The 57,671-nt window shown below is 70.3% G+C and carries 51 protein-coding genes and 1 pseudogene (2 of these 52 cut by a window edge); 26 read left to right on the top strand and 26 right to left on the bottom strand.

Going from position 1 to position 57,671, the window contains the following annotated elements; genetic code table 11:
* Positions 1-366: the 5' end (the start) of an aldo/keto reductase gene (locus ACYSUO_RS04305; RefSeq protein WP_461774626.1), read on the bottom strand. It extends 618 nt beyond the left edge of the window; the window shows 366 of its 984 coding nt (coding positions 1-366); its start codon is at positions 364-366; its stop codon lies beyond the left edge, outside the window.
* A gap of 144 nt (positions 367-510) precedes the next feature.
* On the opposite strand from ACYSUO_RS04305, the gene ACYSUO_RS04300 reads away from it, so the two are divergent.
* Together ACYSUO_RS04300 and ACYSUO_RS04295 are read left to right on the top strand one after the other, a co-directional pair.
* Entirely contained in the window at positions 511-1,566 is a 1,056-nt protein-coding gene (locus ACYSUO_RS04300; protein ID WP_461774625.1) for an LLM class F420-dependent oxidoreductase, read from the top strand.
* A gap of 229 nt (positions 1,567-1,795) precedes the next feature.
* The gene (locus tag ACYSUO_RS04295; protein ID WP_461774624.1) at positions 1,796-2,584 is read left to right on the top strand and encodes a ferritin-like domain-containing protein; all 789 of its coding nucleotides are present in this window, start codon (positions 1,796-1,798) and stop codon (positions 2,582-2,584) included.
* A gap of 12 nt (positions 2,585-2,596) precedes the next feature.
* Here the strand turns inward: ACYSUO_RS04295 and corA are convergent, their stop codons facing one another.
* A complete protein-coding gene (gene corA, locus ACYSUO_RS04290) occupies positions 2,597-3,598 on the bottom strand; it encodes a magnesium/cobalt transporter CorA (RefSeq protein WP_461774623.1) in 1,002 nt (333 codons plus the stop codon).
* 62 nt (positions 3,599-3,660) lie between these two features.
* On the opposite strand from corA, the gene ACYSUO_RS04285 reads away from it, so the two are divergent.
* The 4 genes from ACYSUO_RS04285 (at position 3,661) to mshC (ending at position 7,167) form a co-directional block, all read left to right on the top strand.
* Entirely contained in the window at positions 3,661-4,347 is a 687-nt protein-coding gene (locus ACYSUO_RS04285) for a histidine phosphatase family protein (RefSeq protein WP_461774622.1), read from the top strand.
* 98 nt (positions 4,348-4,445) lie between these two features.
* Positions 4,446-5,036 (top strand): DUF3090 domain-containing protein, encoded by a 591-nt coding sequence (locus ACYSUO_RS04280; RefSeq protein ID WP_266721426.1) that lies wholly within the window; start codon positions 4,446-4,448, stop codon positions 5,034-5,036.
* Complete coding sequence (locus ACYSUO_RS04275; RefSeq protein ID WP_461774621.1) at positions 5,000-5,830, top strand: SCO1664 family protein; 831 nt, start codon at positions 5,000-5,002, stop codon at positions 5,828-5,830. Before ACYSUO_RS04280 ends, ACYSUO_RS04275 begins: the two co-directional genes overlap by 37 nt.
* Positions 5,831-5,937: 107 nt before the next feature.
* The gene (gene mshC / locus ACYSUO_RS04270) at positions 5,938-7,167 is read left to right on the top strand and encodes a cysteine--1-D-myo-inosityl 2-amino-2-deoxy-alpha-D-glucopyranoside ligase (protein WP_461774620.1); all 1,230 of its coding nucleotides are present in this window, start codon (positions 5,938-5,940) and stop codon (positions 7,165-7,167) included.
* A 78-nt stretch (positions 7,168-7,245) separates the two neighbouring features.
* Here the strand turns inward: mshC and ACYSUO_RS04265 are convergent, their stop codons facing one another.
* The 15 genes from ACYSUO_RS04265 to ACYSUO_RS04195 form a co-directional block, all read right to left on the bottom strand.
* Positions 7,246-7,908, bottom strand: a complete 663-nt coding sequence (locus ACYSUO_RS04265) for a hypothetical protein (protein ID WP_461774619.1) — start codon at positions 7,906-7,908, stop codon at positions 7,246-7,248.
* A 40-nt stretch (positions 7,909-7,948) separates the two neighbouring features.
* Positions 7,949-9,691, bottom strand: coding sequence for a S8 family peptidase (locus tag ACYSUO_RS04260; RefSeq protein WP_461774618.1), 1,743 nt, complete (start codon positions 9,689-9,691; stop codon positions 7,949-7,951).
* A gap of 302 nt (positions 9,692-9,993) precedes the next feature.
* Positions 9,994-10,959 (bottom strand): PAC2 family protein, encoded by a 966-nt coding sequence (locus tag ACYSUO_RS04255; protein ID WP_461774617.1) that lies wholly within the window; start codon positions 10,957-10,959, stop codon positions 9,994-9,996.
* Positions 10,960-11,100: 141 nt separating this feature from the next.
* Complete coding sequence (locus ACYSUO_RS04250) at positions 11,101-11,262, bottom strand: hypothetical protein (protein ID WP_461774616.1); 162 nt, start codon at positions 11,260-11,262, stop codon at positions 11,101-11,103.
* A 435-nt stretch (positions 11,263-11,697) separates the two neighbouring features.
* Positions 11,698-12,696, bottom strand: coding sequence for a Rieske 2Fe-2S domain-containing protein (locus ACYSUO_RS04245; protein WP_461774615.1), 999 nt, complete (start codon positions 12,694-12,696; stop codon positions 11,698-11,700).
* Positions 12,697-12,704: 8 nt separating this feature from the next.
* Positions 12,705-12,938 carry a recombinase-like helix-turn-helix domain-containing protein gene (locus tag ACYSUO_RS04240; RefSeq protein WP_461774614.1) on the bottom strand — a complete coding sequence of 78 codons (234 nt, stop codon included), beginning with the start codon at positions 12,936-12,938 and terminating at the stop codon, positions 12,705-12,707.
* 18 nt (positions 12,939-12,956) lie between these two features.
* Positions 12,957-13,898 carry a PDR/VanB family oxidoreductase gene (locus ACYSUO_RS04235; RefSeq protein WP_461774613.1) on the bottom strand — a complete coding sequence of 314 codons (942 nt, stop codon included), beginning with the start codon at positions 13,896-13,898 and terminating at the stop codon, positions 12,957-12,959.
* Between the two features lie 21 nt (positions 13,899-13,919).
* The gene (locus ACYSUO_RS04230; RefSeq protein ID WP_461774612.1) at positions 13,920-15,581 is read right to left on the bottom strand and encodes a thiamine pyrophosphate-binding protein; all 1,662 of its coding nucleotides are present in this window, start codon (positions 15,579-15,581) and stop codon (positions 13,920-13,922) included.
* A 9-nt stretch (positions 15,582-15,590) separates the two neighbouring features.
* On the bottom strand, positions 15,591-16,367 hold the full coding sequence (locus tag ACYSUO_RS04225) for an SDR family oxidoreductase (RefSeq protein WP_461774611.1): 777 nt from the start codon (positions 16,365-16,367) through the stop codon (positions 15,591-15,593).
* Positions 16,368-16,413: 46 nt separating this feature from the next.
* Complete coding sequence (locus ACYSUO_RS04220; RefSeq protein ID WP_461774610.1) at positions 16,414-17,163, bottom strand: SDR family oxidoreductase; 750 nt, start codon at positions 17,161-17,163, stop codon at positions 16,414-16,416.
* Positions 17,156-17,677: a cupin domain-containing protein gene (locus tag ACYSUO_RS04215; protein WP_461774609.1), complete on the bottom strand. Its 522-nt coding sequence runs from the start codon at positions 17,675-17,677 to the stop codon at positions 17,156-17,158. Before ACYSUO_RS04215 ends, ACYSUO_RS04220 begins: the two co-directional genes overlap by 8 nt.
* Positions 17,678-17,703: 26 nt before the next feature.
* Positions 17,704-18,474, bottom strand: a complete 771-nt coding sequence (locus tag ACYSUO_RS04210) for an alpha/beta fold hydrolase (RefSeq protein WP_461774608.1) — start codon at positions 18,472-18,474, stop codon at positions 17,704-17,706.
* Positions 18,471-19,265 carry an aspartate dehydrogenase domain-containing protein gene (locus ACYSUO_RS04205; protein ID WP_461774607.1) on the bottom strand — a complete coding sequence of 265 codons (795 nt, stop codon included), beginning with the start codon at positions 19,263-19,265 and terminating at the stop codon, positions 18,471-18,473. Before ACYSUO_RS04205 ends, ACYSUO_RS04210 begins: the two co-directional genes overlap by 4 nt.
* Entirely contained in the window at positions 19,262-20,245 is a 984-nt protein-coding gene (locus tag ACYSUO_RS04200) for a VOC family protein (protein WP_461774606.1), read from the bottom strand. Before ACYSUO_RS04200 ends, ACYSUO_RS04205 begins: the two co-directional genes overlap by 4 nt.
* 22 nt (positions 20,246-20,267) lie before the next feature.
* Positions 20,268-21,752 carry an aldehyde dehydrogenase gene (locus ACYSUO_RS04195; protein ID WP_461774605.1) on the bottom strand — a complete coding sequence of 495 codons (1,485 nt, stop codon included), beginning with the start codon at positions 21,750-21,752 and terminating at the stop codon, positions 20,268-20,270.
* Positions 21,753-21,960: 208 nt separating this feature from the next.
* On the opposite strand from ACYSUO_RS04195, the gene ACYSUO_RS04190 reads away from it, so the two are divergent.
* A complete protein-coding gene (locus ACYSUO_RS04190) occupies positions 21,961-23,343 on the top strand; it encodes an MFS transporter (RefSeq protein ID WP_461774604.1) in 1,383 nt (460 codons plus the stop codon).
* Positions 23,344-23,448: 105 nt separating this feature from the next.
* Here the strand turns inward: ACYSUO_RS04190 and ACYSUO_RS04185 are convergent, their stop codons facing one another.
* The gene (locus ACYSUO_RS04185; protein ID WP_461774603.1) at positions 23,449-24,537 is read right to left on the bottom strand and encodes a TetR/AcrR family transcriptional regulator; all 1,089 of its coding nucleotides are present in this window, start codon (positions 24,535-24,537) and stop codon (positions 23,449-23,451) included.
* Positions 24,538-24,719: 182 nt separating this feature from the next.
* On the opposite strand from ACYSUO_RS04185, the gene ACYSUO_RS04180 reads away from it, so the two are divergent.
* The 5 genes from ACYSUO_RS04180 to ACYSUO_RS04160 are packed head-to-tail and all read left to right on the top strand — an operon-like array spanning position 24,720 to position 29,753.
* Positions 24,720-25,580 (top strand): FAD binding domain-containing protein, encoded by an 861-nt coding sequence (locus tag ACYSUO_RS04180; RefSeq protein ID WP_461774602.1) that lies wholly within the window; start codon positions 24,720-24,722, stop codon positions 25,578-25,580.
* Positions 25,577-26,167: a (2Fe-2S)-binding protein gene (locus tag ACYSUO_RS04175; protein ID WP_461774601.1), complete on the top strand. Its 591-nt coding sequence runs from the start codon at positions 25,577-25,579 to the stop codon at positions 26,165-26,167. Before ACYSUO_RS04180 ends, ACYSUO_RS04175 begins: the two co-directional genes overlap by 4 nt.
* A 5-nt stretch (positions 26,168-26,172) precedes the next feature.
* Positions 26,173-28,527 carry a xanthine dehydrogenase family protein molybdopterin-binding subunit gene (locus ACYSUO_RS04170; RefSeq protein ID WP_461774600.1) on the top strand — a complete coding sequence of 785 codons (2,355 nt, stop codon included), beginning with the start codon at positions 26,173-26,175 and terminating at the stop codon, positions 28,525-28,527.
* A gap of 27 nt (positions 28,528-28,554) precedes the next feature.
* A complete protein-coding gene (locus ACYSUO_RS04165) occupies positions 28,555-29,172 on the top strand; it encodes an SRPBCC family protein (RefSeq protein ID WP_461774599.1) in 618 nt (205 codons plus the stop codon).
* A gap of 56 nt (positions 29,173-29,228) precedes the next feature.
* The gene (locus ACYSUO_RS04160) at positions 29,229-29,753 is read left to right on the top strand and encodes a MarR family winged helix-turn-helix transcriptional regulator (RefSeq protein ID WP_461774598.1); all 525 of its coding nucleotides are present in this window, start codon (positions 29,229-29,231) and stop codon (positions 29,751-29,753) included.
* Between the two features lie 79 nt (positions 29,754-29,832).
* Here the strand turns inward: ACYSUO_RS04160 and ACYSUO_RS04155 are convergent, their stop codons facing one another.
* From ACYSUO_RS04155 to ACYSUO_RS04140, 4 genes are all read right to left on the bottom strand, one after another.
* Complete coding sequence (locus ACYSUO_RS04155; protein WP_461774597.1) at positions 29,833-31,449, bottom strand: glycerol-3-phosphate dehydrogenase/oxidase; 1,617 nt, start codon at positions 31,447-31,449, stop codon at positions 29,833-29,835.
* Positions 31,450-31,458: 9 nt separating this feature from the next.
* Complete coding sequence (gene glpK, locus ACYSUO_RS04150) at positions 31,459-33,006, bottom strand: glycerol kinase GlpK (protein ID WP_461774596.1); 1,548 nt, start codon at positions 33,004-33,006, stop codon at positions 31,459-31,461.
* A 47-nt stretch (positions 33,007-33,053) separates the two neighbouring features.
* Positions 33,054-33,848 carry an MIP/aquaporin family protein gene (locus ACYSUO_RS04145; RefSeq protein WP_461774595.1) on the bottom strand — a complete coding sequence of 265 codons (795 nt, stop codon included), beginning with the start codon at positions 33,846-33,848 and terminating at the stop codon, positions 33,054-33,056.
* Between the two features lie 343 nt (positions 33,849-34,191).
* Complete coding sequence (locus tag ACYSUO_RS04140; RefSeq protein WP_461774594.1) at positions 34,192-34,983, bottom strand: IclR family transcriptional regulator; 792 nt, start codon at positions 34,981-34,983, stop codon at positions 34,192-34,194.
* A gap of 292 nt (positions 34,984-35,275) precedes the next feature.
* Between ACYSUO_RS04140 and metH the strand changes: the two genes are divergently transcribed.
* From metH to ACYSUO_RS04120, 4 genes are all read left to right on the top strand, one after another.
* Positions 35,276-38,788 carry a methionine synthase gene (gene metH, locus ACYSUO_RS04135; protein ID WP_461774593.1) on the top strand — a complete coding sequence of 1,171 codons (3,513 nt, stop codon included), beginning with the start codon at positions 35,276-35,278 and terminating at the stop codon, positions 38,786-38,788.
* 160 nt (positions 38,789-38,948) lie between these two features.
* Entirely contained in the window at positions 38,949-39,644 is a 696-nt protein-coding gene (locus ACYSUO_RS04130) for an HAD family hydrolase (RefSeq protein WP_461774592.1), read from the top strand.
* 357 nt (positions 39,645-40,001) lie between these two features.
* A complete protein-coding gene (locus ACYSUO_RS04125) occupies positions 40,002-41,618 on the top strand; it encodes an ABC transporter substrate-binding protein (protein WP_461774591.1) in 1,617 nt (538 codons plus the stop codon).
* A gap of 71 nt (positions 41,619-41,689) precedes the next feature.
* Positions 41,690-43,267, top strand: a complete 1,578-nt coding sequence (locus ACYSUO_RS04120) for an ABC transporter substrate-binding protein (RefSeq protein WP_461774590.1) — start codon at positions 41,690-41,692, stop codon at positions 43,265-43,267.
* Positions 43,268-43,504: 237 nt separating this feature from the next.
* On the opposite strand, the gene ACYSUO_RS04115 is transcribed toward ACYSUO_RS04120, so the two are convergent.
* A complete protein-coding gene (locus tag ACYSUO_RS04115; RefSeq protein ID WP_266721484.1) occupies positions 43,505-44,176 on the bottom strand; it encodes a response regulator in 672 nt (223 codons plus the stop codon).
* Between the two features lie 49 nt (positions 44,177-44,225).
* Positions 44,226-45,125, bottom strand: coding sequence for a RecB family exonuclease (locus ACYSUO_RS04110; RefSeq protein ID WP_461774589.1), 900 nt, complete (start codon positions 45,123-45,125; stop codon positions 44,226-44,228).
* Between the two features lie 178 nt (positions 45,126-45,303).
* Here ACYSUO_RS04110 and ACYSUO_RS04105 point away from each other — a divergent pair, with 178 nt between their 5' ends.
* The 3 genes from ACYSUO_RS04105 (at position 45,304) to ACYSUO_RS04095 (ending at position 48,681) form a co-directional block, all read left to right on the top strand.
* Positions 45,304-46,911, top strand: coding sequence for a site-2 protease family protein (locus ACYSUO_RS04105; protein ID WP_461774588.1), 1,608 nt, complete (start codon positions 45,304-45,306; stop codon positions 46,909-46,911).
* Positions 46,912-46,966: 55 nt separating this feature from the next.
* Positions 46,967-47,872 carry a tRNA (adenine-N1)-methyltransferase gene (locus tag ACYSUO_RS04100; protein ID WP_266721490.1) on the top strand — a complete coding sequence of 302 codons (906 nt, stop codon included), beginning with the start codon at positions 46,967-46,969 and terminating at the stop codon, positions 47,870-47,872.
* Positions 47,873-48,105: 233 nt separating this feature from the next.
* Positions 48,106-48,681, top strand: coding sequence for a hypothetical protein (locus ACYSUO_RS04095; protein ID WP_461774587.1), 576 nt, complete (start codon positions 48,106-48,108; stop codon positions 48,679-48,681).
* 76 nt (positions 48,682-48,757) lie between these two features.
* Here ACYSUO_RS04095 and ACYSUO_RS04090 read toward each other — a convergent pair whose 3' ends face one another.
* Entirely contained in the window at positions 48,758-49,072 is a 315-nt protein-coding gene (locus ACYSUO_RS04090; RefSeq protein WP_461774586.1) for a ferredoxin, read from the bottom strand.
* 263 nt (positions 49,073-49,335) lie between these two features.
* Here ACYSUO_RS04090 and arc point away from each other — a divergent pair, with 263 nt between their 5' ends.
* The 6 genes and pseudogenes from arc to prcA all read left to right on the top strand — a co-directional run bounded on the left by arc (position 49,336) and on the right by prcA (position 55,192).
* Positions 49,336-51,102, top strand: a complete 1,767-nt coding sequence (arc, locus tag ACYSUO_RS04085) for a proteasome ATPase (RefSeq protein ID WP_461774585.1) — start codon at positions 49,336-49,338, stop codon at positions 51,100-51,102.
* Between the two features lie 280 nt (positions 51,103-51,382).
* Positions 51,383-52,894: a depupylase/deamidase Dop gene (dop, locus tag ACYSUO_RS04080; RefSeq protein WP_461774584.1), complete on the top strand. Its 1,512-nt coding sequence runs from the start codon at positions 51,383-51,385 to the stop codon at positions 52,892-52,894.
* Positions 52,895-53,096: 202 nt separating this feature from the next.
* The gene (locus tag ACYSUO_RS04075; RefSeq protein ID WP_326019359.1) at positions 53,097-53,315 is read left to right on the top strand and encodes a ubiquitin-like protein Pup; all 219 of its coding nucleotides are present in this window, start codon (positions 53,097-53,099) and stop codon (positions 53,313-53,315) included.
* Between the two features lie 61 nt (positions 53,316-53,376).
* A pseudogene (locus ACYSUO_RS04070) lies at positions 53,377-53,562 on the top strand (endonuclease domain-containing protein); the annotation flags it as partial.
* Positions 53,514-54,359 carry a proteasome subunit beta gene (prcB, locus tag ACYSUO_RS04065; RefSeq protein WP_461774583.1) on the top strand — a complete coding sequence of 282 codons (846 nt, stop codon included), beginning with the start codon at positions 53,514-53,516 and terminating at the stop codon, positions 54,357-54,359. The pseudogene ACYSUO_RS04070 and the gene prcB, both read left to right, overlap by 49 nt.
* Before the next feature lie 62 nt (positions 54,360-54,421).
* Positions 54,422-55,192 carry a proteasome subunit alpha gene (prcA, locus tag ACYSUO_RS04060; protein WP_461774582.1) on the top strand — a complete coding sequence of 257 codons (771 nt, stop codon included), beginning with the start codon at positions 54,422-54,424 and terminating at the stop codon, positions 55,190-55,192.
* A gap of 59 nt (positions 55,193-55,251) precedes the next feature.
* Here prcA and ACYSUO_RS04055 read toward each other — a convergent pair whose 3' ends face one another.
* On the bottom strand, positions 55,252-56,352 hold the full coding sequence (locus tag ACYSUO_RS04055) for a LacI family DNA-binding transcriptional regulator (RefSeq protein ID WP_461774581.1): 1,101 nt from the start codon (positions 56,350-56,352) through the stop codon (positions 55,252-55,254).
* 119 nt (positions 56,353-56,471) lie between these two features.
* Between ACYSUO_RS04055 and ACYSUO_RS04050 the strand changes: the two genes are divergently transcribed.
* A protein-coding gene (locus ACYSUO_RS04050) for an MFS transporter (protein WP_461774580.1) crosses the window boundary here: on the top strand, positions 56,472-57,671 show its 5' portion. Its footprint extends 60 nt past the window's final position; 1,200 of the gene's 1,260 nt are visible here — the first part of the coding sequence; the start codon lies at positions 56,472-56,474; its stop codon lies off the right edge, out of view.

Here is a 57,671-nt window from a genome sequence, read left to right as displayed (position 1 = left end):
CCACGCGTGCACCTGCCACAGGTCGACGTACTCCGTGCCGAGCCGGGCGAGCGAGGCGTCGAGCGCGGAGAGCAGATGCCCGCGCGAGCCGTCGAAGCGCCGGTCGGGATCGGGCACGCTGCCCGCCTTGGTGGAGATGACGAGGTCGCGGCGGGGGACCAGGCCCTCGATGAGCCGCCCGAGCAGATACTCCGACTCCCCGTCCCCGTACACGTCGGCCGTGTCGACGAGCGTGCCGCCCGCTTCCCAGAAGGCCTTCAACAGGTCGGCGGCGTCGTGCTCGTCGGTGTCCCGGCCCCACAGGAGGGTGCCGAGCCCGATCCGGGACACACGCAGGCCGGTGCGGCCGAGATGCCTCTGCTCCATGGGCGCTGAGGTTACTGGCCGAAGGTCAGGAACGGGGCGCCTGTGGATATCTGTCGCCGGGGTCGCCGGGTTAGGGTGCCGGGCGAGGCACCTTACCCATGGGTAATTCACTGGAACCGGCACGGCGTTAAGGGGATGTGGTCAATGAAGCTCGGCATCAACCTCGGCTACTGGGGCGCAGGCATGGACGCGGACAACCTGGCCGTCGCGAAGGAGGCCGACAGACTGGGCTACGCGGTGTGCTGGGCCGCGGAGGCCTACGGTTCCGACGCCGCCACCGTCCTCGCGTACGTCGCCGCGCAGACGGAGCGGATCGACGTCGGCTCGGCCATCTTCCAGATCCCGGCCCGCCAGCCCACGATGACGGCGATGACGGCCGCGACCCTCGACTCGCTGTCCGGCGGCCGCTTCCGGCTCGGCCTCGGTGTCTCCGGGCCGCAGGTCTCCGAGGGCTGGTACGGGGTCAAGTTCGACAAGCCGCTGGCGCGCACCCGCGAGTACGTCGAGATCATCCGCAAGGCCATGAGCCGGGAGCGGGTCTCCCACGACGGCGCGCACTGGACGCTCCCGCTGCCGGACGGGCCCGGTAAGCCGCTGAAGCTGATCGTGCACCCCGAGCGCGAGCAGATTCCGCTCTACATCGCCGCGATCGGCCCGAAGAACCTGGAGCAGACCGGCGAGATCGCCGACGGCGCCCTGCTGATCTTCCCGGCTGCCGAGCACCTGGAGGAGACCGCGCTCCAGCACATCCGGGCGGGCCGCGAGAAGGCCGGCAAGACCATGGAGGGCTTCGACGTCTGCCCGACGGTTCCGCTGGCGCTCGGCGAGGACAAGAACGTGGGCGCGCTCGCCGACATGTTCCGGCCGTACACCGCCCTCTACGTGGGCGGCATGGGAAGCCGTAAGCAGAACTTCTACAACCAGCTCGCGCAGCGCATGGGCTACGAGAAGGAGGCCGCCGAGATCCAGGACAAGTACCTGGCCGGCGACAAGGAGGGCGCGGCCGCGGCGATCCCGCAGCAGCTCATCGACTCCACCACGCTGCTCGGCTCCGTGGACCGGATCGCCGACCGCATGCGGGCCTACTCCGAGGCCGGTGTCACCACGCTGACCATCAACCCGGCCGGGCTCACGCTCGACGACCGCCTGGCCTCGCTGCGCGCGGGCACCGAGGCGATGGAGCGCGCCGGGCTGGCGTAAGGATCCGGAAAGTTCTTCTGCGGCCGTGGTGGGGGCTCGGGGGGTCTTCCCCGCCACGGCCGACGTCTTGCTCAACGCGCCACGAGGGGCCTGGTTACGGCTCGTCCCGCGCCCCGTGTCCTCCGTTCGGACGAGTTGACCCGCATAGCTGTTGCCCTGCCCCATGTCCCGCATTTGACTCGGACTTTGCAGTACTGCGGAGTCCGGTACGGCGAGATGGAGGTTGCAGATGCTGTCGGCCAAGAGTCTGTTCCAGGAGATCATCGACAACGACGAGTCGTTCCGGTTGTTCTGCTCCATCGCGGCGAGCGGTGAATCCCAGGGCGGCTGGGAGAACGGGCGGATCGCCGCGCTGGTCCCCGAGAGCGAGCGCGGCCTCGCTCCCAAGATCGCGCGGCACGGTGCGGACGAGGACAAGCACGGGCGGATCTTCAACGCCCTCATGAAGAAGCGCGGTCTGGAGCCGGCGCCCGTCCCCGCCGAGGCCGACTACACGATGCTTCTGGAGAAGCACGGGATCGGGCTCGCGCACGATCAGCTGCGGCGCGACGAGCGGCTCTCCGTGCAGGACATCGTCACGTACCTGGCGCACAGCCGCGTCACCGAACAGCGGGCGTCCGAGCAGATGGTGATGCTGCGCAAGCACTTCGCCGACGATCCCGACCTCGGGCGTGCCGTCAAGATGATCTCCAACGACGAGGACAACCATCTCGCCTACTGCCACGAGGAGTTGCTGCGTTTCGCGTACGCGGGGCACGGCCGCACCATCCAGCGCATTCTGCGCGAGTGCGCCATGGCGGAGATCGCCGTCTACCGGGACGTCAGCCTTGCCGTCATGGACCACATGGGCCGCGTCCTGGGCTGGTCGAAGCCGAAGGCCGCGGCGCTCGCTGCGGGGATCCATGCGATGTATGCGTACGAGCGCCTGGGCGGATGGCGGCGGATGGTGTCGTTGAAGATGCCGGAGCGACGCGACGCCCTGGGTGGGCCGGCGACCAGCGCGGTCGAGTTCGCCTGAGCCCGAGCTGCTTCAGAGCCACCCGCGGCGCTTGAACAAGCGGAACAGGAGCAGTTCCAGCAGGGCCATCAGGGCGATCACCGCCGGGTACGCCCACACCCAGTGGAGCTCCGGCATGTGGTCGAAGTTCATGCCGTAGATGCCCGCGATCATCGTGGGCACCGCGGCCATCGCCGCCCACGCGGAGATCTTCCGCATGTCGTCGTTCTGCCGCACGCTCATCTGCGCCAGGTGCGCGGACAGGATGTCCGACACGAGGCGGTCCAGGCCGTCCACGGACTCGTTGACCCGCGTCAGGTGGTCGTTCACGTCGCGGAAGAACGGCCGCGCCTCCTCGTGCACGAACGGCACGGCGGCGAGCCCCCACGGCCCGAGGCCGGCGAGCCGCTCCAGCGGCATGCTCAACGGCCCGGTCGCGCGCCGGAATTCGAGGATCTGACGCTTGAACGTGTAGATGCGCTCGGCGGTGTCACGGGTGCCGCCGCCCCGCGGGGAGAAGACCTCCGTCTCCAACTCCTCCAGGTCGGTCTGCAGCTCGGCCGCGACCTCCAGGTAGTGGTCCACCGTGGCGTCCGCGACCGAGTACAGGACCGCCGTGGGCCCCTGCTTGAGGAACTCCGGCTCGGCCTCCAGGCGCTGCCGTACGGCCTTCAGGGGCGCGCCCTCGCCGTGCCGCACGGTCACCACGAACGAGTCGCCCAGGAACAGCATCAGCTCGCCCGTGGACACCTTGTCGCTCTTCGGTTCGTACACGACCGGCTTGAGGACCACGAACAGGGAGTCGTCGTAGACCTCCAGCTTGGGCCGCTGGTGCGCCTTCAGGGCGTCCTCCACGGCCAGCGGGTGAAGCCCGAACTCCTGGCTGACCTGGTCGAACTCGTCCTCGGTCGCCTCGTGCAGCCCGATCCACACGAACGCGTCGCCCGTCGAGCGCGCCTCGTCGAGGGCATCGGAGAAGTCGGCGGGCCGCTCGATGCGGCGTCCTTCCCGGTAGATGGCGCAGTCGACGATCACGAAGTGAATTCTTCCCAGTACCCGGCACTGCCGCACGTCGTCGTATGCCTAGGGTGGGGCACATGCCCACGCTGATCCTTGTCCGGCACGGACGTTCCACCGCCAATACCGCGGGCGTGCTCGCCGGGTGGACGCCCGGTGTGGCGCTCGACGAGCGCGGCGCCGCGCAGGCCGCGCGGCTGCCCGAGCGGCTTGCGGACCTGCCCCTCGCCGAGATCGTCGCCAGCCCGTTGCAGCGCTGCCGGGAGACCGTCGCGCCGCTGCTCGCCGCGCGGCCGGAGCTGACCCTGCGTACCGACGACCGCATCGGCGAGTGCGACTACGGGGACTGGTCCGGCCGCAAGCTCGCCGAGTTGAGCGACGAGCCGCTGATGCAGGTCGTGCAGCAGCACCCGACGGCCGCCGCGTTCCCCGGCGGGGAGTCGATGCGGCAGATGCAGCACCGGGCCGCCGAGGCGGTTCGTGAGTGGAACGCGCGCGTGGAGCGCGAGCACGGCGAGGACGCCGCCTATGTGATGTGTTCGCACGGCGACATCATCAAGTCCCTTGTCGCGGACGCCATCGGGCTGCATCTGGACCTCTTTCAACGGATCTCCGTAGAGCCGTGTTCCATCACAGCGATCCGTTACACACGGCTTCGCCCCTTTCTCGTACGCCTCGGGGACACCGGGGACTTCGCGTCCCTGGCGCCGCGCGAGGAGCCGCAGGAGCCGGACGCACCGGTCGGGGGCGGCGCGGGCGCACCGTGATCGTCGGCCGCAGTAGGGTGAAGCAGCCGTCAGCACAGTCGGCCCGGTCGACCCTGACCGGTCCCAGTTAGTCGATCCCGATCCCATGGAGACAGGACGTGTCCCGTCAGGTGTTCCTCTACGACCCTCCGGAGCGGTTTGTGGCCGGTACGGTCGGGCTCCCCGGGCGCCGCACCTTCTTTCTGCAGGCCACGGCAGGACCCCGGGTCACCAGCGTGGCTCTGGAGAAGACGCAGGTGGCCGCGCTCGCCGAGCGCATGGACGAACTGCTCGACGAGGTCGTGCGGCGCACTGGGGGCAACGCCCCGGTGCCTGCCGTCGCCCCCAGTGAGATCTCCGACACCGCGCCCCTGGAAGCGCCCGTGGAGGAGGAGTTCCGCGTCGGCACCATGGCACTCGCATGGGACGGCGACGAGCAGCGCATGATCGTCGAGGCGCAGGCCCTCGTCGAGCTGGACGCCGAGTCCGAGGAGGACCTGGCGGAGGCCGAGGAGCAGCTTCTCCAGGACGAGGAGAACGGCCCGCCGATGCTCCGCGTCCGCCTCACAGGGAACCAGGCCCGCGCCTTCGCCAAGCGGGCCCTGGACGTCGTGAACGCGGGGCGCCCGCCGTGCCCGCTGTGCAGCCTGCCGCTCGACCCGGAGGGACACGTATGTCCGCGCCAGAACGGATACCGGCGCGACGCGTGAGCGACCGGGACCTGCTCACCTTCGGTGAGCTGAACGTCGAGGGACAGATCCGCGAGGCGTCGAACGCGGTGCTGGTGTGCACTGTCGCCCACGAGGGCCGCGAGGCCACCTGCGTCTACAAGCCGGTACGCGGCGAGCGCCCGCTGTGGGACTTCCCCGACGGGAACCTGGCGCGGCGCGAGGTCGCCGCGTACGAGGTCTCCGAGGCGCTCGGCTGGGGCCTCGTGCCGCCGACGGTGCTGCGCGACGGGCCGTACGGCGAGGGCATGGTCCAGCTGTGGATCGACACCCCGGAAGAGGTGGCGGAGGGCGACGGGCTGCTCGCCCTCGTCGACGGTGAGGAGCCGGGGGAGGGCTGGAAGGCCATCGGGTTCGCCGAGGTCGGCGAGGGCCGCACGGCGCTGCTGGTGCACGCCGACGACGCCCGTCTGCGCCGGCTCTCGGTGCTCGACGCCGTGATCAACAACGGTGATCGCAAGGGCGGCCACCTGCTCGTCGACGCCGAGGGGCACCTGTTCGGCATCGATCACGGTGTGACGTTCAACTCCGAGGACAAGCTGCGCACGCTGCTGTGGGGCTGGGCGGGGGAGCCGCTGACCGAGGAGGCGACCGGGGCCCTGGAGGCGCTGCGGGCGTCCCTGGGGGCGGGTGAGCCGCTCGCCGCGCGGCTCGGTGAGCTGATCACGCCGGCGGAGCTGGAAGCCGTACGGGAGCGGGTCGCGGGCCTCCTCAAGAGCGGTCGGCACCGGGAGCCGGGCGGCGACTGGCCCGCGATTCCTTGGCCGCCCGTCTGAAAACCGCCGTTCCTAGCGCGCCCGGCATGATCACGCAAGAGGGCGGGTTCGGCCATTACGCCTGGTCCGGTTCGTATGCGGAAGCAGCGTCCGGTTACGCTCGATGCATGCATGCCTGGCCCGCTTCTGAGGTCCCCGCCCTGCCCGGCAAGGGCCGCGACCTCCGGATCCACGACACCGCGACCGGTGGGCTCGTCACCCTTGACCCCGGTCCCGTCGCCCGTATCTACGTCTGCGGCATCACGCCGTACGACGCGACCCACATGGGTCACGCGGCGACCTACAACGCGTTCGACCTCGTGCAGCGCGTGTGGCTCGACACCAAGCGGCAGGTTCACTACGTCCAGAACGTGACGGACGTCGACGATCCTCTGCTGGAGCGGGCCGTGCGTGACGGCATCGAGTGGGACGGCCTCGCCGAGCGCGAGACCGCCCTCTTCCGTGAGGACATGACCGCCCTGCGGATGCTGCCGCCGCAGCACTACATAGGCGCCGTCGAGGCGATACCCGGCATCGTGCCGCTCGTCGAACGACTGCGTGACTCCGGTGCCGCCTACGAGCTCGAGGGCGACACCTACTTCTCCGTCGAGGCCGACCCGCACTTCGGGTCCGTCTCGAACCTCGACGCCACCGCGATGCGGCTGCTCTCCGCCGAGCGCGGTGGCGACCCGGACCGTCCGGGCAAGAAGAACCCGCTCGACCCGATGCTGTGGATGGCCGCCCGGGACGGCGAGCCCAGCTGGGACGGCGGCTCGCTCGGCCAGGGGCGTCCCGGCTGGCACATCGAGTGTGTCGCCATCGCCCTCGACCACCTCGGCATGGGCTTCGACGTCCAGGGCGGCGGCTCCGACCTCGCCTTCCCGCACCACGAGATGGGTGCCTCGCACGCCCAGGCGCTCACCGGCGAGTTCCCGATGGCCAAGGCGTACGTGCACGCCGGCATGGTCGGGCTCGACGGCGAGAAGATGTCCAAGTCCAAGGGCAACCTGGTGTTCGTCTCCGCGCTGCGCCGCGACGGTGTCGACCCCGCCGCCATCCGGCTCGCGCTCCTCGCCCACCACTACCGCTCCGACTGGGAGTGGACGGACCAGGTGCTCGCCGACGCGGTGGCCCGCCTCGACCGCTGGCGCGCCGCCGTCTCCCGCCCCGACGGCCCGTCCGCCGAGGCGCTCGTCGACGAGATCCGCGAGGCGCTCGCCGACGACCTGGACGCACCCACCGCGCTGATCGCCGTCGACCGCTGGGCCGAGGCCCAGTCGGCCGGTGGTGGCACGGACGAGGGCGCCCCCGGCGTCGTATCGCGTGCCGTGGACGCCCTGCTGGGTGTGGCGCTGTAGTCCCACCCGACAGCAACCAAGAGGGCGCCTCCCCGTGCGGGGAGGCGCCCCTTTTCGTGTGTGCCTCTCACCTACCCGTCAGATGCGCTGGACGCGCACGCTGCGCAGGACGAGCGGTGTGCCCGTGTCCCAGATGCCGACGACCTGGTGGCCGAACGCGAAGGCCTCCTGGACCTCGTCGTGGGCCTGCGGGGTCGGGTTGTTGAGGACCCGGAACTGGTTGTTGATGCGCAGGAAGATCTGCCGCGGCTGCCCCGGGAGCGGCTGCACGATGTCGATGTAGCCGTTCGCCACACCAGAGGCGAGTGCCTGCTGCTCGATCTGCTGCTGGGCCTGCTGGTGCGCGACCTGCTGGACCTGCTGCAGATGCTGTTGCACCTGCTGCTCGATCTGCTGTGCCTGCTGGTCCTGCTGCTGACCTTGCTGCTGCTGGCCGTACTGCTGTTGCCCGTACTGCTGCTGGCCCTGCTGCATCTGCTGGCCGAAGGGCTGCTGTTGCTGCTGCCCGCCGAGCTGCTGGAGCAGCTGCTGGTACGGCTGCTGCTGGCCGAGCTGCTGGAGCTGCTGCTGGAGCTGCTGGACGAGCTGCTCCTGGCCCTGACCGCCCTGGCCCTGGCCCTGGCCGCTCATGCCCGGCTGCTGCTGACCGTACGACTGCTGGCCCATGCCCTGCTGTTGCTGGTAGGGCGAGGTGCTCGGGAACTGCTGACCCTGCTGGCCCATTTGGGGGGTGATGCTCATGCGGGTGCCACCTTCCATCAATGGTTGGTTGCGTTGCCTCTCAGCCCGTGACGACCAGGCCGACGACCTCGTCGTCCGAGAACCACACACGTACGTCGGGCCGTCCCCCTGCGAAGGCGGTGTGCACCGCCTGGCGGGTCTCGGGGGACGGGTTGTTCAGATTCCGCCAGGAGCCCGCCACGAACAGACGCAGCCGGGGCGGGAGTTCGGGCGGATACGGGATCAGTTCGTCCCAGTACCGCTCGGCCTGGCCCGAACCGACCGTCGAGGGAAGCAGGTTGGTGACCGCTCCCTTGATGTCGGGCCGGTTGCCGATCCGCTGAGATGCGGGCCGGCCGGGGGCGTCCTGCTGCGGTGAGCCGGTCGCCCGGAGTACTTCGCGCGCCCGCCGCGACGTCATCGGGCGCTGACCGCCTGCCCTGAGCATTCCCTGGAGGGCGGTCAGCGCGCCGACGACCACCGGGGAGGCGGACGAGGTGCCTGAGAAGGTGTCGGTGTACCAGGCGATCTCCTCGGTGCCGCCCTGTAGATCGCCGGGCTTGTTCCAGGAGCCGCCGGTGGTGGTGACCTCGCGGCCCCAGCCCTGGGCGTCCACGCGGGCGCCGTAGTTGGAGAACGAGAGGCGCGAGCGGTCCGGGCCGTGGTCGCGGCCGTGGGTGCCGGGAGGCGGGGCGCCCGCGCCGACGAGGACCGCGTCCGAGGAGCGGTTCGACGGGTTGAACGGGTTGTGCCACCACGTCGGGAACTCGTCGGGCCGCCGCTCGTACACGGCGTCGTCGAGGGACTCCGCGCCGTTGCCCGCCGCGCCCACGACCACGACGCCCTTCGCCGTCGCGTACTTGATGGCCGCGAAGTCGTCGGGCCACCACTCCAGGGCGATGTAGCCGCGCTGGTCGTCGCGGGGCTCGAAGTCGAACCGCGGCCCCGGACGGTGCAGTTCGATGAGGATGACGTCGCCGGGGCTCAGCCGGTCGGCCGCCGCGTGGATCGCCGCCGCCGTGCCCACGCCCTGGAAGGACGCGGCCGCCGTCACGGCCTCCGGCACGATGCCGGTGATGCCGCGGTCGTTGCGGTCGCCGCCGATCACGCCGAGGACCGCCGTGCCGTGATTGCGCCAGGCCACGTCCGAGATCGGCGTGCCGACCACGATGCCCGCGAGCTTCGCCGACAGGTCCTCGTGCCCCAACTGCCAGGCGCCCTCGACGTCGATGACGGTGACACCCTCGCCGCTGCCGCCGAGCCGCCGCCACGCCCACTGCGCGTCGATGCCGGCGGGCGCGGGGCCCAAGTAGCCCTGGCGGCCCGTGTAGTCGGGCGTCGCGGCCGTCTTCTCCTTCTGCCGCCGCTCCTCCTCGAAGTTCTCCGGGGACGACGCGCGCGCCGCCGGCACCGCGCCGGGCTTCACGTACGCCGTGTCGATCTCCGGGAGCGCCGCGATCCGCGACCGCAGCTCCTGCGCCCGCTCGGCCCCGCCGCGTACCCGGTAGAACAGCGCCAGGTCCGGTACGTCGGCCGCGGGTGCCTCGCCGGCCCCCTGTACCCGCTCCTCGCTGCCGAACAGCGGTTCAAGAGCGAGTTGTTCGTCCCCGAGGAACATGTTCAGTGCCGATACGTCGGCGCCCGCCGCGGAGCGTACGCCGTCGGTCTGAACACGTAGGCGGGCCTCGGGGCGCGCCACCACGATCAGTTCCTCTTCCGCCCCGCGATACGTGAAACCGGATCCGTCCGGTCCCGGCCCGGCCGCTCCCGGCCCCTGCGCCGGGCTTGCGTGCTGGTCGGTCATCGGTCCACAGCTCCCCTCGCCACATCAGGTCGTACGGGTCTGCTTGTGCCGTGTGTTTCCTTGAGGCTCGTCGGGGCTCACCCTGCTACGCCGATGCCCGCCCGTCCACCCCCTCCGTCTGCCAACTGCGTTTGAGAACAAGTTGAATGGGGAACCCCCTGCAACTGCCATCAATTCGGCCGGAAACAACTGTCACGCCGCAAACCGGCCAGATTCGGGGTGCGGGTGCGAGCGCGGGGTGCGGGCATGACCGGAGGGCGGGGCGCTCGGCGCCCCGCCCTCCGGCTCACTTCGTGCGGCGGCTACTCGTCGCCGTCGTCGCCCTCCGGGCGCGGCGGCTTCGGCGGCCTGGTCCGGCCGCTCGGGTTGTCGCGCAGGTGCGAGGAGCCGTCGCCGCCGTCCGTCGCGTGACCGCCAGGACCGGCCTCCGGATCGCGGCGCTGCAAGTAGCGCTCGAACTCGCGGGCGATGGCCTCGCCGGAGGCCTCGGGCAGCTCCGCGGTGTCGCGGGCCTCCTCCAGGGACTGCACGTACTCGGCGACCTCGCTGTCCTCGGCCGCCAGCTGGTCCACGCCCAACTGCCAGGCCCGCGCGTCCTCGGCCAGGTCGCCCAGCGGGATGCTCAGGTCGATCAGGTCCTCGAGACGGTTGAGGAGGGCCAGCGTCGCCTTCGGGTTCGGAGGCTGCGACACGTAGTGCGGAACGGCCGCCCACAGCGAGACTGCGGGGACGCCCGCGTGCGTGCAGGCCTCCTGGAGGATGCCGACGATGCCCGTCGGACCCTCGTACTTGGTCTCCTCCAGGTTCATCCGCGTGGCCAGATCCGCGTCCGACGTGACACCGCTGACCGGTACGGGCCTGGTGTGCGGGGTGTCGCCGAGCAGCGCGCCGAGGACGACGACGAGTTCGACGCCCAGTTCGTGCGCGAAGCCGAGTAGTTCGTTGCAGAACGAGCGCCAGCGCATGGACGGCTCGATGCCCCGGACCAGGACCAGGTCGCGCGGCTTGTCCCCGCCCACCCGGACCACCGAGAGGCGCGTCGTCGGCCATGTGATCTTTCGCACGCCGTCCTCCACGAAGACGGTCGGGCGGTTGACCTGGAAGTCGTAGTAGTCCTCGGCGTCCAGCGCCGCGAACACCTCGCCCTTCCACTCCTTGTCGAGATGCGCGACCGCGGTGGAGGCGGCGTCGCCGGCATCGTTCCAGCCCTCGAACGCGGCCACCATGACCGGGTCGACCAGCTCGGGAACCCCCTCGAGCTCGATCACCCAGTGCCTCCTTCCGACGTGCCCTCGCGTACCTGCCCACCTTACGGCGTCGGCGGGGGCCCTCCGCAGCCCCCTTGTGGGCGCGGACTGCCCCCAACACTGCCCCGCGGTGGAGTGGTCCACTCCACCGCGGGGCAGTCGTCAGGTCCGCGCGAGCCGCGCGGTGTCGGGTTCGGCGGCCGGCGCCTCGCGGATCGGCCTGACCAGCAGCCATGCCCCGCACACCAGGGTCAGCGCCTGGGCCCCGGCGAGCAGGGTGAATCCGGCGCCGAATCCGTGCCCGCCGCTCGCCGCGATGGCCACGCCCATGAGGGTGCTGCGCGGGCGCACAGTGCTGGAACGAGGGTAGGGATGGCCGGACCCGGGAGGCCCCAGAAGGCGCCGGCCAGAATCAGCCGGGTGGCCGCGGCCTCGTCGCTGCCCGCGCCCGCGACGCGGTCGGCGCGAGTGCGGGTACTTCAAGCCCGCGAGGCGGCGGGTGCGGGCCATTTTCCCCTGCGGCGGCGGGCGTGGGCATATTGAGCCCCTGCGGCGATTGAGCAGCGGGGGCCGGGGCGGAGCCCCGTGGCCGAAACGCCGTCGGGGCGGGGGTCGATCGTGGGCGCTGCCCGCGCCGGGGTGCCGCCTTGCCCACCCTGCCGCCCCAGGCGGCAGATTGCCCAAGGCGGCGGCCCCCCAAGGTGGCGGCACCCCAAGGCGGTGGAGCCCCAAGGCGGCGGAGCCGCAAGGCGGTGGCGGTTACGTGGAGGCCTGGGTCTCTGCGGCGGAGCGGTACATGCGGCGGAGGCGGACTACGCCGAGGTCGTGTTGGTAGAGGTTTTCGTGCTGGTCGGCGTCGGCCGGCATGGCTTCCAGCATCACGCGGTCCTGCTCCAGGACCTCCCAGTGGCGCTTCTCGATGAGCGTCTTGTAGAGGAAGCGCCAGGTGTCGCGCTGCCAGCCCTGGACCTTGCGGTAGCGCCAGAAGAAGACGGCGCAGCGGCCCTCGTCGACCGGGCGGACCATGCCGACGATGCCGAACGGGCCGCCGGGGCCGGCCGACGGCGGGTAGGGGATCGACAGGTCGACCCAGTCCACGCCCGTACGGCACAGCTCGACCCAGTCGAAGTTCACACCCCGCTGGTCGGTCTTCTCGAAGAAGTAGCCGCGGTCGGTCTCCCGAATGCGGAACTTCGCGGTGGTGTCACCGTCGAACATGGTGTGTGAGTCGTGGTGCAGGAACTGCCCGTGCATCGGGTCGAGCAGATTCTCGACGCCGTAGCGCCACGGCACGTTCCACTCCGCGTAGCAGAGGATCGCGTCGGTGTCGGGGTCGGTGAGCGGCTCGGGGAGCGTCAACTCGGCCGGTTCCGGGTGCTGTTCGTCGCCGAAGTAGGCGAGGACGGCGCCGGACACCTCGCGCACAGGAAGCGACGTGACGAGCTTCTTGCCCTCCAGATTGCAGCCGGGCAGGCCCGGCACGGAGGAGACGGTGCCGTCGGTCTCGATCTCGACGCCGTGGTACCAGCACGCCACCCGGTCGCCCAGGTGTTTCCCGAGGGAGAGCGGCGCGCCGCGGTGCGGACAGCGGTCGGCGAGCATGCTCAGGGTGCCGTCGGAGCGGCGGAACAGCAGCCACTGCTCGCCGAGGACGGTGACCTTGCGCATGGCGCCGGGGGCGACGAAGGAGGAGGGGACGACCGGGTGCCACTGGTTGCGCAGGCCGGTCGCGTAGATCTTGTCGGCGGTCAGAGCCATGGGGTATGTCACGCTCCCAGTCGGTGCATCTCGGCGCGGAAGGATTCCTCGGTCCACGGCTGCCCGTCGGGGGCGTGGACCTGACGGTCGTTCAACCCACTGACGACGTCGGTGAGTTCATGGCCGACCTTGGTGAAGACCTCTTCGAGCGTGGCCGCCAGCTTGTACTCGTAGGGGCTCGGCTCGTGGGTGCGGGACTGGTGGATCTCCAGGTACGGCCAGGCCGTTGTGTCCGTGCTCATGTACGTCTCCAAGAAGAGTCAGAGGTCGAGTACGAGGCGGGAGCCGGCGGCGCAGCGCGAGACGCAGATCATCATCGAGGCGCTCGCGGCGTGCTCGGCTTCCGACAGGAGGAAGTCGCGGTGTTCGGGGGCGCCTTCGATGACGCGGGTCTCGCAGGAGCCGCAGATGCCGTCGCGGCAGGAGCTGGTGACGTCAATGCCCGCGGTCTCGGCGGCCTCAAGGATCGAGGTGTCGGCGCCGACGGTGAGGGTCTGTCCCGAGGCACGGCACTCGACCTCGAACTCGCCGTCGTCCGCGGACCTTTCGACGACGGGCGCGGCGAACCTTTCGAGACGCAGCCGGTCACCCGGGCAGCGCTCCTCGACGGCGGCGAGCAGCGGCTCGGGCCCGCAGGAGTAGACGAGGGCCCCTTCGGGCAGCCCGGCGAGCGTCCTGTCCAGGTCGATGTGCCCCTGCTCGTCCTGCGGTACGAGGGTCAAATCGCCTCCCAGCGCGGCCAGTTCCTCGGTGAACGCCATCGAGGCGCGCCCCCGGCCGCCGTACACCATGCGCCAGTCGGCGCCGCGCCGAGCCGCCTCCCGGGCCATCGCGAGAATCGGCGTGACACCGATGCCACCCGCGATGAACACGTACCCGGGGGCATCCTCCAGCGCGAAGTGGTTGCGCGGCTCGGACACGGTGACCTGTTGTCCGGGGCGCAGCTTGGTGTGCACGTGGCGCGAACCGCCGCGCGAGGACGGCTCGTTGAGCACGCCGATGCGGTACGTGCCGCAGTCGGACGGGTCGCCGCACAGGCTGTACTGGCGTACCTGCCCGCCGACGTGCACGTCGAGGTGCGCGCCCGGCGCCCAGGCGGGCAGCGGCTTGCCTTCGGGGTGGGTCAGCTCGACGGACAGGACGCCGTCGGCCTCCCAGGTCATCCGCCGGACCAGCAGGTCCAGGAGACGGTCGTCGGTCATGGTGGCCTCCTTACGCGCCGGTTACGCGCCGGGGATCTTCACGGGCGGGGTGAACGGGTTCTTCATCGGGCCGAGCGAGGCCAGGTCGACCTCGACGAGCGTCGGCCCCTCGGCGTCGACGGCCTGCTCGATCACCGGGCGTGCGTGTTCGGCGTCGGCGATCCGCAGATACGGCAACCCGCAGGCACGGGCGAGCAGTTCGAAGTCCGGCGTGGCGAGGTCGACGCCGGAGCGGCGCTCGCTGTAGCGGTCCTGCATGTTGCGCAGCACGCCGTAGCCGCCGTCGTTGAAGACCAGGACGGTCAGGCGGGGGCGCTCCTGGGCGACGGTGAGCAGCTCGCCGAGGTGCACGGCGAGGCCGCCGTCGCCCGCGATCACGACCGTGGGCCGTTCGGGCTCCGCGAGCGCGGCGCCGATGCCCATGCCGAGTCCCTGCCCGATGCCGCCGCCGCGCGGGAAGACGTTGGAGCGAGGGTCGTACATCTCCAGGAGCCGGTTGCCCCAGCTGCTGGACGGGATGGTGACGTCGCGGGCGACGACGGCGTCGCGGGGCAGCGCGGCGCGCAGGGCGTCGCAGATGGCGGCCTGGGGGCCGATGTTGTCGTGGAGGGTGGCCCGTACGTCGGCGCGTACGTCCTTGACCCGCTGGCTCCACGACGGCTCGGCGGCGCGGGCGTGGGGGAGCAGGGCGGCCAGGGCCTCGGCGGCGTCGGCGTGCAGGGTGTGCGCGGCCGGGTAGACGCGGCCGAGGGCGGCGGCATCGACGTCGATCTGGATGTGCCTGTCGGCGCCGGGGAGTTGGAGCCCGTAGTCGGCGGTCTCGTTGGACCGGAAGTGCGTACCGATGGTCAGCAGCACGTCCGCGTCGGCGAGCAGCGCCCGGCCGGCGGGGGTGGTGGCGAAGTTGCCGATGACCTGCGGGTGGTCCTCGGGTACCGCGCCGCGCCCGGAGTTGGAGGTGAGCAGCCCGGCGCCGGTCGCCTCGACCAGGGCGGTGAGCTCGGCGACCGCCCGGGTGGCGCCGCCACCGGCCCAGATGAGGGGGCGTTCGGCGGAGGCCAACAGGGCGGCGGCGGATGACAGTTGGGCGGCATCGACCGCGGTGGTGCCCTGCTCGGCGTCCTCCTCGGAGGCGTCCGTCTGCGCCGCGTACTGCAGGTCGATCGGCCACTCCACGCTCGCCGGGCCGCCGGGTGCGGCGAGCGCGGCGCGGGCGGCGGCGCGCAGCACGGTGCCCGCCTCCTCGGTGGAACGGACGGTGGCGGCGTACGCCGAGACGGCGTCGAGCATGCCGAGCTGGTTCTTCGTCTCGTGGATGAACCCGCGGCCGCTGCCCAGGAATTCGGCCTCGACCTGGCCGGTGACGTGCAGCACGGACGTGCCGGAGGCGAGCGCCTCGATCAGCGAACCGGCCGCGTTGCCCGCGCCCGTGCCGGTCGAGGTGAGCGCGCAGCCGATGCCTCCGCGGGCACGGCCGTAGGCGTCGGCGGCATTGACCGCGCTCGCCTCGTGCCGGACGGGTACGAAGCGCAGCTCGCGGTCGACGGCCTCGACCAGCGGCAGGTTGTGCACGGACACGATGCCGAAGACCGTGTCGACACCGAGTTCCTTCAGGACGGCGACGAGGAGGTCACCACCATTACCGTATGTCGTATATGACGTATCGGACATGCGATCAGGCATGCGAACTCCTCAAAGAATGCCGCGGCCGACGCCGCCGCAGACGTCGATGGCGGTCCCGGTGATGTACGAGGCGCGCGGCGAGAGCAGCGCGACGATCGCGTACGCGACCTCTTCGGCGCGGCCGAGCCGGCCGAGCGAGACGCCGCGGTCGGCGGCCAGTTCCGCCTGCCAGTCCTCGTAACTCATCCCGGAGTCCGCGGCGGCGTGCCGGCGCGTCCATTGACCGGTGTCGATGAGGCCGAGGCAGACCGAGTTGACCCGGATCCCGTCGGGAGCGAGCTCCTGGGACAGGGACTTGGAGAGGTTGAGGATGCCGGCGCGGGCGGCGCTCGTCGTGATCAGTCGCGGCTCGGGCTGCTTGGCGAGCACCGCGTTGACGTTGACGACGGAGGCCGCGCCGGACGCGCGCAGGTACTCCCGCGCCGCCTGCAGCGGATTCAGCACGCCCGCGAACTTCAGCTCCAGCTCGTCCCGCCAGTCGTCCTCGGTCGTGTCGTCGAGGCGCTTCATGCGGGACTGGCCGGCGTTGTTGACCAGTCCGTCGATGCGTCCGCCGAAGGCGTTCGCGGATGCCGCCACGAAGCCGCGTACGGCGTCGGCGTCGCGCACGTCGCAGGTGGCGGTGAAGAGGCGCTCGTGCGTGCCCAGCTTCTTCAGGCGGTCGGCGTCGCGCCCGCAGGTGGCGACGTTCGCGCCTTCGTCGAGGAGGGCGCGGACCGTGGCCAGGCCGACGCCCGAGCTGCCTCCGGTGACCACATAGGCCCGGTCGGCGAGGCCCAGATCCATAACTCGGTTCTCCAGTAAGGAAGTTGGGTGCAGTGGGGAAGTTGGGTCAGTTCATGGTGAATCCGCCGTTGACGGCGATCACCTGGCCGGTCAGGTAGCGGGACTCCTCGGAGAGGAGGAAGGAGGCGAGCCCGGTGAGGTCGTCGGGCTGCTGCGGCCGGGAGATCGCCCGGTTCGCGGCGTACAACCCGTGGCGTTCCTCCGGGACCGTCTCGGTCGCCTCGCACTCGGTGAGGCCCGGTGCAAGGGCGTTCACGGTGATGCCGCGCTCGCCGAGTTCCCGGGCCATCGCGCGGGTGAGGGCGATGACCGCGCCCTTCGACGTGATGTAGTGCGCGAGTCGCGGGGAGCCGTAAAGGGCGGCGTCCGAGGCGATGTTGACGATGCGTCCGGTCGGGCCGAACAGCGGGTGCAGTGCCTTGGACACCAGCCAGGGGCCGCGCGCGTTCACCGTCATCAGGCGGTCCCAGGCCTCGATGTCGATGTCCTGGAACTCCTTGCCGCCGACGCCGTTGGCGAGTGCCGCGTTGTTGACGAGACCGTAGAGCCCGCCCAAGTCCCGTACGGCCGAGGCGAGTTCCTCGACGGACGTCGGGTCTGCCACGTCGCAGCGGGCGAAGTGCGCGTCGTGTCCCTCGCCCCGCAGCTCCTCGGCCGCCCGGGCGCCGCGCTCGGGGTCCAGCTCGGCGAGGACGACCCGGAAGCCGTCCGCGCCGGCCCGGCGGGCCATGGCCAGTCCCAGGCCACGGCCCGCCCCGGTCACGACGACCGTGCGCGCGTCACGCGCGTCAGTCACGGGTGACGCCGTGCATCGGCGAGTACTCGGGGTACGACGGCACCTGCGGCTTCTGCGTGCCGATGACCACGCAGAACAGGGCGTCGGTGTCGCCCTCGTTCTTCAGCGAGCGGGTCACACCGGCGGGTACCACGATCATGTCGCGGTAGCCGAGGGTGCGGTACTCGACCTCGTCCGGGCCGCGGTGGACGCCGACGCGCACCTCGCCCTCCAGGACGAAGAAGGCCTCCTCCACGTCGTGGTGGGTGTGGGCCGGGCCCTCGGCGCCGGGCGGCAGCAGCATGTTGGAGAAGGTGAAGCCGCCGGACGGGAGGATGCGGCTGTCGCCCTCGTGGTTGCCGGTGGCGCCGGAGCCGACGTAGCGGATCTGGCCGCGGCGGTACTGCTTGCCCGCCTTCTCCTGGAAGGAGAGCGTGTCGAAGTCGGCGACGCGGGACTCCTTCGACGCGATCAGCGAGTCGGTGTACTTGCCGAGGTCGCCGCCGTTGTCGTACTCGGTGGTGGTCAGAGGCATGGTGTGCGTCCTTAACTAGACAGTGGTCAGGCAGTGACGATGTGCAGGTGGGACAGGACCCAGGCGTTGAACCGCTCGGGCTGTTCCTGGTTGGCGAGGTGACCGGCGTCCTTGACGATCACGTAGGCCGTTTTGTGCAGGCCCCCGGCGATGACCTGGGAGGCCTCGACGCCGGTGACCTTGTCGCGGTCGCCGCAGATCACGAGGGTGGGCGCGGAGACGGCGGACAGTTCGGGGCGCAGGTCGGCGCCGGCCATGGCCTCGGCGGCGTACCCGTAGCCGGGCAGCCGCACGGAGGCGGCCATGGTGTCGACGACCCGCTCGACGAGCGCGGTGGGTGCGAGGTCCGAGACGAGGCGCGGCCCGCGCTTCTCGGCGAACGCGCGCGGCCCGGCCTCCGCCAGCTCCGCGGCGCGCGCCCGCATCCCGGCCGCCTTCGCCTCGTCGGTGCCGGAGCCCGCGCTGGAGTCGGCGACGATCAGCGAGTCCACGAGCTCCGGGTGACGGGCCGCGAGCCGCAGCGCGATGACACCGCCCCACGAGACACCGAGGACATGTGCCGACGGTCCGTACGAGCGGATCAGCTCCGCCGCGGCGTCCGCGAAGCCGTCGAGGTCCAACGGCCCTTCCGGGTCAGCGGACTTGGCGTAGCCGGGCGCGTCCCAGGCGACGACGCGGGTGTACGGCGCGAGTCCTTCGAGCTGCGGGGCGAACGCGGCCGACGAGGAGCCGATGCCGTGCAGGCACACCAGCAGCGGACCTTCGGTGCCCGCCTCCTCCACGTGGACGGCCGTCACAGGATCTGCCCCGAGCGCCCGGCCAGCGCGGCCACCGACCGCAGCACGGCGTACGGCACGACCTGGCTGGTCGCCGGGTTGCCCGGGTCGGGCCGGTGCGCGACCTCGAAGCGGTACGCGCCGTGCTCCCCGGACGCCTCGATGACGTGCCGGGTGCGCGTGGCTCCCGGGTCGGCGACGACCTCGACCCGCACAGCGTCCAGGTCGCCGACGGCGAGGGCGACCGAGGCGGCCACGTTCGTCGACTTGGGGAACTTCACCGGTACGTCGCGCGCCGTGCCGGACATGACCTTGACGGGTCCGGTGGCCGAGCGCATCCGGCCCAGCAACTCCGCGTCCATCCAAGGCTGTTCGAGCGTGGACGGCAGCTTCGTGGTCGTCAGCCGGACGTCCTCGATCGGCCCCAGGGCCCGCACGGCCTGGAGCAGATCGAGGCCGCCGACGGCGCCGCCCGTGAAGTACACCCGGCCGGGCCCGGCGGCGAGCAGCCGCTTGGCCAGCTCGTCGTCGGTGAGGGCCCCGGTCGAGGCCACGAGCAGATCGGTGCCGGAGGTGAGGACGCGCTCGCCCCACTCCCGTACGACGCCCTGACCTGCCGCCTCGACGATCAGGTCGCAGAGGTCGATGGCCTCGTCGAAGGTCACCTGCGGCGCGGGCGCCGCCTCGCCGAGCGGCCGGTTGTCGACGAGGCACGTCAACTCGGCGCCCTGGACGTCGCCTTGGGCGAGGGCCGTGCCGACGACGCGGCCGATGGCGCCCCAGCCGACGAGTCCGATCTTGAGCGTGCTCATTTCAGTGCTCCTTCGGGAACGACCGGGGACTCCGGCGAACCGGCCGGCGCGACCGGTGACTCGGGTGAACCGGCCGGGACGACCGGTGACTCGGGCGAACCGGCCATGTGGCAGCGGATCTCCTTCGACGGCGCCCCCGCCGTGCCCCACAGATCGGACAGCTCCGGCACCCGCCGCCACACCTTGGCGATCCACCGGTCCTCGACGATCTGCGCGACCTCGGACGTGTACTCGCAGACGAGCCCGGTCGGGTCGGTGAAGTAGGAGAAGGTGTTGTTGCCGGGCCCGTGCCGCCCAGGACCCCACTTCGGGACGATCCCGTGGTGGCGGAGCCGGCCGAGCCCGCGCATGAAGTGGTCGACCGAACTCATCTCGTACGCCACGTGGTTGAGGGAGACCCACTCGGCCTGGTTGAACGCGATGCAGTGGTGGTCTGCGTTGCAGCGCAGGAACGCCATCTGGTGCTCGGACCAGTCGGAGACGCGCAGGCCGAGGACGTCGCAGTAGAAGGCGACGGCGGCGTCGATGTCGGGGGTGTTCAGGACCGCGTGCGTGACACCGACCGGCACGGCCGTGTCCTGCCCGCGCGGCGCCACCGCCCACGTCTCGGCGGACAGCTCGACGAGCCGGCCCTCGTGGTCGTGGAACCGGAGGCCGTAGCCGCCGCCGACCTGGTCGAGCGGTCCAGGGCCCGCGACCGGCACGATCCCGCGGGCCTCCAGGCGGCGCGCCGCCTCGTCGATCTCGGCGGGGGTGGCGACGGCGAACACGAGGCGGCCGAGGCCGGTGCGGTCGGAGCGGGTGAGCTGGAGGGCGTGGTGCTGCTCGCCGGTGCCGCGCAGCCAGCTCGCGCTGTGCTCGGACTCGACGACCTCCAGGCCCCAGGCCTCTTCGTAGAAGTCGGTGGCCTCGGCGAAGGAGGGGGTGAGCAGTTCGACGGAGCGCAGGGCGCGCAGCCGGGCGATCGGGGGGTGGGACATCTCAAGGACTCCTGGATCGTGGTCAGTTGGCCCAGGGGAGCGGGGCTTCGGACGTGCCCCAGTACAGGGACTTCTGGCGTTGGTAGGCGCGGATGGCGTCACGTCCCTTCTCCGTGCCGAGGCCGCTGTCCTTCATCCCGCTGAACGGGGTGGACGCGCTGAACTGCTTGTACGTGTTGATCCACACGGTGCCCGCGTCGATCCGACGGGCCAGGTTCCAGGCGGCGCGATGGTCGCGGGTCCAGATCCCGCAGGCCAGGCCGTACACGGAGTCGTTGGCCTGGCGGACCAGGTCGTCCTCGTCGTCGTAGGGGAGGACCACCAGGACCGGGCCGAAGATCTCCTCCTGGCAGGTGCGGGAGTCGTTCGGCAGTCCGGCGAGGACGGTGGGCAGGTAGTACGCGCCGTTCTCGTACGCGGGTCCTTCGGGCGAGGCGCCGCCGCACAGCACCTCGGCACCCTCGGAGCGGGCGAGATCGACGTACGCGGCGACCGAGTCCCGGTGCTTCTGGTGCACGAGCGGACCGACCTGGGTGTCGGGATCGGTCCCGGGCCCGACGCGCAACTTCCGCACTCGCGATACCAGTTCATCGACAAGCGACTCGTACAGCGACGCATGCACGAACAGTCGCGAACCCGCGATGCAGGACTGCCCGCTGGACGAGAAGATCCCGAACATCACGCCCGCCAGGGCCTGTTCGACGTCCGCGTCCGCCCGCACGATCGTCGGCGACTTGCCGCCCAGCTCCAGGGAGGCGGGGATCAGCTTGCGCGCGGCGATCTCGGCGATGGAACGGCCGGTCTCCGTGCCGCCCGTGAACCCGATCCGGCCGACGAGCGGATGCCGTACGACGGCGTCGCCGACGACTCGCCCACTTCCCGGAAGTACGGACAACAGGGCGGTGGGCAGGCCGAGTTCACTCAGCGCACGGGTGATGATCCGCCCGAGCCGCAGGGACACCAGCGGGGTCCAGGCGGCCGGCTTGAGCAGCACCGCGTTCCCGGCGGCCAGGGCGGGCGCTATCTTCTGCGCGTCGCTGGCGGCCGGCGAGTTCCACGGGTTGATCGCCCCGACCACGCCGATCGGCTCGTGCACGCTCATCGTGACGTACGGGCCGCGCGAGGGGGTGATCGCCTCCTCGGCGGTCTCCAGGGTCGCGGCCAGATACCGGAAGGTGCCCGCCGCGCTGAGCGCGAGCGCCTTCGTCTCGGTGAGGGTCTTGCCGGTGTCGGCGGTCTGCGTCGCGGCCAGCTCGTCGGCGGCCTCCTCGGTCAGCTCCGCGATCCGGTACAGGAGCCGGGCCCGCTGGTGGGGGAGGAGGTCGCGCCAGGCCGGGTCCGCCGCGGCCGCTGCCGCCGCCCGCGCGGCCTCGTCGACGTCCTCGGCGGACGCGGTGTGCAGCGTGGCGAGCAGCTCTCCGGTCGCGGGGTTCACGGTGTCGAGCGGGGTACCGTCGCCGCGCCGCCATTGGCCCGCGACAAGGATCTCGGTGGGGTGAGGGGACACGACGGGACCTCCGGCGAACGGGAGTTGACTTGCTGAAGCCCTAGAAAGCTAAGCGCTTAAAGGTTTTCCCGCAAGACCCCCGCGTCGGATGGATCGCGGTTCACCGGACTTCAAATGCCTAAGCACCTAACCATTGACCGCTAAGGAGTTGGCTTCTACTGTCGCCGCAATCCCCTCGTGTTCGCGTGCTCGCGGAAGGACCCCTCCCATGACGACTGTGGCCGGCAAGGCCGGAGAATCCGGTAAACAGGGCCTCGGCTCGATCGCGGCCAGACTCGAACGGCTGCCGCACTCCCGCTGGCACGTCAAGGTGCGCTTCCTGATCGGCGCCGTGACGTTCTTCGAGGCCTTCGACCAGCTCCTCGCCGCCTCCGCACTGCCCGTCCTCATCAAGGACTGGCACCTGTCCACGGGGCAGGCGACCTTCGCGGTCACCACGGGCTCGGTCGGCATGCTGCTCGGCGCGCTGGTCGCCGGGTGGCTGGGGGACCGGATCGGCCGGGTGCGCACGGTGGCCCTCGGCGTGGCGATCACCGGCCTCGGCAGCCTCGCGGTCGCCCTGGCGAACGGGATCGAGCTGTTCTCCCTCTTCCGGTTCATCCAGGGCCTCGGCATCGGCGGCGTCGTCCCGGTCGCGGCCACGTACATCAACGAGATCTCCCGCTCCGACAAGCGGGGCCGCTTCGTCCTGCTCTACGAGATGATCTTCCCGGCCGGACTCGCGGCCGCCAGCCTCGTCGCGGTGTGGGTCGTCCCGAACCTCGGCTGGCGCGCCATGTTCGTCCTCGGCGCGCTGCCCGTCCTGATCGCCGTGGCGCTACCCAAGTACGTCGCCGAGTCGCCGCGGTGGTTGCTGTCGCAGGGGCGTCTGGAGGAGGCCGAGCAGGTCATCGCCCGGATCGAGGGTGAGGTCGAGCGGGCCGTCGGCGAACCGCTGCCGGAGCCCGGCCCTGCGCCCGTGGCGGAGACCGGGCGCGGCCGGCTGCGGGACCTGTTCACCGGCCGCTATCTGCGGCGCACCGCCGTCCTCTCCGGCCTTTGGTTCGTCGCGTACTACGTCAACCACGGCATCTCGACGTGGCTGCCCTCGCTCTACACCAAGAACTTCGGCCTCGACCTGACGACCGCGCTGGTCTACACGCTGCTCAGCAACGTCACCGGCCTGGTCGGCACCTTCGTCGTCGCGCTCCTCATCGACCGGATCGGCCGCCGCCCCGCCCTGGTCGCCGCGCTCGGCGGCACGGCGCTCACCCTCGGGATCCTGGCCCTGGTCGGGGTCACATCGGGGATCCAGGTCGCCCTGTTCGCGTCCTGCACGACGTTCTTCGTCTACGCGATCAACGCGGGCCTCTATCTCTACTCGCCCGAGCTGTACCCGACGCGGAACCGGGCCACCGGCGCGGCCTTCGGCGGACTGTGGAACCGGCTCGGCGTCATCCTCGGCCCGATCACGGTCGGCGCGATCATCGGTTCCGGCGGCGGACTCGGCCTGGTCTTCGCCCAGTTGGCGGCCGTGGCGATGGTCGGTGCGGTGATCGCCCTGTTCGCCGTGGAGACGAAGGGGAAGACGCTGGAGGAGCTCAACTCGTAACGGAGGGTGGGGGTGTCGCGGCGTCGGAGGCAGGTGGCTCCGGCGCCGCCGTCGCGCGAGCGCCCGAGGTCACGCGGGGGCCGGCGGGTCGGCGAAAGCCCTTCGTCACGTGGGGTCCGGCCGATCCGCGAGAGCCCTCCCCAGCGTCCCCAGCAGGCGCCGCAGTTGCCGCCTCTCGTCCACCCCGAGATCGTCGAGCAGCTTCCGCTCGGCCGCCATGCGTTCCTCGGCCACCCGGTCGACCAGCTCCCGCCCTGCCCCGCTCAGCCGCAGGTACACGATCCGCCGGTCCCGGTCGTCCCGCTCCCGCTCGATGAGCCCGGCCCGCTCCAACCGGTCCGCGTGCTGGGTCATCCCGCCGGCCCGGACCGCGCCCGCCGCCGCGAGCTCGCCCATGGTGCGGCGGTGCGGGGCCGGGGTGCGGCTCAGTTCGGCGAGCACCTCGAAGGCAGCGAGACCGATGCCGTGCCGCTTGACGACGCGGCCGATCAGGGTGCGGTAGCGGTCGGCGCAGTCGGTGAGCGCGGCGAAGACACGGGTGTCGGCGTCGGTGGCGGGGGAGCCCTCGGGGCGCGGCGGCTCGGCGACACCCTTCGCCGGCGTGCCGATGGCCGCGGCCAATACATCCGCGAGCAGCGGCTCCAGGTCGGCCGTCGACACCGAGCGGGCCGGCTCGTGCGCGAACAGGTAGCGCTCCATGATGACGCCGAACAGGACGCTGCGGATCATGCCGATTCTGGCCGTCGCCTCGGCGTTTTCGCCGAGCACGCCCCGCAGGGGCCCGGTCACCAGCCGTTCCAGGAGCTCGCTCAACTGCTGTGCGCTGGGCGGGTGGTTGAGCGCCGAGCGGATCAGCGCGGCCAGTGGGTCCTCGGCGGAGAGGCGGTCCCAGCGGTCAAGGTAGGAGTGGGCGAGGGCACCCGGGAGGCCGGCCGGATCGTTGCCCGCATCGTCGAGCAGGGCGGCCGTGACGCCGGTCCCCTCGCCGACGACGGCGCGGAAGAGCCCGTCCTTGGACCCGAAGTACGCCATGACGAGGCCGGGTGTCACCCCGGCCTCGGTGGCGATCGCCCGGATGGCGACGCCCTGGTACCCGTGGGCTGCGAACAGCCGCCGGGCCGCTTCGAGCACGGCCCTGCGGTTCCCCTCGGGATCGTGCGGGCGACCGCGTCGCCTCTCCTGCTGTGCGTCCACGGCGCAACAGTAGTCGAGCCGGGAGCGCGACCCGGCTTATGTACGACCGTTCAAAAAATTTTCCCTTGAGGGTGCTGGTTTGAGCTAACCTCTTGCCAAGACGGTACTTCAGTGTCAATCATTTCAGGCCTTAGGGATACTCGAACCCGCTCCCCGATCCGAGAGGCCTGGTGGCAGACGGCTTGAAACCCACACCCTTCGACTACAGCGCCCCGCGCTCCGTCCCGGAGGCGCTCGCGCTGCTCGCCGACGAGGACCGCGAGCCCAAGGTGGTGGCCGGCGGCCAGTCGCTGATCCCGATGCTGAGCATGCGGCTCGCCCGCCCTGGCCTCCTCGTCGACATCACACGCATCCCCGGCCTCGGTGACCTCTCCGTCGACGCGTCGGGCGCGCTGCGCATCGGCGCCGCCGTCCGCCAGTCCGCCGCGGCCGCAGACCTCCGGCTCCGCGAAGGCTGGCCGCTGCTCGCCGCCGCGATCGGTCACATCGGGCACCCGCAGATCCGGGCCCGCGGCACCGTCTGCGGCAGCCTCGTCCACCACGACCCGGCCGCCGAACTCCCGACCGCCGCCGTGGCGTTGGACGCCCGCTTCGTCATCGCGGGGCCGGCGGGGGAGCGCACGGTCGAGGCCGAGGAGTTCTTCGTCGCCACCTTCCAGACCGCCGTGGAACCGGACGAACTCCTCACCGAGGTCGTGTTCCCGGCCCGCCGCGGCGGCTGGGCCTTCGAGGAACTCGCCCGCCGGCACGGCGACTTCGCCACCGTCGGCGTCGCCGTCCACCTCGATCGCTCGGGCCCCGCCGTGAGCGCCGCCCGCGTCGTCTTCTGCGGCGTCGGCCCCACGCCGGTCCGGCTGCCCGCCGCCGAAGCGGCGCTGACCGGCACCGACGCGGGCCCGGCCGCCCTCGACGCCGCGCGCGAGGCCGCCCTCGCGCACCTCGATCCGTCCGACGACGTCCACGCCACGGCCGCGTATCGCCGCGAGGCCGCTGCCCACCTCCTCGCCCGCGCCTGCACCACCGCATGGGAGCGCACCCGATGACCGCCACGACACCCACGCCCGCCGTCACCCCCAAGGCCGTGCGGACACCGCCGCTCGCCGAACCCTCCGGCTGGCACGAGGTCCACCTCACCGTGAACGGCGAACCCGTCACCGCCCAGGTCGAATCCCGGCTGCTGCTCAGCGACTTCCTGCGCGACCGGCTCCGGCTCACGGGTACGCACGTCGGCTGCGAGCACGGCGTGTGCGGTGCCTGCACCGTCCTGGTCGACGGCACGCCCGTCCGCTCCTGCCTCACGCTCGCCGTGCAGTGCGAAGGCGCCGAACTGCGCACCGTCGAGGGCCTGGCCCGGCCGGACGCGCCGCTCACCCCGGTGCAGGAGGCCTTCCACGCGTGCCACGGCATGCAGTGCGGGTTCTGCACCCCCGGCTTCCTCATGACGGCGACGGCCCTGACCGAACGGGGCGAGCGGCCGGGCGACGCAGAGGTCGCCGACGCGCTCAGCGGCCACCTGTGCCGCTGTACCGGCTACCGCAACATCCGGCGCGCACTGAGTCGGGCCCTCGACGAGACGTACGAGGTCGAAAGTGACGCCACCACCGCCACCGACGCACGGCGAGGGGAGTGACCCGCATGTCCACCACGCCCGCCCCCTGGATCGGCCGCCGCGTCCCCCGCGTCGAGGACGACCGCCTGCTGCGCGGCAACGGCCGCTACGTCGACGACATCGAGCTGCCCGGCGCCGCCGAGGCCGCCGTCCTGCGCAGCCCACACGCCCACGCCCGCATCGAGTCGGTCGACGTGACCGCCGCGCTCGACGCCCCCGGCGTCCTCGCCGTGTGGACGGGTGCCGACGTCGCCCACCTCGCGCCGCTCTTGAACAAGGAGGAGCTGCGCACCCCGCCCCGCCTCGCCGAACTCCTCGCCCCGCGCGTCGCTACGACCCCGATGCCGCTGCTCGCCACCGACAAGGTCCGCTACGTCGGCGAGCCCGTCGCCATCGTCTTCGCCGACAGCCGCTACCTCGCCGAGGACGCCCTCGAACTCGTCGACGTCCGCTACACGCCGCTGCCCGTCCTCGTCGACCCGGACCGCGCCCTCGCGGACGGCGCCCCGCTGCTCCACGAGGACCTGCCGGACAACACGGCGGTGGCCGTCGCCACCCAAGTGGGCGATCCCGATGCCGCGTTCGCCGGCGCGCACACCGTCATCAGCGAGGAGTTCCGGGCCCACCGCTACGTCGCTTCGCCCATCGAGACCCGCGCCGTCGCCGCCCGCGTCGACGCCTATAGCGGTGACCTCACCGTCTGGTCCAACACCCAGACCCCGCACCGCGTCCGTGAGTCCATCGCCACCACCCTCGGCCTCGACGCCGAATCCGTCCGCGTCATCGCCACCGACGTCGGCGGCGGCTTCGGCCAGAAGGGCATCCTCTACGTAGAGGAAATGCTGATCCCGTACGCGGCAGGCAAGTTGGGCCGCCCCGTGGTCTGGCGCGAGGACCGGGGCGAGAACCTCACCGCCGCCTCGCACGCCCGCGAGCAGATCCACCGCATCGAACTCGCCGCCGACGCCGACGGCCACCTCCTCGCCGTACGCGACCGCATCACCGTCAACTTCGGCGCGTACAACATGACCGGCCTGGTCGTCCCGTACAACTCGCTCTGCCACCTCCTCGGCCCCTACCGGATCCCGAACGTCGACATCGACGTCCTCGGCGTCCTCACCAACACCGCCTTCGCCACGCCCTACCGTGGCGCGGGACGCCCCGAGACGGTGTTCGCGATGGAGCGGGTCATGGACCGGCTCGCCGCCCAACTCGAGCTAAATCCAGCAGAGTTGAGGGCCCGCAACCTCATCGGACCCGACGACATGCCGTACACGACCGGCCTCGTCGACCGCTCCGGCAACCCCCAGTCGTACGACTCCGGCGACTTCCCGGAACTGCTGCGCCGCGCCCGCGCCAAGGTGGACGCCACCCGTCGTGAACCGCGCGACGGCAAGCACATCGGTGTCGGCTACGCGATGTACATCGAGGCCACCGGGCTCGGGCCGTTCGAGACCGCGCGCATCGACATCGCCCCCAGCGGCCGCGTCAAACTCGCCATCGGCGCGCCCTCGCAGGGGCAGGGTCACCGCACCTCCATGGCGCAGATCGCCGCCGACGCGCTCGGCGTCCCGCTCGACATCATCGACGTGGTGGGCGGAGACACCTCCGCGACCCCCTTCGGCGTCGGCACCATTGCCAGCCGCGCCCTCGTCAACGCGGGCAACGCCACCCACCGGGCCGGGAAACTCGTACGCGAAAAGGCCCTCGACCTCGCCGCCCGCCGACTCGACGTCCCGGTCACCGAACTCACTCTCACCGAGGGCGTGTTCACCACCAAAATGCCTGCCGGGTCGACGCTCACCCTCGCCGAACTCGCGGGCCGCGCCCCGCTCCCCGGTACCCCCGAACCCGCCGACGGCCGGCACGGCACGGAACTCAGCGAGACCGTCCACTTCCGCCCACCCGGCTTCGCCGTCGCCAGCGGAGCGCACGCCGCCGTCGTTGAAGTCGACCAGCACACCGGCGAGTTGGAGATCCTCCAGTACGTCGTCGTCCACGACGCGGGCGTCATCGTCAACCCGCTCATCGCCGAGGGTCAGGTCACCGGAGGCATCGCCCAGGGCGTCGGCGGCGCCCTCTACGAGGAGATGATCTACGGCCCCGACGGCCAGCCCCGCACCGGCACCTACATGGACTACCTCGTCCCCACGTCCTCCGAGATCCCCGACCTCGACATGGACGAGATCCACTCGCCGAGCCCCATGAACGACCTCGGGGTGAAGGGCCTCGGAGAAGGCGGCGCCATCGCCCCGCAGGCCGTCCTCGCGAACGCCGTCGAGGACGCGCTGCGCCCCTTCGGCGTCGTCGTCCGCCGCGGCCCGCTCTCGCCCAGCCGCATCCGCGACCTGCTGCGCGACGCCCCCGTCGCCACTCACTGACCCACGACCGGAAGAAAGAACCCCGCCATGCAACTCGACCACACCTTCACCGTCCCGGCCGCGCCCGACGACGCCTGGAAGCTCTTCCACGACCTCGGCCGCGTGGCCCCCTGCATGCCCGGCGCCGTCCTCGACACCCTCGACGGCGACACCTTCGCCGGACGGGTGAAGGTCAAGGTCGGCGCGGTGCAGATGAGTTACCGGGGCGAGGGCACCGTGACCCGGGACGATGCCGCCCACACCATGCGGCTCGACCTCAGCGGCAGCGAGACCCGCGGCGCGGGCACGGCCTCCGCGACCGTCACCGCCGAACTCGTCGCCGACCCCGCGGGCACCCGCGTCCGGGTTCGCACCGATCTCGACATCACCGGCAGGCCCGCCCAGTTCGGGCGAGGAATCATGGTCGAGGTCGGCGACCGCATCGTCGGCCAATTCGCCGACCGCCTTGCGGAGTTGATGTCCGGTCCGCAGATGGAGTCCGCCGCTCCGGCTGCCCCCGCCGCCGAACCGGAGGCCGTCGACCTGGGTGCCGCCGCCCTCCCCGTACTCCTGAAGAAGGCCGCCGTTCCGGCCGCTGCCGCACTCGTGGCGTTGATACTGGCCGGGGTGATCGGCAGGCGCCGCCGTGCATCGTTTCAGGGGTAGAATTTTCAGGGGCGTAACAATTGGCGCCCGCCCGTGAGACGTGCGAGGGGACGGGTATGGCCGAGCGGAAGGCGAAGCGGCAGGACGCCGTGACACAGATCGTGGCGGACTGGGCGCGTGAGCGGCCCGAGCTCGACACAGGACCGCTGGAGGTGCTGGCCCGGCTGCACCGCTCGTTCCTGCGCTACAACACCAAGCTCAACGCGTCGATCGAGCGGCACGGCCTGTCCGTCGCCGGCTTCGACGTGCTGACCGCGCTGCGCCGAGCGGGCAAGCCCTACCGGCTCACCGCCGGCCAGCTCGCCGACTCGGGGCTCGTCTCGTCCGCCGGGGTCACCCTGCGGATGGACCGCCTGGAGAAGGACGGCCTGATAGTGCGCGAGCGGGACGCCGAGGACCGTCGGGTCGTCTACTCCCGCCTCACCGACATCGGCCTCGCCAAGGTGGACGAGGTCTTCACGGACCACCTGGCCAACGAGGAGCGCATGCTCGCGGCCATCACCCCGGCCGAACGCCGCCAACTGGCCCGCCTGCTGGGCAAGTTGGAGCACTCGATCCTCGACGCGGACGACGACAGGTAGAGCCCCGCAACCCCGGCGCCGCGCAAGCGGAAGGGGCGGCACCCCCCGTGGGAGCCGCCCCTTCCGCCTGTCCGTGGGACTACTTCTTGTCGAGCACGTCCTGCACCTTCGCCCGCACGTCATCCGTGGCCAGACCGCGGATCGTCAGCGTCGTACGACGGCGCAGCACGTCGTCCTGCGTCTCCGCCCACTCGTGGTCACGCGCGTACACGACCTGCGCCCAGATCTCCGGGGCGTCCGGGTGCACCCGCTCCGCCAGCTCCGGGTTCTCGTTGGCGAGGCGCGCGATGTCGAAGGACAGCGAACCGTAGTGCGTCGCCAGGTGCTTGGCGGTGTCGGCACCCATCCGCGGGCCCGGCGCCGGGCTGTCCACGAGGAGGCGGTGCGCGACGGCGCGCGGGTTGGCGACACCGGGCAGTGGCAGCTTCTTCGGCAGGTCGCTGATCCGCTCGAAGTCGTCACCGAGCGGGTGCCCCGGCAGCGCCTCCAGCTTCTGCATGACCGTGCGGCCGATGTGCCGGAACGTCGTCCACTTGCCGCCCGCGACGGACAGCATGCCGCCCTTGCCCTCGGTGACGACCGTCTCGCGCTTGGCCTTCGACGTGTCGCCGGGCCCGCCCGGCAGCACGCGCAGACCGGCGAAGGAGTACGTGATCAGGTCCCGCTTCAGCTGCTGGTCGCGCACGGAGAAGGCGGCCTCGTCGAGGATCTGGTCGACGTCCTTCTCGGTGACCGAGACATCCGCGGGGTCGCCCTCGTACTCCTCGTCGGTCGTACCGAGCAGCAGCATGTCCTCCCAGGGGAGGGCGAAGGTGATGCGGTACTTGTCGATCGGGGTCGCGAGCGCGGCCTTCCACTGCGAGGTCCGCTTGAGGACGAGGTGCGCGCCCTTGGACAGGCGGATGGACGGCGCCGAGTTCGGGTCCTCCATCTTGCGCAGGTGGTCGACCCACGGGCCCGTCGCGTTCAGCACCAGACGGGCGTTGACCCCGAACTCGTCACCGCTCGTACGGTCCTTGAGCTCGGCGCCGGTGACCCGGCCGTTCGTGAAGCGCAGCCCGGTGACCTCGGAGTGGTTCAGGACCACGGCGCCGGCGTCGACGGCGGCGCGGACCGTCATCAGCGCCATCCGCGCGTCGTTCATCTGGTCGTCGCCGTACACGGCAACGGCCTTCAGGTTGTCCGTACGCAGCTCGGGAACGTCCTGCTGCGCCTTGGACGGGCTCAGCAGGTGCCCCACGCCGTCGCCGAACGCGGACAGCGCGGAGTACGCGAAGACACCCGCGCCCAGCTTGGCCGCGCCGTGCGGGCCGCCCTTGTAGACGGGCAGGTAGAAGGTCAGGGGGTTGGCGAGGTGCGGGGCCACATTGCGGGACACCGCGCGCCGCTCGAAGTGGTTCTCCGCGACCAGCTTCACCGCACCGGTCTGCAGGTAGCGCAGACCGCCGTGGAGCAGCTTGGAAGACGCGGAGGACGTGGCGCCGGCGAAGTCGCCGGCGTCGACCAGGGCCACCCTGAGACCGGACTGCGCCGCATGCCAGGCAGTGGAGATGCCCAGGATGCCGCCGCCGATGACCAGGAGGTCGTACGTCGCCTTGGAAAGCTGCTCGCGGGTCTCGGCGCGGCTCGGGTTGGAACCGGCGACCGGGTGCGTTCCGAGGGCAGGCACGGTCTGCAGGGTGGACTGGGTACTCATGGTGGGGTGTTACTCCTCGACAGAGCTGTCTTCGAGCCAGCCCATGGACCGCTCCACGGCCTTGAGCCAGCTCTTGTACTCACGGTCGCGGGTGGCCGCGTCCATGCGGGGGGTCCACTCGGCGGCCCGGCGCCAGTTGGCGCGGAGCTCGTCGGTGTTGGACCAGAAGCCGACGGCGAGACCGGCGGCGTAAGCGGCGCCGAGGCAGGTCGTCTCGGCGACCATCGGGCGCACCACCGGCGCGTCCAGGAAGTCCGAGAGGGTCTGCATCAGCAGGTTGTTGGAGGTCATGCCGCCGTCGACCTTGAGCGCGGTCAGCTCGACGCCGGAGTCCTTCGTCATGGCGTCGGTGATCTCGCGGGTCTGCCAGGCGGTGGCCTCGAGCACGGCGCGCGCGAGGTGCGCCTTGGTGACATAGCGGGTCAGACCCGCGATGACACCGCGCGCGTCGGAGCGCCAGTACGGGGCGAACAGGCCGGAGAAGGCGGGCACGAAGTACGCGCCACCGTTGTCCTCGACCGAGGACGCCAGGGTCTCGATCTCGGCGGCCGACTTGATCAGGCCCATCTGGTCGCGCATCCACTGCACCAGGGAGCCCGTGACGGCGATCGAGCCCTCGAGCGCGTAGACCGGCTTCTGGTCGCCGATCTGGTAGCCGACCGTGGTCAGCAGCCCGGAGTACGAGTTGATGGCCTTGTCCGCGGTGTTCATCAGCATGAAGGTGCCGGTGCCGTACGTGGACTTGGCCTCGCCCTCGGCGAAACAGGTCTGGCCGAACAGGGCCGCCTGCTGGTCGCCGAGCGCCGAGGCGACCGGGATGCCGCCGAGCAGGTCGCCCAGCTTGCCGCCGGTGACCTCGCCGTAGACCTCGGCGGAGGAGTGGATCTCCGGGAGCATCGACATCGGGACGCCGATGGAGGAGCAGATGCGCTCGTCCCACTGCATCTCGTGCAGGTTCATCAGCATCGTGCGGGAGGCGTTGGTGACGTCGGTGAAGTGCTTGCCGCCGTTGACACCGCCCGTCAGGTTCCAGATGACCCAGGTGTCCATGGTGCCGAAGAGGATGTCGCCGCGCTCGGCGCGCTCGCGCAGGCCCTCGACGTTGTCGAGCAGCCAGCGGGCCTTCGGGCCGGCGAAGTACGACGCGAGCGGCAGGCCGGTCTCGCGGCGGAAGCGGTCCTGGCCGACGTTGCGCCCGAGTTCCTTGCACAGGGCGTCGGTGCGGGTGTCCTGCCAGACGATGGCGTTGTGGACGGGCTCACCGGTGTTCTTGTCCCAGAGCAGCGTCGTCTCGCGCTGGTTGGTGATGCCGATGGCCTTGATGTCGTCGCGGGTGATGCCGGCCTTGGTGACGGCTCCGGCGACGACCTCCTCGACGTTCGTCCAGATCTCGTTCGCGTCGTGCTCGACCCAGCCCGGCTTCGGGAAGATCTGCTCGTGCTCCTTCTGGTCGACGGAGACGATCCGGCCGTCCTTGTCGAACACGATGCAGCGGCTGGACGTGGTGCCCTGGTCGATCGCCGCGATGAAGGGGCCGGTGGTGTGTGCGTCGGTCACGGTGTGCTCCTCGTGGTGCGTGGGGTGGTCGGTCTCGGCGGCGTCGCTCAGAACAGCTTGTAGATGAAGCCGGCGAGGGCACCGCCGATGAGCGGGCCGACCACCGGCACCCAGGCGTACGACCAGTCCGAGCCACCCTTGTTGGGCAGCGGGAGGAGCGCGTGCACGATGCGCGGGCCGAGGTCACGGACGGGGTTGATGGCGTAGCCGGTCGGACCACCGAGGGAGAGACCGATGCTCACCACGACGAGCGCGGTGATGAGGGCGCCGAGGACGCCCAGGCCGTTGCCGTCGTCGTTGAGGCCCTGCGTGAGGATCGCCAGGACGAGCACGACCGTGGCGATGATCTCCGTCATGAGGTTCTGCGCCAGGTTCCGGATCTCCGGACCGGTGGAGAACACGCCGAGCACGGGCCCGGCCTCGGGGGCGGCCTTCGGGTCGACCATGCCCTCGTCGCCGTCCGTGCCGTTGTGCGCGGCGAGAACCTCGGGGTCGGTCAGGTGGGCGTGGAACTGCCCGTAGTAGGCGAGCCAGACCAGCACCGCGCCGATCATGGCGCCGAAGAGCTGGGAGACCAGGTAGAGCGGTACGTCGCTCCACTTGGTGCCGCCCTCGATGGCGAGGCCGACGGTGACGGCGGGGTTGAGGTGGGCGCCGGAGACGCCGCCCACCATGTAGGCACCGGTGAGAACCGCGAAGCCCCAGCCGAACGCGATGGCGACCCAGCCGGCGTTGAACGCCTTAGAGCGCTTGAAAGTGACGGCGGCGCAGACGCCACCGCCCAGCAGAACCAGTACGGCGGTACCTATGGTCTCGCCGAGGAAGATGTCGTGGCTGGACACCCGCGACTCCTTTGTCCTTCGTCCAGGGGAAAACCCGAGTAACGAACCTCCCGGGTCCCTTTCCGGTGGTCCGAGCCCTCAGGCGAGGGTCGGGTCCGGTCTGGCCTGTTCACACTCTAACGCGTATTGCCGGTAGGTGTTCGACAATGCCGACCGATGGACGCGAGTCTCGCTCTGCGGTTCCCGGCTCGTCAAGGGATCTTTTATCGATTGCGCGATCGTTATTGATCGCCTGCGGTTATCGGCCCGCCGTTGTGGGCGACAGGCCGGTGGGGCGTTCAACGATCGTCACTCGGATCGGTGCGACCTGCACCTTGAGCCCCGGAAGGCGCGCCTCGGAACCTCAGAAGCGGCTGGCGCCCAGATCGCGGGAGACGGCACGGGCGCAGTCGCGGACCGCCGCGATCAGCTCGGGACGCAGCCCGCCCGACCCGGCGCCGCCATCGGCCTCGGGGTCCTTGCAGACGCGCTCCACCGCACCGGTGATGCCCACCGCGCCCACCGGCATCCGGTGCCGGTCGTGGATCGGGGCCGCGACCGAGGCCACGCCCTCCCAGGTCTCCTCGACGTCGGCGGCGTACCCGCGCGCACGGGTGAGATCGAACACCGCCTCCAGGTCGGCGGAGTCGCACACCGTGCGCGCTGTGAAGCCCTTGCGCTCGGCCTCCAGGGCCTCGCTGTGCGCCACCGGGTCGTACGCGGAGAGCACCTTGCCCAGGGCCGTGGAGTGCAGCGGGTGCATCGCGCCGACCTCCAGGACCTGCCGGCTGTCGTCGGGCCGGAAGACGTGGTGCACGATCAGCACGCCCTGCTGGTGCAGCACGCCGAGGTAGACCGCCTCGCCGCTGGAGCGGGCCAGGTCGTCCGTCCACACCAGGGCACGCGCTCGCAGCTCGTGCACGTCCAGATAGCTGTTGCCCAGGCGCAGCAGTTCGGCGCCCAGCTGGTAGCGCCCCGAGGCGGAGTCCTGCTCCACGAAGCCCTCGGCCTGCAGGGTGCGCAGGATGCCGTGTGCCGTGCCCTTGGCGAGGCCGAGCGCGGCGGCGATGTCCGAGAGGCCGAGCCGCCGCTCGCCGCCCGCGAGCAACCGGAGCATGGCCGCGGCCCGTTCGAGCGACTGGATGTTGCGTGCCATCGCAGTCCCTTCCTCCCTCGGTTCTTCTCGCTTGCAGGTCGCTGACAGGTCGCTGGCTGGAGTCGCCAAGCAACGTTCGGCAATGCTGAACAGTATCGGTCGTTGCCGACCTCGGGCGAGCGCGGCGTGCGCCAATATTTCCACCGGATGCTTCCGGCCACGACACGCGGACACCGTTCCGGCTTGTGGACGTCACCACGACGGGACCCATCGTCCCCGTTACCCTGACCGGGTGCGCCTCCGGGAGTGGAGCCGCAAAGCCGACAGCCGTCGCACCTCTGGGAGAACTTTCATGGCCTCGTTGCCAACGCCCGCATCCGATCCCCGCGCCCGTGTGGACGCCCTCCGAGAAGCCCTCGCCACCCGCGTCGTGGTGGCCGACGGAGCGATGGGCACCATGCTGCAGGCGCAGGACCCGACCCTCGAGGACTTCGAGAACCTCGAGGGCTGCAACGAGATCCTCAACCTGACCCGGCCCGACATCGTGCGCTCCGTGCACGAGGAGTACTACGCCGTCGGCGTGGACTGCGTCGAGACGAACACCTTCGGCGCGAACCACACGGCCGCCACCGAGTACGACATCGCCCACCGCATCCACGAGCTGTCCGAGTCCGGTGCCCGGCTCGCCCGCGAGGTCGCCGACGAGTTCGCCGCCAAGGACGGCCGACAGCGCTGGGTGCTCGGCTCCATCGGCCCCGGCACCAAGCTGCCCTCGCTCGGCCACATCGACTACGCCACGATCCGCGACGGCTACCAGAAGAACGCCGAGGGCCTGCTCGCGGGCGGCGCCGACGCGCTGATCGTCGAGACCACGCAGGACCTGCTGCAGACCAAGTCCAGCCTCATCGGCGCCCGCCGGGCGATGGACGCGCTCGGTGTCTCGGTCCCGCTGGTGTGCTCGCTCGCCTTCGAGACGACCGGCGTGATGCTGCTCGGCTCGGAGATCGGCGCCGCGCTCACCGCCCTCGAACCGCTCGGCATCGACCTCATCGGCCTCAACTGCTCCACGGGCCCCGCCGAGATGAGCGAGCACCTGCGCTATCTCGCCCGCCACTCGACGACGCCGCTGATGTGCATGCCGAACGCCGGCCTGCCCGTCCTCACGAGCGACGGCGCGCACTTCCCGCTGACGCCGCCGGAGATGGCCGACGCCCACGAGACGTTCGTCCGCGACTTCGGCCTCCAGCTGATCGGCGGCTGCTGCGGCTCGACGCCCGAGCACCTGCGCCAGGTCGTCGAGCGCGTCCGGGGCACCGAGCCGACGCCCCGCACCCCGCAGCCCGAGCCGGGCGCCGCCTCGCTCTACCAGACGGTGCCGTTCCGCCAGGACACCGCGTACATGGCGATCGGTGAGCGCACCAACGCCAACGGCTCGAAGAAGTTCCGCGAGGCCATGCTGGAGGCCCGCTGGGACGACTGCGTGGAGATGGCCCGCGACCAGATCCGCGAGGGCGCGCACATGCTCGACCTGTGCGTCGACTACGTGGGCCGCGACGGCGTCGCCGACATGCAGGAGCTGGCAGGTCGCTTCGCCACCGCCTCGACGCTGCCGATCGTGCTGGACTCCACCGAGGTCCCGGTGATCCGGGCCGGCCTGGAGAAGCTCGGCGGCCGCGCGGTCATCAACTCCGTGAACTACGAGGACGGGGACGGCCCCGAGTCCCGCTTCGCGAAGGTCACCAAGCTGGCCCAGGAGCACGGCGCCGCGCTGATCGCGCTGACCATCGACGAGGAGGGGCAGGCCCGCACCCCCGAGCACAAGGTCCAGATCGCCGAGCGGCTGATCGACGACCTCACCGGGAACTGGGGCATCCTCGAGTCCGACATCCTCATCGACTGCCTGACGTTCACGATCTGCACCGGTCAGGAGGAGTCCCGCAAGGACGGCATCGCCACCATCGAGGCGATCCGTGAACTCAAGCGCCGCCACCCGGACGTACAGACGACGCTGGGCCTGTCGAACATCTCGTTCGGCCTCAACCCGGCCGCCCGTATCGTCCTCAACTCGGTCTTCCTCGACGAGTGCGTGAAGGCGGGCCTGGACTCGGCGATCGTGCACGCCTCCAAGATCCTGCCGATCGCCCGGTTCGACGAGGAGCAGGTGCAGACCGCCCTCGACCTGATCTACGACCGGCGCGCCGAGGGCTACGACCCGCTGCAGAAGCTGATGGCGCTGTTCGAGGGCGCCACCGCGAAGTCCCTCAAGGCCGGCAAGGCCGAGGAGCTGGCGGCCCTCCCGCTGGACGAGCGTCTCAAGGCGCGCATCATCGACGGCGAGAAGAACGGCCTGGAGGCCGACCTCGACGAGGCGCTGGAGACCCGGCCCGCCCTGGACATCGTCAACGACACGCTCCTGGAGGGCATGAAGGTCGTCGGCGAACTGTTCGGTTCCGGCCAGATGCAGCTGCCGTTCGTGCTCCAGTCCGCCGAGGTCATGAAGAACGCGGTGGCCTACCTGGAGCCGCACATGGAGAAGGCCGAGGGCGAGGAGGGCAAGGGCACCATCGTGCTCGCCACCGTCCGCGGCGACGTCCACGACATCGGCAAGAACCTCGTCGACATCATCCTCACCAACAACGGCTACAACGTGGTGAACCTGGGCATCAAGCAGCCCGTCTCCGCGATCCTGGATGCGGCCGCCGAGCACCGGGCCGACGTCATCGGCATGTCCGGTCTCCTGGTCAAGTCGACCGTGATCATGAAGGAGAACCTGGAGGAGCTCAACCAGCGCAAGCTGGCCGCCGACTTCCCGGTGATCCTCGGCGGCGCCGCCCTCACCCGCGCGTACGTCGAGCAGGACCTGCACGAGATCTACGAGGGCGAAGTCCGCTACGCCCGCGACGCGTTCGAGGGCCTGCGCCTGATGGACGCGCTCATCGCGGTCAAGCGCGGCGTGCCCGGCGCGACCCTGCCGGAGCTGAAGCAGCGCCGCGTCCCCAAGCGCGACGTGGTGGTCGAGGAGGCGCCCGACGAGGGCCCCGTGCGCTCCGACGTCGCCGTCGACAACCCGGTCCCCGAGCCGCCGTTCTGGGGCACCCGCGTCATCAAGGGCATCCAGCTCAAGGAGTACGCGTCCTGGCTCGACGAGGGCGCCCTCTTCAAGGGCCAATGGGGCCTGCGCCAGGCGCGCACCGGCGACGGACCCTCGTACGAGGAGCTGGTGGAATCCGAGGGCAGGCCGCGGCTGCGCGGCTGGCTCGACAAGCTGCACACGGACAACATGCTCGAAGCAGCGGTCGTGCACGGCTACTTCCCGTGCGTGTCCAAGGGCGACGACCTGATCATCCTGGACGACGCGGGCAACGAGCGGACCCGGTTCACCTTCCCGCGCCAGCGCCGCGGCCGCCGCCTGTGTCTCGCGGACTTCTTCCGCCCTGAGGAGTCCGGCGAGACGGACGTGGTCGGCCTCCAGGTCGTCACCGTCGGCTCGCGGATCGGCGAGGAGACGGCGAAGCTGTTCGCGTCCGACTCCTACCGCGACTACCTCGAACTGCACGGCCTGTCCGTGCAGTTGGCGGAGGCCCTCGCCGAGTACTGGCACGCGCGCGTGCGCAGCGAGCTGGGCTTCGCGACGGAGGACCCGGACGCCATGGAGGACATGTTCGCCCTGAAGTACCGGGGCGCCCGCTTCTCCCTCGGCTACGGCGCCTGCCCGAACCTGGAGGACCGCGCGAAGATCGCCGACCTCTTGGAGCCGGAGCGGATCGGCGTCCAGCTCAGCGAGGAGTTCCAGCTCCACCCCGAGCAGTCCACCGACGCGATCGTCATCCACCACCCTGAGGCGAAGTACTTCAACGCGCGGTAGCGCGGTGAAGCGGCTGGGGGTCCGGGGGTTATCCCCCGGGAGATACAGCAACGCGCGGTAATCAGAACCAGTCGTACACTGGTCGGTCCAGCGCAGGCCGGTTGCCCCTTGTGTTCGAAAAGGGGCGACCGGCCTCTTCGTCCCTCATGGAGGTGTACGGATGACCAGTACGGTCCCCGCACTCGGTACCCGAACGGCCGAAGGCTCCACGCTTCAGGCCGTGCTCCTCGACATGGACGGAACACTCGTCGACACCGAGGGGTTCTGGTGGGACGCCGAGGTGGCCGTCTTCGCCGAACTCGGCCACACCCTGAACGACGCCTGGCGCCATGTCGTCGTCGGCGGGCCCATGACCCGCAGCGCCGGCTTCCTCATCGAGGCCACCGGCGCGGACATCACGCTGCCCGAGCTGACCGTGCTGCTCAACGACGGCTTCGAGAAGCGCATCAGCAGCTCCCTGCCGCTGATGCCGGGGGCCGCGAGACTCCTCGCCGAACTCGCCGCGCACGACGTGCCGGCGGCCCTCGTCTCCGCCTCCCACCGGCGCATCATCGACCGCGTCCTGGACTCGCTCGGACCGGCCAACTTCCGCCTCACCGTCGCCGGTGACGAGGTCTCACGGACCAAGCCGCACCCCGACCCGTACCTCCTCGCCGCCGCGGGCCTCGACGCCGACCCCACCCGCTGCGCCGTCATCGAGGACACCGCCACCGGCGTCACCTCGGCCGAGGCGGCGGGCTGCCACGTCGTCGCCGTGCCGTCCGTGTCGCCGATCGAGCCCGCGCCCCGGCGCACCGTCGTCCGCTCCCTGGAACACGTCAACGTGCCTTTCCTGCAGGGACTCATGACGTCCTGAAGTCCGCGGGGTGGCTGAATCGGTGCGTACGACAAGCGCGTTACGGCTGTGACCTTTCCCACTCGATCGGGGGTCGACAGCTTGCCGGGTGCATGCTGCGTAACCGCGTTCCGTGCGGCAAGGGGTGCCCTTGTGTCCCGATTGGCCACCCCATGCGACGAACCTTCCTCCTGAGGTGTTTTCGGTGCGTCCACGCCTGATTCCACAGCGTGATGGAAGGTCCGATCCCGCGCCCGCGAACCGCGGCGGCACGCCTATTAATGTCGTCGCGAGAACATCGCCGTACCCTCCCGTCGCCCACGCGTCCCACCCCTCACGCCGGGCCGGCGGGTTCAACAGCTCTGGAGAACTTCGAGCATGAACCGCAAGACTTTGGTGCTGCCGGCCGTCATCGGTCTGCTGGCCCCCGTGCTCGCCGCGTGCGGCGGGTCCGACAGCGGAGACGCGGGCGGCGATGCGATCAAGGTGGGCACCACGGACCGGTTCATCGCCTCCGGGAAGGTACCCGCGCCGTTCGACCCGGCGTACGCCTACGACACCGGGTCCTGGAACGTACTGCGACAGACCGTGCAGACGCTCATGGCGATGCCGCGCAGCGGCAGCGGCGAGCCCGTGCCCGAGGCCGCGGAGAGCTGCATATTCTCCGACAGCGGCAGCGAGCGCTACGCCTGCAAGCTGCGCAAGGACCTCAAGTTCGCCGACGGCAAGCCGATCACCGCTGCCGACGTGAAGTACTCCATCGACCGCGTCAGGAACATCAAGAGCGACAGCGGCTCCTACGGTCTGCTCTCCTCGATCGACACCATCGAGACCCAGGGCGACCGCGAGGTCATCTTCCACCTCAAGTCCCCGGACGCCACGTTCCCGTACAAGCTGGCCACTCCCTCCGCCGGCATCGTCGACCCCGACGAGTACCCGAAGAACAAGCTGCGGGGCGGCTTCAAGGTCAACGGCTCCGGCCCGTACACCCTGAAGGCCACCGTCAAGAACGACGCCGTCGTCAAGACCGTCTTCACCAAGAACCCCCACTACAAGGGGCAGTTGAAGCCGAAGAACGACAAGGTGGAGCTTGACTCCTTCACCAGCGCCGACTCCATGGGCAAGGCGCTGGAGAAGGGCGACATCGACATGATGACGCGCACCATGTCGCCGGAGCAGATCAAGAAGTACACCGACAGCACCGCCGGCGCGCCCAAGAACGTCAACCTGGTCGAGATGCCCGGCATGGAGATCCGCTACCTGGGCTTCGACACCAAGGCGAGCACCGTCCGGGACAAGGCCGTGCGACAGGCCATGGCGCAGCTCGTGGACCGCGGCGAGATCGCCTCCGACGTGTACGGCAACAGCGCCGAGCCGCTGTACTCGCTCGTGCCCAGCGGCATCACGGGCCACCAGAACTCGTTCTTCAACAAGTACGGCAACCCGAGCAAGTCCAAGGCCGCCGCGATCCTGCGGCAGGCCGGCATCAGCACGCCCGTCAAGCTCACGCTGCACTACACGAGCGACCACTACGGACCGGCCACCAAGAAGGAGTTCGAGGTCCTTCAGAAGCAGCTGAACGCCAGCGGCCTGTTCCACGTCGACATCAAGGGCGACGTCTGGGACACCTACCGCGACTCCCAGCTCAAGGGGAAGTACGACGTCTACGGCCTCGGCTGGTTCCCCGACTTCCCGGACGCCGACAACTTCCTCGCGCCGTTCCTCGACGAGGACAACTTCCTGGCGTCCCCGTACACCAACAGCAGCATCCGCGGTGACCTGATCCCGGCCGAGCGCCGCGAGGCCGACCGGCTCACCGCGTCCAAGCCCATCCAGCAGATCCAGAACGTCGTCGCCGACGACGTGCCGGTCCTCCCGCTGTGGCAGGGCAAGCAGTACGTCGCCGCCCGCGACGACATCACCGGGGTGGAGTGGGCGCTGTCCGCCTCCTCGGTCCTCCAGCTGTGGGAGCTGGGCCGCGGCGTCAGCGGCTGAGCCCACCCCGGGGCCGGTCCGCTCGCGGGCCGGCCCCAGCCCGTTCGCTCGACCGACGACAAGGCACGTACGTGAGAATGCGCAACCAGTGGCTGGTCATGCCCCTCGGCGCGGGACTCGCCGCGGCACTCCTGACCGGCTGTGGCTCTGACGAGAGCGACTCCGCCGACAACGGCAACGCCGTGGTCATGGGAATGTCCGACGACATCCAGGCCACCGACCCGGCCTCCGGCTACGACCCCGGCTCGTGGCTGCTGTTCAACAACGTCTTCCAGTCGCTGCTCAGCTTCCCCAAGGGGGGCACCGAGCCGCAGCCGGAAGCCGCCAAGGAGTGCCACTTCAGCGACAGCGCGACCAAGGTCTACACGTGCACGCTGCGCTCGGGGCTGAAGTTCAGCAACGGTCACGCGCTCACGTCGAAGGACGTCAAGTTCTCCTTCGACCGCATGATGCGGATCAACGACGAGGCCGGCCCCGCGATCATGTTCCCGATGCTGGACAAGGTCGAGACCCCGGACGCCAGGACCGTCACCTTCAGGCTCAAGTCCGCCGACGCGACCTTCCCCAGCAAGATCGCCTCGGGCGCCGGATCGATCGTCGACCACACCGCGTACCCCGCGGACAAGCTGCGCACCGACGGCAAGGCCGTCGGCTCGGGCCCCTACAAGCTCGACTCCTTCGGCAAGAAGCAGGCCGACTTCTCGGTCAACAGCAAGTACGAGGGCACCGCCAAGGTCAAGAACCAGGGCGTCACCATGAAGTTCTTCCACGGTGACCAGGCGGGCCTGAAGAAGTCGCTGCTCGCCGGGAACCTCGACCTCGCCTACCGCGGCCTCGCCGCCAAGGACGTCGCCGACATCCAGAAGTCCGGCTCCAAGGACATGGACGTCATCGAGGGCACGAGCGCCGAGGTCCAGCACCTCGTCTTCAACATGGACGACCCGGTCGCCGGCAAGAGCGGCGTCCGTAAGGCGATGGCCTACCTCATCGACCGCGACGCCCTCATCGAAGGCGTGTACGACCAGACCGCGACGTCGCTGTACTCGATCATTCCGGCGGGCATCACCGGCCACAACACCGCCTTCTTCGACAAGTACGGGGCCCACCCCTCGAAGAGCAGGGCGGCCGCCGCGCTGCGCGCCGACGGCATCGACACGCCGGTCAAGCTCACGCTCTGGTCCACGCCCGCGCGCTACGGCCCCGCCACCGACGCCGAGTTGAAGACCATCGCCAAGCAGCTCAACGCGAGCGGCCTGTTCGACGCCGACGTGAAGTCCGTCGAATTCGCCCAGTACGAGCGGGACATCAAGTCCGGCAAGTACGGCGTCTACGTCAAGGGCTGGGTGCCCGACTACCCGGACCCGGACAACTTCACCCAGCCGTTCTTCGGCAAGGGCAACGTCCTCGACAACCGCTACGACAACAGCACCATCAGCGACCGGATCATCCCGGAGACCGGCGCCCAGAGCGACCGCTCCGCGACGGCCCCGCGCTACGAGCAGCTGCAGAACATCGTCGCCGACGAGCTGCCCATCCTGCCGGTCTGGCAGGCCAAGCAGTACGCCGTCGCCAAGTCCGACGTGTACGGCCTGGAGAACTGCCTCGACGCGTCGACCGTCTTCCGGTTCTGGGAGATCAGCAAGGGCTGAGCCCCGTACGCACACGAAGGCGGCGGTCACCGTGATGGTGACCGCCGCCTTCGCTAGGGCCTGTCTTCAAACTCCCGTCTGCCCGGCGGCGCCTGGCACGCACGCTCGCGGCGTTGCCGAAAAGCCCGAGTAGCTCCGCTACTAGGACTCTCCGGCGCCTTGCGATCGCACGCCCCAGACGCCGCCGGGCCGCCCTCCGGGCGACGACGGGAGTTTGAAGACAGGCCCTAGTACCGCCTACTGCGCGCCCGGGCGGACCAGTCCGCTCTCGTACGCGTACACAGCCGCCTGCACCCGGTCGCGCAGGCCCAACTTCGTGAGCACATGGCCGACGTGGGTCTTCACCGTCGTCTCGCTCACGAACAGGTCGGCGGCGATCTCGGCGTTCGACAGGCCGCGCGCGACCAGCTTCAACACCTCCACCTCCCGCTCCGTGAGGGTGTGCAGCGTGTCCGGGACCGGCTCGTCGCCGGACGGGAGATGGTCCGCGTACTTGTCGAGCAGCCGGCGCGTGATGCTCGGCGCCAGCATGGCCTCGCCGGCCGCCACCACGCGGATCGCCTGCACCAGCTCGCCCGCGGGTGCGTCCTTCAGCAGGAAGCCGCTGGCGCCCGCCTTCAACGCCTCCACCACGTACTCGTCGAGGTCGAACGTGGTCAGCACCAGGACCTTCGCCGGGCCGTCCTTGCCGGGGCCCGAGATCTGCCGGGTCGCCTCCACGCCGTCCATCCGCGGCATCCGGATGTCCATCAGGACCACATCGGGCTGGAGGGCACGCACCTGGTCGAGGGCCTGCAGACCGTCCCCGGCCTCGCCGACCACCGCGATGTCCTGCTCGGCCTCCAGGATCATGCGAAAGCCCGTACGCAGCAGCGGCTGGTCATCGACCAGTAGGACGCGGATGGCCACGAAACTCTCCTTTGATCCTTCGACAGACCCGGCGGCCCATTCTGCCCTGCTATGCCTGCGGGAGGTCCTCCGCCCCGGCCCGGGGCGCCGAGACGATCTGCAGCGGGTACGGCGGGGGAGTGCCGCCGAACTCCGGGCACACCGCCTGGTGGTCGCACCAGCCGCACAGCTTCGTGGGCCGCGGCCGCCACTCGCCCGTCTCCGTCGCCAGCTGGATCGCCTCCCACAACGCGAGCAGCTTGCGCTCCACCCGCTCCAGATCCGCCTGCACCGGGTCGTACGTCACCACGTCCCCACTGCCCAGATACACGAGCTGAAGGCGGCGCGGCACGACCCCCTTCAGGCGCCACACCACCAGCGCGTAGAACTTCATCTGGAACAGCGCGCCCTCCGCGTACTGGGGGCGCGGCGCCTTGCCCGTCTTGTAGTCGACGATGCGGACCTCGCCCGTCGGCGCCACGTCCACCCGGTCGATGATTCCGCGCAGCTTCAGGCCCGACTCCAGCTCGGCCTGCACGAAGAGCTCCCGCTCCACGGGCTCGAGCCGCGTCGGATCCTCCAGCGTGAACCAGCGCTCCACGAGGCGCTCCACATCGCCCAGCCAGCGCGCCATCCGCTCGCCCGCGGCCTCCTCGCCCTCACCGGCGTCGGCGAACAGCTCGGCCAGCTCCGGCTTCGACTCCCGAAGGCGCTCCCACTGGCCGGGGATCAGCGCCGCGGCCCGCGGCGCCGTCCGCTCCTCCGCGGGCGCGTCGAAGAGCCGCTCCAGGACGGCATGGACCAGCGTGCCCCGCGTCGCCGCCTCGCTCGGCTTCTCCGGCAGCTTGTCGATCACCCGGAACCGGTACAGCAGCGGGCACTGCATGAAGTCGCTCGCGCGCGACGGCGAGAGCGACCCCGGCGGGGCGGCCGCGGGCCGTGCGGGGGCCTGATCCGTGCTGGTCTCCATGCCGTACGACGATACGGGCCCGCACTGACAGTCAGGCACCTGCACACTGGCCGCGTCTTGCGTAGCGTGGCGCGGGGGAGTCGACGGGGGCCCGTCGACACTGTCCGCATACCATCGACGCCAGAACGTCCCGCCGGGCGGCGGGAAACGCTTCGAACGAGGGGACCGAGGGATCACCGTGGACGAGAGCGGCCAGCCGCAGTCCGGCACCGGGGAGGCGACGTCGCCCCGACCTCCGGCCGCGGTCGAGCCGGACGCGACCGAAGCCCGCGCAACCAGTGGGGCCCAGGATCCGGGAGAACCCGAAACGCCGCAGGACCAGGGGGAGCGCGCGAGCGGCACGGAGCCGCGGGACGCGGCGACCGAGCAGCCGTCGAACGCGGCGGCGCAGCAGCAGTCGGCCGACGCGGAACCGGACGGCACGGCGCCGCGGCAGACCCCTGACGCCCCGCAGACCCCCGGCACCCCGCAGGCTCCTGGCACCCCGCAGGCCGACCCCACCCCGGCCACGGACTCCACGCCCGAGCCGCAGGGCAGCACACCGCCCGCGCACCCCTACGACCGCCACCCCGAGCGCGCCGCCGCGACCTCCGGCAAGCGCAAGGGCGCCATCAAGGGCCCCACCAAGCGCCCCGAACCACGCGGCGGACTCCTCATGGGCCGCCCCTTCGGCGTCCCCGTGTACGTCGCCCCCAGCTGGTTCCTCGTGGCCGCGCTGATCACCTGGGTGTTCGGCGGCCAACTCGACCGCGTACTGCCCGAACTCGGCGCCGCCCGCTACCTCGTCTCCCTCTTCTTCGCCGTCGCTTTCTACGCCTCGGTCCTCATCCACGAACTCGCCCACACCGTCGTCGCACTGCGCTACAAGCTCCCGGTGCGCCGCATCCAGCTGCAGTTCTTCGGCGGCGTCTCCGAGATCGAGAAGGAGTCCGAGACCCCCGGCCGCGAATTCATGCTCGCCTTCGTGGGTCCCCTGCTCTCCCTCGTCCTCTCCGGCGTCTTCTACGCGGCGATGCGCGCCGTCGAACCCGGCACCGTCCCCGGCGTGCTCCTCGCGGGCCTGATGATCTCCAACCTGATCGTCGCCGCGTTCAACCTCCTGCCGGGACTGCCGCTCGACGGCGGCCGGATGCTCCGCGCCGTCGTCTGGAAGCTCACCGGCAAGCCCATGAGCGGCACCATCGCCGCCGCCTGGGTCGGCCGCGCCCTCGCCGTCGCCGTCCTCATCGGCCTGCCGCTGCTCACCCAGTCCGGCGCCCTCGGTGAAGGCGCCGAGGAGTCCGGCGGCATGGACACCCTCATGGACGCGCTGCTCGCCGCCATCCTCGCCGCGATCATCTGGACCGGCGCCGGCAACAGCCTGCGCATGGCACGGCTGCGCGAACACCTCCCCGACCTGCGCGCCCGCACCCTCACCCGCCGCGCAGTCCCCGTCGAGGGCGAGACCCCCCTCTCCGAAGCCCTGCGCCGGGCCAACGAGGCGGGCGCCCGCGCCCTCGTCGTCGTCGACGCCGACGGCGACCCGCACTCCCTCGTCCGCGAGGCCGCCATCGTCGGCATCCCCGAACACCGCCGCCCCTGGGTCCCCGTCAGCGGCCTCGCCCAGGACCTCACCGACGGCATGCGCGTCTCCGCCGAACTCGCCGGCGAAGAACTCCTCGACACCCTCCGCGAGACCCCCGCCACCGAATACCTCGTGGTCGAGGAGAACGGCGCCATCTACGGAGTCCTCTCCGCGGCCGACGTGGAACGCGCCTTCGTCAAGGCCATGGCCCGGCCTTCGTAGACGTCGCACAAGCCGCGTGGTCGGCGGCCCGCGCCAGGCCCGGTAGGCTGTTCGCATGTCCGAACCGACCGGTGCCGCCCGCAGGCGCGGGCCCTTCACGGTCGGGGACCAGGTTCAGCTGACCGACCCCAAGGGCCGCCACTACACGTTCACGCTCGAAGAGGGAAAGAACTTCCACACCCACAAGGGTTCCTTCCCGCACGACGAGCTGATCGGCGCACCCGAGGGCAGCGTTGTCCGCACCACCGGAAACGTCGCCTATCTCGCGCTGCGCCCCCTGCTCCCCGACTACGTCCTGTCCATGCCCCGCGGCGCCGCCGTGGTCTACCCCAAGGACGCGGGGCAGATCCTCGCCTTCGCCGACATCTTCCCCGGCGCCCGCGTCGTGGAAGCGGGTGTGGGCTCCGGCTCGCTCAGCAGCTTCCTGCTGCGCGCCATCGGCGACCAGGGCATGCTGCACTCCTACGAGCGCCGCGAGGACTTCGCAGAGATCGCCAAGGGGAACGTGGAGCGCTACTTCGGTGGCCCGCACCCCGCCTGGCAGCTCACCGTCGGCGACCTCCAGGACAACCTGTCCGACGGTGACGTCGACCGCGTCATCCTCGACATGCTCGCCCCCTGGGAGTGCCTGGACGTCGTCAAGAAGGCGCTCGTCCCCGGCGGCATCCTGTGCTGCTACGTGGCCACCACCACGCAGCTCGCCCGCACCGTCGAGTCCATCCGCGAGATCGGCTGCTTCAACGAGCCGACCTCCTGGGAGTCGATGATCCGCAACTGGCACGTGGAGGGCCTCGCCGTCCGCCCCGACCACCGGATGATCGGCCACACCGGCTTCCTGCTCACCGCCCGCCGCCTCGCGGACGGTGTCGAGCCGCCCATGCGCCGCCGCCGCCCCGCCAAGGGCGCCTACGGCGAGGACTACGACGGCCCGAACGCCGCAGGCGGCAACCGGGGCCGCTGAGCCACCGCGGCCCAGTCACCGAAAACGTACGACCGCACAACGCGACAGCGCCGCCGCCGAGTTCCCCTGCACCCACGGGAACTCGGCGGCGGCGCTTGTTCGTTGGCGTAACGGCAGCAACAGGACCAGATATCACCGAGAGAAAGAACGGACCCCACCGTTCCCGCGCACTGTGACGTATGGCACGATGCTGGCCACCCCCACCGGCACAGCCCTCACAGGAGACGCTCCTCGTGCAGCAATCCGCCGTCCCGGAACTGGCGCACACCACCACACGCCCCATCCACTGGCTGGCCACCGCCGCCGCCCTCGCCGCGGTCGTCGCGGTCTCCGGCTTCCTCAAGCCCGACGCCGCCACCGCGGCCCAGGTCGACCAGGAGCGGCCCGCGAGCAGACCCGCGGCCGTGGCCCCGCCCGACCCCGCCGCCGTGCACTTCCCGCTCGACTGCGGGCCCGTCAAGACCGCCGTCGTCAAGAAGGCCACCGGGGACCTGGACGGCGACGGACGCCCCGAGACGGTCGCCGTCGTCCGCTGCGACGCCGGCGTCGGCACCCCGCCCAGCGGCATCTACGTCGTCACACAGCCCGCGGGCGCCAAGCCCCGCGTCGTCGCCACGCTCGTCACGCCGAAGGACAACTACTCGGCGACCATGCTCGCCATACAGGACGGATCGGTCCTCGCCGACCTGGACGGCTACTCCTCGGACTCCGTGCCCCGATACCGCCCGGACGTCCACGAGAAGGCCAAGTGGCAGTGGCGGAACGGGGCGTTCGTCCGCTCCACGCCCTCCGAGGCCCGCGCCGCCTGACACCGCGCGCAAGGGGCCCCGCCCGCCGGATCACCGGCGGACGGGGCCCACATGTTTACGCAGAGCTACCGAATTTTTACTCAGCGTCAGGGCCGTAGACCTCGACCCTGTCCGAAACCCGGCGCACATGGATGCAGTCGCCCGGACACTCCTTCGCCGACGCCACCACATCCGTGAAAAGCGGAAGCGGCACGGGCGTTGACGCGCCCGCGTCCTGCAACAGCTCGTCGTCCGCGCTCTTCACATACGCGAGACCGTCGATGTCCAGCTCGAAGACCTCCGGAGCGTACTGCGCGCAGATCCCGTCCCCGGTGCACAGATCCTGGTCGATCCACACCTCCAGCGGAACGCTGCTGTCGGTACCGGATCCGGCCTCTTGCCGCACGGTCATGTCTCCTGCCGTTTCCTGCGTCGCGGCCCCCGAAAAGCTCCTCCAGAGGAGCAAGTCGGGCCAAGCCTGACGGGTGTTGAACGCTTCGACCCTACAACCGGCCGCTTTCCGATGTTGTTGGGTGGGTATTCCCCTGGCGTGAGGGAGAGCGCAAGGGTGAAGATCGGACACACCCCATCGTCTTTTTGATCTAGGGGTTTCAATCGACACCCGCCCAGGTAGGGTCTGGAAGCGTCCAGCTCCCCTTGGAGGAGGTGAGGACCGTGGCAGCCCACGACGACGACATCAACCGCGGCATCCGCCCGGGACGAGGGTCCGAAGACCCCGCCGGGCAGGTTGCCTATCTCGAGCAGGAAATCGCCGTCCTGCGGCGCAAGCTCGCCGACTCTCCGCGGCACACGAGGATTCTCGAAGAGCGGATCGTCGAACTGCAGACCAATCTGGCCGGCGTGTCCGCCCAGAACGAGCGGCTCGCAGGCACACTCCGTGAGGCACGCGACCAAATCGTGGCCCTCAAGGAAGAAGTCGACCGGCTCGCACAACCACCGGCAGGCTTCGGAGTTTTCCTCTCGGCAAACGAGGACGGTACCGCCGACATCTTCACCGGCGGCCGCAAACTCCGTGTGAACGTGAGTCCAAGCGTCGAACTCGAAGAGCTCCGGCGCGGCCAGGAACTCATGCTCAACGAAGCGCTCAACGTGGTCGAGGCCATGGAGTTCGAGAGCGTCGGCGACATCGTCACCCTCAAGGAAATCCTCGAGGACGGCGATCGAGCCCTCGTGGTCGGGCACACCGACGAGGAACGGGTGGTACGGCTCGCCGAGCCGTTGCTGGACGTCACCATCCGCCCCGGCGATGCCCTACTGCTCGAACCCCGATCCGGCTATGTCTACGAAGTCGTACCGAAGAGCGAAGTAGAGGAACTCGTCCTCGAAGAGGTCCCGGACATCGGCTACGAGCAGATCGGCGGCCTGGGCAACCAGATCGAACTGATCCGCGACGCGGTCGAGCTCCCCTACCTCTACCCGGACCTCTACAGGGAGCACGAACTGCGGCCGCCCAAGGGCGTCCTGCTGTACGGGCCCCCCGGATGCGGTAAGACCCTGATCGCCAAGGCAGTGGCGAACTCCCTCGCCAAGAAGGTCGCGGAAGTGACCGGAGTGGCCCAGGGCAAGAGCTACTTCCTCAACATCAAGGGTCCCGAACTTCTCAACAAGTACGTCGGCGAGACCGAGCGGCAGATCCGCCTCGTCTTCCAGCGCGCTCGTGAGAAGGCCAGCGAGGGCACGCCCGTCATCGTCTTCTTCGACGAGATGGAGTCGCTGTTCCGCACCCGTGGCTCCGGCGTCAGCTCGGACGTGGAGAACACCATCGTCCCGCAGCTGCTCGCCGAGATCGACGGCGTCGAAGGCCTGCAGAACGTGGTCGTGATCGGTGCCTCCAACCGTGAGGACATGATCGACCCGGCCATCCTGCGGCCCGGACGACTCGACGTGAAGATCAAGATCGAGCGCCCGGACGCCGAAGCGGCCAAGGACATCTTCGGCAAGTACCTCACCCAGCGTCTGCCGCTGCACCTCGACGACCTCGACGAGCACAGCAGCGACCGGGCAGCCACCGTCCACGCCATGATCCAGACGGCCGTGGAGCACATGTACGCCGAAACCGAGGAAAACCGCTTCCTCGAGGTGACGTACGCAAACGGCGACAAGGAAGTCCTCTACTTCAAGGACTTCAACTCCGGCGCAATGATCGAAAACATCGTCGGCCGCGCCAAGAAGATGGCCATCAAGGCCTTCCTCGACCAGAACCAGAAGGGACTCAGGGTCTCCCACCTCCTGCAGGCTTGCATCGACGAGTTCAAGGAGAACGAGGACCTGCCCAACACCACCAACCCGGACGACTGGGCCCGAATCTCCGGCAAGAAGGGCGAGCGGATCGTCTACATCCGCACGCTCGTCACCGGAAAGCAGGGCGCGGACACCGGACGCTCCATCGACACGGTGGCGAACACCGGTCAGTACCTGTAAAAGACAGGGCGGCTGCGGGTGCCCCGAGCGGGTACCCGCAGCCGACTGTTTTGCGGCAACACTTTGCGGCACACGACAGGAACCGACCACGCGACCACCCGCTCGAAAGCGGAGCGAATCCAATGACGCAAATGATCTCCCCACCAGCGCAAAGGCGTTCTAGGCTCTGCTATGCCGCCGAGTCGCGCAGTGCGGGGACGGGCACCGCACATGCACCGGAGAACCAGCGGTACTTGAGCGGCGCCCCCGACCGAGGGCGCTGCCGGGCAAGGAGGGCCGCATGACCGTACGGCGAGTAATGGGCATCGAGACGGAATACGGGATCTCCGTCCCCGGCCACCCCAACGCCAATGCCATGCTCACCTCGTCCCAGATCGTCAACGCCTACGCGGCGGCGATGCACCGGGCCCGCAGGGCCCGCTGGGACTTCGAGGAAGAGAACCCGCTGCGCGACGCCCGAGGCTTCGACCTCGCCCGCGAGGCCGCCGACTCCAGCCAGCTCACCGACGAGGACATCGGCCTGGCCAACGTCATCCTCACCAACGGCGCGCGCCTCTACGTGGACCACGCACACCCCGAATACAGCTCACCCGAGGTCACCAACCCCTGGGACGCCGTGCTCTGGGACAAGGCCGGCGAGCGCATCATGGCCGAGGCCGCCGACCGGGCGGCCCAGCTGCCAGGTGCCCAGCCCATCCACCTCTACAAGAACAACACCGACAACAAGGGCGCCTCCTACGGGACGCACGAGAACTACCTGATGAAGCGGGAGACCCCCTTCTCGGACATCGTGCGCCACCTGACCCCGTTCTTCGTCTCACGCCAGGTCGTGACCGGGGCCGGCCGCGTCGGCATCGGCCAGGACGGCCACGACCACGGGTTCCAGCTCAGCCAGCGCGCCGACTACTTCGAGGTCGAGGTGGGCCTCGAGACCACCCTCAAGCGCCCGATCATCAACACGCGCGACGAGCCGCATTCGGACGCCGAGAAGTACCGTCGCCTGCACGTGATCATTGGTGACGCCAACCTCTCGGAGATCTCCACCTACCTCAAGCTCGGCACGACGTCACTCGTTCTGTCCATGATCGAAGATGGTTTCATCGCGGTCGACCTGGCCGTGGACCAGCCGGTCCGCACCCTCCACCAGGTCTCCCACGACTCGTCCCTCCAGCACCTGATCACGCTCCGTAGTGGCCGCACACTCACCGCGGTCCAGCTCCAGATGGAGTACTTCGAACTCGCCAGGAAGTACGTGGAGGAGCGCTTCGGCGCCGACGCGGACGACCAGACCAAGGACGTCCTGGCCCGCTGGGAGGACGTACTGGGGCGCCTGGAATCCGATCCCATGAGCCTGTCCGGCGAGCTCGACTGGGTCACCAAGCTCGAGCTCATGGAGGGCTACCGGCGCCGCGACGACCTCGAGTGGGACGCCGCCAAGCTGCACCTGCTCGACCTCCAGTACGCCGACGTACGCGCCGAGAAGGGCCTCTACAACCGTCTGGCGGCGCGCGGCAAGATGAAGCGCCTCCTGGACGAACCGGCGGTCGAGAACGCCCGTACGAAGCCGCCTGAGGACACCCGGGCGTACTTCCGCGGGCGCTGCCTGGAGCAGTACGCGGACGACGTCGCGGCGGCCTCCTGGGACTCGGTCATCTTCGACCTGCCCGGCCGGGACTCCCTCCAGCGCGTCCCCACCCTGGAGCCCCTTCGCGGAACGCGGAACCACGTGAAGGAGCTCCTTGACAGGTGCCGCACGGCCGAGGATCTGGTCCGGGTGCTGTCCGGGCAGTGACCGGCGCCCGATCCACCGATGATCAATCACGGATCCGGGGCTGAAAAGTCGGTGGCAGGGGAATCACAGAGGTGGGCCCCGCACGTTGAGGAAAGTGCGGGGCCGATGTCAGAGCCGACGCGTAGGGTTCTGATCACGAACGACCTGAGGCGAACCACGTCGTCCACGGCGTGGATGTCGAACCGAGCGGGGTGAGCTGGACATGGCAACCAAGGACACCGGCGGCGGACAGCAGAAGGCGACGCGCTCCACCGAGGAGGTCGAGGAGCAGGCGGTCGACGAGCAGTCGACCGAGGACCTCAAGGAGCGCCAGGAGAAGCTGAGCGACGACGTCGACTCGGTTCTGGACGAGATCGACGACGTCCTGGAGGAGAACGCGGAGGACTTCGTGAGGTCCTTCGTGCAAAAGGGCGGCGAGTAGGCGAAGCGTCGCGTGCGGTGCGGTGCGCCCACACCGTGCGCGGCCTTTGCGGATCGTCCTCGCCGTACATGTGGATCACTGCCACGAGACGGGTAGGGTCCGAGGCGTACTGTGCTTCAACTGCAATTCGGCCCTCGGTAAGTTGGGAGACGATCCCGACAGCACACGTCGGGCCACCGCCTACTTGGAAGGAAACGCGTGGAAGCCAACCCTCGTAGCACCGGGCGTCTACCGGCTGCCTTCCTGACGCCTGGATCGTCGTCGTTCATGGACTTCCTGTCGGAGCACCAGCCCGAAATCCTGCCGGGCAACCGGCAGTTGCCGCCGACGCAGGGCGTCATCGAGGCCCCGCACGGCACGACTATCGTGGCCACCACGTTCCCCGGCGGCGTCGTGCTCGCCGGTGACCGGCGGGCCACGATGGGGAATGTGATCGCGCAGCGCGACATCGAGAAGGTCTTCCCGGCGGACGAGTACTCGGCCGTCGGCATCGCCGGCACGGCCGGTCTGGCCGTCGAGATGGTGAAGCTCTTCCAGTTGGAGCTGGAGCACTTCGAGAAGGTCGAGGGTGCGCAGCTGTCCTTGGAGGGCAAGGCGAACCGGTTGTCGACCATGATCCGGTCGAACCTGGGGATGGCCATGCAGGGTCTGGCCGTCGTGCCGCTGTTCGCCGGGTACGACGTGGATCGCGAGAAGGGCCGGATCTTCTCGTACGACGTCACGGGTGGCCGCAGCGAGGAGCACGGTTACGCGGCGACCGGTTCCGGTTCGGTGTTCGCGCGTGGGGCGATGAAGAAGCTCTACCGCGACGACCTGTCGGAGGAGGAGGCGACGACGCTGGTCGTGCAGGCTCTGTACGACGCGGCGGACGACGACTCGGCGACGGGTGGTCCCGACATGGCGCGGCGGATCTTCCCGATCGTCACGGTGATCTCGGACGAGGGTTTCCGGCGGCTGTCGGACGACGAGTCCTCGGGTATCGCCCGGTCGATCCTGGAGCGGCGCATGGAGCGGCCGGACGGTCCGCGGGCCGCTCTCCTCTAGTCGGCCGACTCCCTCTTGGTTGCCTACTCATCGAGCCACTGACAGAAAGGGACGGATAGCCGGTGTCGACGCCGTTCTATGTCTCACCCCAGCAGGCGATGGCCGACCGCGCGGAGTACGCGCGCAAGGGCATCGCTCGCGGTCGCAGCCTTGTCGTGCTGCAGTACGCCGATGGCATCGTGTTCGTCGGCGAGAACCCGTCCCGTGCTCTGCACAAGTTCAGCGAGATCTACGACCGGATCGGCTTCGCGGCCGCCGGTAAGTACAACGAGTACGAGAACCTCCGCATCGGTGGCGTGCGCTACGCGGATCTGCGGGGTTACACGTACGACCGTGATGATGTGACGGCTCGCGGTCTGGCGAATGTGTACGCACAGACGCTGGGCACGATCTTCTCCAGCGCGGGGGAGAAGCCGTACGAGGTGGAGTTGGTGGTCGCCGAGGTCGGTCAGTCGGCCGAGGGCGACCAGATCTACCGGCTTCCGCACGACGGCTCGATCGTCGACGAGCACGGCTCAGTGGCGGTCGGTGGCAGCGCGGAGCAGATCAGCAATTATCTGGATCAGCAGCACCGTGACGGCATGACGCTGTCGGAGGCGTTGAAGCTGGCGGTGACGGCGCTGTCGCGGGACACCAATGGGGGCGAGCGGGAGATTCCCGCGGAGCGCCTGGAGGTGGCGGTCCTGGACCGTACGCGGCCGCAGCAGCGGAAGTTCAAGCGGATCGTGGGGCGGCAGTTGGAGCGGCTGCTCACGGCCGAGGGGGCTGCCGCGACGACGGAGGCCGAGTCGGACGCGGTGTCCGACGGCGACGGTCCTTCAGAGGACAAGTAGGAGCGCGTAGCGCGTCGTGTGCCCCGGCCGGTTGGCGAACCGGTCGGGGCACACGTGTGTCAGGGGCGGGGTGCGGCCGGTCCTGTGGAGCCGCGCACGATCAGTTCGACGGGGAGGGGGGTGGTGTCGGCTTCCCGGTGGTCGAGGACGGCGAGGAGTGCGCGCATGCCGTGTGCGCCGACCTCCTCGGCGGGCAGCCGTACGGTGGTGAGTTCGGGTTCGATGGCGGTGGCGAGGGTGAGGTCGTCGAAGCCGGTGATGGAGAGGTCGTCGGGGACGCGCAGGCCCAGGCGGCGTGCGGCCTTGTAGGCGCCGGCGGCCAGCTTGTCGTCGTCGCAGACGATGGCGGTGGGTTCGACGAGGCCGGAGGTGCGCAGCGCCGTTTCGGTGGCGGTGACGGCGTCCTCGACGGTGAGGGCGGAGCGGACGGTGCGCACGGTGGTGCCCGGCAACTGTGCGGTGCGGGCGGCGAGTTCGCGGGCGCGCACGTCGAAGGTCCAGGACTGGACGGCGGAGGCCAGGTGCAGGAAGTTGCGGTGGCCGTGGCCGATGAGGTGGTCGGTGATCTGCCGGATGCCGTCGGCGAGGTCGAGGTTGACGGTGGTGGCGCCGGGGCTGCCCGTGGGGTCGCTGTCGAGCATGACGAGGGGGATGGGCGGGGTGTCGTCGCCGCGCAGGGCGGTGAGGGCGTCGGCGGCCATGGAGGAGGCGAGGATGCCGTCGAGGGCGGCGCGGGCGGAGGGGAAGGGGTTGGGAATCCAAGGGGCCCGCATGGGCCTTCCTTTGAGGGTGGTGGTGGGAGACGGGTGGGACGGGCCGATGCCGTCGGGTGAGGGGTAGAGGACGACGCCGAAGTCGTGTTGTACGGCGACGCGGGCGGCTCCGGTGTAGACCCCGGCGAAGAACTCGTTGGTGAGTGCGGGGACGACGAGGAGGGCGGTGCGGGTGCGGCCGGTGCGGAGGTTGCGGGCCGCGAGGTTGGGTCGGTAGCCGAGTCGCTCCGCGGCGGTGCGTACGCGTTCCGCGGTGGTCTCGGAGACTCGGCCGCGCCATTTGTCGCCCATGACGAGCGAGACGGCGGCCTGGGAGACGCCGGCCGCGCGGGCGACGTCCCTGCTGGTGGGGCGGGCGGTCGTGGTGCCGTCCTGGCCGCTGGTCACTGGTGCCTCCGTAGGTGTCGTCCAGGGTTCCCGACGTTAGCGGGTGGCTCTGTCCGCCGGGCACGTGGTACGTATAACGCCGGGACGTTATACGTAAAACTTCAGGGCGGGGGCGGGCGATGGCCGCGAGGTATGCGGAGATCCTCAGGGCGCGGCATGCGATGCGGCTGCTCACGGGGACGCTGGTGGGCAGGCTGCCGAACGCGACGGCCCCGATCGCCGTCGTGCTGTTCATTCGGGCCGAGGGCGGCACGTACAGCCTGGCGGGCGCGCTCGCGGCGGTGTACGGGGTGGCGAACGCGATCGGGCAGCCGCTCCTCGGGCGCCTCGTCGATCTGCGGGGCCAGCCGAAGGTGCAGCTGCCGGCGGCTGTCCTGTCGGGACTCGCCATGACGGTCTTCGCGTTCGTCGGGATGGACTCGCTGCCGTTGGCGTACGCGGCGATGGCCCTGGCCGGACTGTTCACGCCGCCGCTGGAGGGCGGCCTGCGCGCACTGTGGCCCAGCGTGTTGGCGCGCGAGGAGCAGGTGCACACGGCGTACGCGATGGACGCGATCGCGCAGGAAGTCATGTTCACCGTCGGGCCGTTGCTGGTGACGTTGTGCGTGTCGCTGTGGTCGGCGCAGGCCGCGCTCGTGGTGCTCAACGTGATCGGTGTGCTCGGCGCGCTCTCCGTGGTGCTGTCGAAGCCTTCGCGCGCGTGGCGGTCGGCTCCGCGCGAGGCGCACTGGCTGGGCGCGTTGCGTTCGTCGGGGCTGCTGGTGCTGCTCGTCGCCTTCCTGTTCATCGGGACCGCGCTCGGTTCGATCACCGTGGCGGCGATGTCGTACGCGGAGGGGCGGGGCGGCGACGCGGTGTACGGCTGGTTGATGGCGGCGATCGGGATGGGCGCGCTGGTGGGCGGCAGTGTCTACGGGGCGCGTCAGTGGAGTGGCGCTCCGGAGCGGCGACTTCGGTGGCTGGTGGCGCTGCTGGCCTTGTTCTACGTGCCGTTGGTCCTGATGCCGGGGCCGGTCGCGATGGTGGCCCTGACGCTGGTGGCCGGGGTGTTCCTGGCGCCGTGCATCGCGTGCGCGTTCATCGTCGTGGACCGGCATGCGCCGACCGGCACGGTGACGGAGGCGTTCTCGTGGCTCGTGACGACGTTCATGGTCGGCTCCAGCCTGGGAACGGCCGTGGCGGGCCCGGTCGTCGAGGGGGCCGGCACGCGCTGGGGGTTCGCCGTTCCGGCCGTCGCCGGCACGCTCGCACTGGTCGTCCTGCTTTCAACGGCTCGGGTCCTGGCGGAGCCGCGCACGTCCGGGCGTGTCGCGCGCTCG

This window comes from Streptomyces sp. UC4497, assembly GCF_054871485.1.
This window is presented reverse-complemented; position numbering and strand designations above follow the sequence as displayed.

Bases quoted from the DNA above. Each gene is read 5' to 3' on its own strand.
- ACYSUO_RS04300 (WP_461774625.1), top strand. From the start codon at position 511: ATGAAGCTCGGCATCAACCTCGGCTACTGGGGCGCAGGCATGGACGCG.
- ACYSUO_RS04295 (WP_461774624.1), top strand. From the start codon at position 1,796: ATGCTGTCGGCCAAGAGTCTGTTCCAGGAGATCATCGACAACGACGAG.
- ACYSUO_RS04285 (WP_461774622.1), top strand. From the start codon at position 3,661: ATGCCCACGCTGATCCTTGTCCGGCACGGACGTTCCACCGCCAATACC.
- ACYSUO_RS04275 (WP_461774621.1), top strand. From the start codon at position 5,000: ATGTCCGCGCCAGAACGGATACCGGCGCGACGCGTGAGCGACCGGGAC.
- mshC (WP_461774620.1), top strand. From the start codon at position 5,938: ATGCATGCCTGGCCCGCTTCTGAGGTCCCCGCCCTGCCCGGCAAGGGC.
- ACYSUO_RS04265 (WP_461774619.1), bottom strand. From the start codon at position 7,908: ATGAGCATCACCCCCCAAATGGGCCAGCAGGGTCAGCAGTTCCCGAGC.
- ACYSUO_RS04260 (WP_461774618.1), bottom strand. From the start codon at position 9,691: ATGACCGACCAGCACGCAAGCCCGGCGCAGGGGCCGGGAGCGGCCGGG.
- ACYSUO_RS04245 (WP_461774615.1), bottom strand. From the start codon at position 12,696: ATGGCTCTGACCGCCGACAAGATCTACGCGACCGGCCTGCGCAACCAG.
- ACYSUO_RS04240 (WP_461774614.1), bottom strand. From the start codon at position 12,938: ATGAGCACGGACACAACGGCCTGGCCGTACCTGGAGATCCACCAGTCC.
- ACYSUO_RS04235 (WP_461774613.1), bottom strand. From the start codon at position 13,898: ATGACCGACGACCGTCTCCTGGACCTGCTGGTCCGGCGGATGACCTGG.
- ACYSUO_RS04230 (WP_461774612.1), bottom strand. From the start codon at position 15,581: ATGCCTGATCGCATGTCCGATACGTCATATACGACATACGGTAATGGT.
- ACYSUO_RS04225 (WP_461774611.1), bottom strand. From the start codon at position 16,367: ATGGATCTGGGCCTCGCCGACCGGGCCTATGTGGTCACCGGAGGCAGC.
- ACYSUO_RS04215 (WP_461774609.1), bottom strand. From the start codon at position 17,677: ATGCCTCTGACCACCACCGAGTACGACAACGGCGGCGACCTCGGCAAG.
- ACYSUO_RS04205 (WP_461774607.1), bottom strand. From the start codon at position 19,265: ATGAGCACGCTCAAGATCGGACTCGTCGGCTGGGGCGCCATCGGCCGC.
- ACYSUO_RS04200 (WP_461774606.1), bottom strand. From the start codon at position 20,245: ATGTCCCACCCCCCGATCGCCCGGCTGCGCGCCCTGCGCTCCGTCGAA.
- ACYSUO_RS04190 (WP_461774604.1), top strand. From the start codon at position 21,961: ATGACGACTGTGGCCGGCAAGGCCGGAGAATCCGGTAAACAGGGCCTC.
- ACYSUO_RS04175 (WP_461774601.1), top strand. From the start codon at position 25,577: ATGACCGCCACGACACCCACGCCCGCCGTCACCCCCAAGGCCGTGCGG.
- ACYSUO_RS04170 (WP_461774600.1), top strand. From the start codon at position 26,173: ATGTCCACCACGCCCGCCCCCTGGATCGGCCGCCGCGTCCCCCGCGTC.
- ACYSUO_RS04165 (WP_461774599.1), top strand. From the start codon at position 28,555: ATGCAACTCGACCACACCTTCACCGTCCCGGCCGCGCCCGACGACGCC.
- ACYSUO_RS04160 (WP_461774598.1), top strand. From the start codon at position 29,229: ATGGCCGAGCGGAAGGCGAAGCGGCAGGACGCCGTGACACAGATCGTG.
- ACYSUO_RS04155 (WP_461774597.1), bottom strand. From the start codon at position 31,449: ATGAGTACCCAGTCCACCCTGCAGACCGTGCCTGCCCTCGGAACGCAC.
- ACYSUO_RS04140 (WP_461774594.1), bottom strand. From the start codon at position 34,983: ATGGCACGCAACATCCAGTCGCTCGAACGGGCCGCGGCCATGCTCCGG.
- metH (WP_461774593.1), top strand. From the start codon at position 35,276: ATGGCCTCGTTGCCAACGCCCGCATCCGATCCCCGCGCCCGTGTGGAC.
- ACYSUO_RS04130 (WP_461774592.1), top strand. From the start codon at position 38,949: ATGACCAGTACGGTCCCCGCACTCGGTACCCGAACGGCCGAAGGCTCC.
- ACYSUO_RS04125 (WP_461774591.1), top strand. From the start codon at position 40,002: ATGAACCGCAAGACTTTGGTGCTGCCGGCCGTCATCGGTCTGCTGGCC.
- ACYSUO_RS04110 (WP_461774589.1), bottom strand. From the start codon at position 45,125: ATGGAGACCAGCACGGATCAGGCCCCCGCACGGCCCGCGGCCGCCCCG.
- ACYSUO_RS04100 (WP_266721490.1), top strand. From the start codon at position 46,967: ATGTCCGAACCGACCGGTGCCGCCCGCAGGCGCGGGCCCTTCACGGTC.
- ACYSUO_RS04090 (WP_461774586.1), bottom strand. From the start codon at position 49,072: ATGACCGTGCGGCAAGAGGCCGGATCCGGTACCGACAGCAGCGTTCCG.
- dop (WP_461774584.1), top strand. From the start codon at position 51,383: ATGACCGTACGGCGAGTAATGGGCATCGAGACGGAATACGGGATCTCC.
- ACYSUO_RS04075 (WP_326019359.1), top strand. From the start codon at position 53,097: ATGGCAACCAAGGACACCGGCGGCGGACAGCAGAAGGCGACGCGCTCC.